Origin of the sequence: Imperialibacter sp., assembly GCF_040222815.1 — a bacterium.
Taxonomy (GTDB): Bacteria; Bacteroidota; Bacteroidia; order Cytophagales; family Cyclobacteriaceae; genus Imperialibacter.
Window position 1 is genome coordinate 115,343 of record NZ_JAVKCH010000015.1, and the last position, 56,578, is coordinate 171,920.

Sequence of the window (56,578 nt, forward strand, 5' to 3'; positions counted from 1 at the left end):
TGTGGTAGCAAATCGAAACAACGAGTAATAGCGCCATCCAAAACATAAATGAAAGCCTTTCCAGCTACCAAAGCGGAAAGGCTTTTTTGTTTTTTATCCCAAGAAAATTCAGCCATGCAAAGTTTCAGAAGTGAGTTAGAAGACATCAACAATCCGGTCATTGAGAAAGACATCATTGACCTGGCAGACAAAATTTCAAAATTCAGGAACCTGCAAATCGATGACGACAAGTTCCGCAGCGTGCGCCTTGCCCGGGGGGTGTACGGTCAGCGACAGCCTGGTGTACAAATGGTCAGGATCAAGCTGCCCTACGGCAGAATCACCACCAAGCAATTGGTGCACATAGCTAACTTGTCGGATGAGTTCGCCAGCAGCACCCTGCACGCCACTACCCGCCAGGATATCCAGATTCACTACGTGAGCCTCGACAGGACGCCGGAGCTGTGGGCCAAGCTGGAAAAGGAAAAGATTACCCTTAGGGAAGCCTGCGGCAACACGGTAAGAAATGTAACAGGTTCGGCCAAGGCGGGCATTGACCCCAACGAGCCATTTGATATCACGCCGTATGCTCAGGCCACATTCGAGTATTTTCTGCGCAATCCTATCTGTCAGGAAATGGGCAGGAAGTTTAAGATTTCCTTCTCCTCTTCAGATGAGGATTCCGCCTTCTCTTTCATCCACGACATTGGGTTCATTGCCAAAGTGAAGCAGGTAAACGGAAAAGAGGTTAGAGGTTTTAAAGTGGTTGTCGGAGGTGGTCTTGGTGCGCAGCCCATGTTGGCCCAGGTGGCATATGAGTTTATGGAAGAAGATCAAATCATTCCATTTGCCGAGTCGGTGTTGCGGGTTTTTGACAGGTATGGCGAAAGGGCTCGCCGTCAAAAGGCACGCATGAAGTTTTTGATGGCTGAAATTGGGTTGCAGGGTTTACTCGATCTCGCTAAAGCGGAGTATCCGGCACTTAAACACAAGACGTACAAAATCGACACAAATTCGGTACAGCAGCCCGAACCACAACCGAAGGGAAAGGTGTATCAGGAAGTAAGCATCGACAATGAGGCACGGTACCAACTATGGCTGCAGACCAATGTGTTCCCGCAAAAACAAAAAGGTTTTTTCGCCATTGGGCTTAAAACCCAGCTGGGCAACCTGAGTTCCGACAAAGCGAGGGCACTGTCCGAAGTAGTGCGTGAATTTGCAGCTGATGAATTAAGGATCACCGTTACGCAAGGCTTTATCTTAAAATTCGTGAGGGAAGAGGCGCTCCGGGGTCTTTACGTGGCATTAGACAAGCTGGGGCTGGCCAATCCCGGTTTCGAATCGACTGCTGACGTGGCTGCCTGCCCAGGCACCGACACTTGTAACCTGGGAATTTCCAGCAGCTATGGCATTGCTGTAGAGTTGGAAAGAGTGATGACGGAAGAATTTCCCGACCTGGTAAAAAACAGTGACATCAGCATTAAAATCAGCGGCTGCCCCAACTCTTGCGGGCAACATGGCATTGCCGGTATTGGCTTCCACGGCAGCTCTCAGAAAAAAGACGGGCTGGTACTCCCTGCTCTGCAAGTGCTCCTCGGTGGTGGAGTTGACGCCGACGGCAATGGCCGTATTGCTAACAAAGTGATCAAGATCCCTAGCAAAAGAGGCCCGGAAGCGCTAAGGGTCTTGCTCGCTGACTATGACGAGCATGGCAACGATGGCGAGTACTACAAAGACTATTTTGCCAGACAGGGAGACAGGTATTTCTATACCTTGCTGAAGCCTCTTACTTCTCTGGACGATCTCTCAGACTCTGATTTTGTGGACTGGGGCGAAGAACAAAATTTCAAGGTGGAAACAGCCGTGGGTGAATGTGCCGGTGTGATCATTGACCTGGTGGCTACGCTGTTTTATGACTCTGAAGAAAAGTTGGATTGGGCGAATGAAGCCTTTGCGGAGGGCCGTTGGGCCGACTCGCTTTATCATAGCTACAATGTGTTTGTCACTTCAGCCAAGGCGCTGTTGCTTTCCGAAGATGTGAAAAACAACACGCAGATAGCGATCATCAGAGATTTTGACAGAATTTTTGTTGAAAAAGGTGAGTTCTCCTTCCCGGAAGGCAGCTTCGAAGCACATATCACCAAAATAAGTAGTAACGAACCGACGGAAGCGTTCGCCAGCACATTTAAAGAGGAAGCAGCTGCGTTTATCGAAAAGGTGAAAGCCATCCGTACCAAGCAGCTTATTACCTCCAACTAATTATTCAATCAGCGTCCGACAATGAATACACAAGTAAAAAACTTACCAAAAGTCTCGCTGGTTGGCGCCGGACCGGGCGATCCTGACCTAATTACGCTGAAAGCAGTAAAGACTTTGCAATCAGCTGATGCGGTGCTTTACGACGCTCTGGTTAACGAGGAGTTGCTCGACTATGCCCCTGCGTCGGCCGTCAGGCTTTTTGTAGGCAAAAGAGCTGGCAGACATAGCTACAAGCAGGAGGAAATCAATAAGCTGATTGTGGAGCATGCCTATAACTACGGGCATGTGGTACGCCTGAAAGGCGGCGATCCTTTCATTTTTGGTCGTGGGCAGGAAGAAATGGATTACGTGAAAAGTTTTGGGATTGATGTGGAAGTAATTCCTGGCATCAGCAGTTCACATGCTGTTCCAGCCATTAACAATATACCATTAACCGCCCGGGGTATGAGCGATAGCTTTTGGGTGATTACTGGTACCACCAGCGGCGGCAAAGTATCGAACGATCTCTATTATGCCGCCCAGTCAAATGCAACTGTTATCATCCTGATGGGCATGAACAAGCTGAAGGAGATTATGAGGATCTTTTCCCGGTTTCAAAAAGACGAAACGCCTGTCGCTATTATCCAGAATGGCAGCCTGCCCAATCAAAAAATGGGAATCGGCACTGTGTCGAGCATTACCTCTATTGCACGGGAGAAGAGACTCGGCAGCCCTGCCATCATTGTTATTGGCGAAGTGGTAAAAGTTGCGCAGAAAGAAGAATTCATGGCAACGATACTCGAGCAACTGGAAAAGAAGGCATGAGCCAAAATACGCTCTTTCCGGTTTTTCTGAAGCTCGAGAACTTCAACACGCTGCTTGTGGGCGGCGGCAATGTTGGGCTCGAAAAGCTTACCGCTTTGCTGGTCAACAATCCATTGGCCAATGTAACCGTAGTAGCTGATCGCTTTTTAGAGGAAACTGAAAAGCTGGCAAAAAGCTCTCCGAATGTAGTCCTCACTTACAGAAAATTTGAGTTTGGCGACCTCGCCAACAAGCAACTGGTGATACTTGCTACCGACAATTTTGAGCTCCACAAAGAAGTCAAGCTCAAAACAACTGAGCTGGGCATTCTAACGAACGTAGCCGACACTCCCGCACTGTGTGATTTTTACCTTGGCTCTATCGTTCGCAAAGGAGACTTGAAAATTGCCATATCCACGAACGGTAAGTCCCCCACCCTGGCCAAGCGCATGCGCCAGTACCTTGAGGAGGCCATCCCTGACAGCATGCAGTCACTATTGGATAATATGAAAACCTTCAGGGACAAACTCAAAGGAGATTTCTCAACTAAACTGGAGGTGCTCAACGACCTCACCTCTTCCATGATAGAAAAAGAGAAGAAAGATAATTAAGAACCCTTCACGCTTAACACACCTCTTCAAAGTTGGAAGGGAGGAATAGGTAAGGAGATAGGACTCGCTTCTGTGAGTCCTTTTCTTTTTTGTGGCGACCACATTCAGGACTCTCAATGACAGTTTTGTCTGGTCTCAAAGGGAGATACTATGCCACTTCTCTGCGCCTTAGCGTCTTTGCGTGATCTCTTAAAAAGGTAGAAATAGTCACGCAAAGGCGCAAGTCTGATAAATCAGACCGCAAAGGTCTGGAAGTTCCTTCTTTACGCCTTTGCGATCCCCCGGAAATTTGCATGAGTGTATTATTCGCCCAGGCTATTAAGCCTTGGGCTTATTCTTACCGTTTCATTTGTTATATTTTAGAATACATTCTTTCCAACCATTAACTAAGAACGCTATGTCGGAAAACGACCTATCAAAAATCATTGTCAACACCTGCTTTACAGTTCACCGTGGGATGGGCCCGGGGCTTTTTGAGTCTGTTTACGAAGAGATTCTTTGCTATGAGCTAAAAAAAGCCGGATTGAGCATCGAAAGACAAAAGGGTATTCCAGTTTATTGGGATAGTCTGAAAATGGATATCGGCTTCAAAGCTGATATCATCGTCGAGAGGAAAGTAATTTTAGAGCTGAAGTCGGTGGAGGAAATAAGTAGAGTTCACCAAAAACAACTACTGACTTACTTGAGACTTACAAACATGAAGTTGGGTTTGCTTGTCAATTTCAATGAAGAACTTATCAAAAATGGGATTCAGAGAATTGTCAACGGGCTTTAATGCTCTTGCCAGAGGAAGTCTAAATTGATTAATCACACATAAGCAACTCTTGACACTCATAACCAAAGCCAATTAAATCTTTCTTTGCGCCTTAGCGTCTTTGCGTGACTTAAAAAAAATGATCACGCAAAGGCGCAGGTCTGAAACATCAGACCGCAAAGCTTGCTTCCTTTTGGTGAATTTTCTTCTTCCCTACAAAACGAACCTATAGGTAAATTTGAAAAGGAAAATATTGTGACCCTTTTCCTCAAAGTCAAAAGAGTATTTGTCGTGACCTGGAACCGAATCATAAAATGCCCCGTTTCTTTCTCTCGTCCAGACAACAAACAACGTGGAGCCAGGGATGTATTCCCAACGGACAACCATATTGGATCGAAATTGACCAAAATTGAAGTCAGGTTTCCCGAAGGAGTAATCGGAGGCCCCGTCATTGTTCTCATCCACAAAATACCGGTCATTGCTCAGTGAAACGCTACTGGCCGGGAGTGAGATGTAACGCTGGGCATATTCTGCCGCACTGGCGTCAGTAATCGATTTGAATTCGCTGTATTTACCCGAGGTACCGAAGGGCTGTCCGTAGTATTGCACCGAAAGATTCGGTGTGATCATGTAGGTAGCTCTGAAGACGACCCTGGCGGTCGTTTGATCAATTGTGCCTACTATATACCTGTTCTCGCCTTCTGCGGTAGGAGACGACACATATTGCAACTGGTTCTCGCTGGCCTCGAAAGTAGGAGAAACGGAGATATTCAAGGCATTAGTTGGCCTCAGCGTAAAGTCCAGATAAACACCGGCATATCGCCTGTAATTTTCTTTCCCTATTTCAAATTCCGGGTTTATGTTGACATGGAATTTTTTTCTGGGATCAGTGCCTGTGTATGCCCAGAAATTAAACATGCCAGGATAAGCAATGGTTGGGCCGCCACGTAAATCAGCATTCGATGCACTTCGAACCCTGTAGGTAACACCTCCGCCAGACTGCCAAAAATTTTTGAACTCAGCATGAGCATTCACGTTATACCCTTCGTTCAAGCTTCTCCAGCCAAAATCATACTCCCGCCACTGATTGACATTGTAGCGCTGCCAACGGGTGATACCTTTGGGCTGCAGTATACGGTATTGCATCCAAAACCACTGTGATATATTGTCGGTTTGCGCCAGGTAGCCTATGTCGTTTAGCTCGAACCCGGGAGACTGCCAAACCAAACCCAGATCACTGACCAGGTTGCCACTTTTCTTTCCAACAATCACTTCACCACCAGTGCCACTCAACGAGGTGCGTGTTGGGTCGTACTCAGTGTGATCGTTATCGGGCCGCTGAAAATATCGCTCCGACGACAGTTGTGTGTTGGAAATGGCCTCCATGCCCCCCTGCACATGACTCATCATCACCTTACTGCTCACATAATATTTTCGTTCACTCCAGTTATGCAGAAAATCGACGCCAGCCGAGTAGGCAGCTTTGTGGAGCCAATCCAGCTGTTGGTCTTTAATATTGCGGTTTACTCCGGTGACAATACCTCCAAGTATCGTATTACCCTTGTTGATATCCTGTTGTCCACGGGCGACAAAGTAGTTGGTAAAAGGCTCTACCGCCTCTTTTCTGGTGCTGCCCAGACTATCGATTTCCGCATACTCTTTTGAGGTAGCGCTTTCAAGGATTCCCCAGGAAAATCCTTTCTTATTCTTGCCCGTGAGTTTGGCGGCACCAAGAATAGTCGTTCGATTATTGGGTTTCACATACTCATTCACCGTGTCATCTCCCGAAGCATCGGTATCCACGCCTCCCTGGGGTTGGCGACCGATGCGGCGTGAGTAGAACAGGATGTTGTCGTCGTTTTGCGACACTGGAAAGTTGAGTGTGTTGTTACCCTCAGTAAAGAAGGGCCTGCGTTCCTGAAAGAAAAGCTCGAAGGCGCTTAGATTGACCTGAGAAGGATCCGCCTCCACCTGTCCAAAATCGGGGTTGACTGTCAGGTCAAGGGTGATGTCGCTGGTAATCCCAATTTTTGCGTCAAGGCCCACGTCTGCGCCAGCACTGCGGCCAGTTGCGTAAGGATTGCCATCCTCCTTTTCAAAGCGTTCCATTTTGGTTACAACATAGGGCTGAATCTCCAGCTGCTTCTGTGGCTTTACCCCTTTGATTCCTGTCATTTCACCCATCAAGTGAACGTAACCGCCGGCATCCGGAGGGATATACTGCCACTGCGAGCGTTCCTGGTTACGAAAGAAAAGGCGCTGCACCTGAATGCCCCAGGTTAACTCTGGTTTTTCAGCGAACCGGAGCTGGCTTAGCGGAATTCTTATTTCTGCAACCCACCCTTCTTCATCAATGCTTGTTTTGAGGTACCAAATAGGATCCCAGCTATCGTCCCAGTTGTCGCCGTTGTTCGAAATATACTCATCGCCCTTTACCCCTGAGACAGAGGAGGTGAATGAAAATGCTGTCCTTTTGTCGAAGTAACTATCGATGTTGATTTCCACCCAGTCTCCATCGAAGCCGTCCCGCCGTGACATCCGTTTCACTATTTTATCTGGTTCGGGATCGTAGCACCTGAAAGCAACATAGAGGTTTTTGGCGTCGTAGAGTATCTTAAATTTGGTCTGAACTGACGCTGGCTTGCCCTTATCAGGGTTCACCTGGCGAAAATCACCTCCAGCCCAATCAACCTCATCCCAAACAGGGTCGTCAATATATCCATCAATTTCAGGAGCAGCGCCGATAATATGCGCAGTGGTATATGACTTAGTAGAATCAACTTGGGCCTGGGTAAAAAAATGGCAGGCCATCAAAAAAATTAAAATGGTGTGTTTCATTGAGAGTGATGGGATTGCTACTGTATATCACTATCAAAGACACAAAACATTACAGCGGGCTCACAATTTCTTGAAGGCCACGGATTTGCAGGTGGCAAATAATCACGCAAAGGCGCTGGTCTGAGAGATCCGGCTGCAAAGAATTCTCTTCTCCATACGTCTCTGCGTGACACCCTTTCTTTAAATCATTCAGAAATCACCTACTCTGTTCGCAGTGATCCGGCCGGATTTCTTATAGCCGCCTTGATGGACTGATAGCTGACGGTCAAAACTGAAATGAGCACCGCTGCTCCCGTTGCAGCAATGAAGAACCACCACTTCAACTCAATGCGGTAAGCAAAGCCGTCGAGCCAGCCGTCCATTGAATACCAGGCAATGGGCACCGCAATCAGACAAGCCACTACCACCAGCTTCAAAAACTCCTGCGACAGCAAAAACACAATACCCTGCACAGAGGCGCCCAACACTTTTCTGATGCCAATCTCCTTCACTTTTTGCTCCGCCGTAAATGTTGACAGCCCGAACAACCCAAGACAGGCAATGAAAATCGACAGCCACGTAAAGTTCTGAATTAGCCCCGCAAACTCTTCGTCACTTTCGTATTGGCGACCGAATTCTTCGTCGAAGAATGTATATTCATAAGGGTGGGCTGGCAACATCGTTTTCCATGTGCTTTCCATGGCCGCCAGTACTTCTTTTGTCTGAGAAGCATCAATCTTCACAGAAAGCGTTGAGGTCGCATTGGGATTGTAGGGAATGATGATGGGTTCAATCTTATGACGCATACTGGCGAAGTGAAAGTTCTTCACCACGCCCACGACCGTTCTTTCAGCCGGCCCATACCCGATCTTTTTTCCTATTGGCTCTTCCCAGCCCAACGCAGCGGCGGCAGCTTCATTGATAATCAGGCTCTGCTGTTCGTCGGCAGGAAAGTCTTTCGAGTAATTTCTCCCTTTTACTATTTCCATACCCATAAGCGGAAAGTAGTCCTCGTTGACCGACATCACACTTACGATCCACACATCATCGGGGTCGCTTCCCTCCGGCCGTATGCCTCTGCGCCCAAAGCCCCGACCGGGCATGCTCGATGAATAGGCTGCTGATAAAACGCCTCTCTGCTGTAGCAGCTCGTTCTTCATTGCTTCAGCTTTCTGCTGAACGGTCTGATCGCTTAGGCTAAGCGTAATGACCTGTTCCTCCGAAAAGCCCTTGTCAATGCTTTTGATGTAGTTGAGCTGCCTGCCAACCACCACCGTTCCGATGATCATGGTGACTGAGGCTGTGAACTGAATGATCACCAGCGACCTGCGGAGCCAAACGCCACTTTTGCCCGTTTTAAAGTTTCCCCGAAGCACCTTGAGCGCCTGGAAGCCAGACAAGAAAAAGGCTGGGTAAAAGCCGGCAAGCACTCCTATGCCCAGTGTAATGCCTGCAATGCCAACTACAGTGGTCGCATCAGAAACGAGGTAAACCAACAGGTTACCAGGGATGCCAAAATCAAGGTAGGGAGAGAACAAACCAACGGCCAGCAAGGAAATCGCCATAGCGATCGTACACAGCAGTATTGCCTCACTCAGAAACTGAATCACCAGTTGGGGCTTGTAAGCACCGAGCACTTTGCGCATGCCCACTTCTTTGGCCCGATTGGCCGAGCGGGCTGTACTCAGGTTCATAAAGTTGAAGGTGGCGATCAGAATGACGAACAAGCCCACCATCAGCAGCGTGTACACATAATTGAGATCGGTTTTTTCGAAGTTGAAATTGTCAAACAGTATTCCTGTTGAGCTCAGATGCACGTCGCTGAGGGGTTGCAAAGTGACCGAAAAGTTCTCACCCACGTCATTCTTTCTAATCAGCGCCTCCATATCTGCTTCCGTAGCTTCCTCGCTGGCGCCAGGCTCAAGTACCGCATAAGTGGTAATAGCAATCGACCGCCAGGTACTCAGAAACTGCCTGGTAGAACTGTCGGCTTCAGTGGGCACAAGCGATGCCATGAGATCAAACTTCAAATGCGTGTTTGTTGGCAAGTCTTTGACAATGCCCACCACCTGCATATTGGTGGAGTTATCGATCTCGAAGGTTTTGCCCATCGGGTCTTCAATACCAAATACTTTTTTGGCGAAGCTCTCCGTTAAAACCGCTGTGTTGGGATTGAGCAACACTGTTTCTTTGTTACCAGCCAGCAGCTCCAGGTCAAATACATTGAAAATGGAGTTTTCTACATAAGCACAGTTCTCGGTGTAAAGTGGCACATCGCTGTACTCCACCAGGTTTCGGCCGCTGTAGCTAATCCGGGTAGTTTCTTTCACCTGACTGAGTTCTGTCTTCATGGCTGGGCCAATAGCAGGCATGGTAATACCTACCAGGTTGCTGCTGACTCCCAGCGCCTCATCAATTGTGAGCACACGATAGATGTTGTCCTTTTGGCTGTTCCAGTCGTCGAAACTGAGCTGATTTTTGGCGAAAAGAAAAATGAGAAGCGCACAAGTGAAGCCTACAATAAGGCCTCCAAGATTAATAACTGAGGTTTCCCTGCTTTTCAGGAGGTGCCTGAAAGCAAGTTTGAGGTAGTTTCCAATAAGCATAATTAGTCCTTTGTTTTGAGTTGTCCATGTTGCAATTCACTGACCTTTAGCAGGTTCAGTCATTCAATATAACGGTATTCGTTGTTGAGTTGAGTGATTTAACGTTTTTTAACAATGCGGTTCCATAGAATCTGGCTACCGGTAAATTGGACAATGTTTACGGATAGTTTTAGGGTTTGATGGGGTGAAAAAAGTCGGGGTTTTATTCGATCACAAAGGCGACACGGCTTAGTAGGAAAGGGTGCTTCCAACACGTTTGAAAGAAAAGGCTTTCAACAACTCATCCAAACTCCCGCATGCTTCCGGTGGCAATGCCAGCCAGCTCCCAAGCTTCCGGAGCAGGCGTGGTTTGTCCTGCGAAAACTCATCCAACACAGCTGACGACCGCTGGGACTTCGAAAGCTTCACTCCACCGCCCATGATCAGAGGGTGATGAAAAAATTCAGCCTCAGAAAAAGCAGTCAAGCCCAGCTTTTCAGCCAAGTACAACTGTGCAACAGAGCTCTCAAAAAGGTCTTCTCCTCTCACAATCGTGTTAACCCCAAAATGCCCATCGTCAACAACAGAGGCCAGGTGATAGGCCGGGATGCCGTCCCTCCTTCTCACCACAAAATGAGACTGTGAGTACGGCAACTCCTCCACACTCAGCCCTTGTTTGTAACGCTTCATCTTTACCACAGCCATGCCATCGGTCTTCAACCGCCAGCTAATATCATGTCCATGAAGTTCAAGCCCCTTATGCTGGCATATTCCCTCGTAATTATGCTCTTCAATGAGTTTTTTCACCAGCTTTCTGGAACAATCGCAGCCGAAAACCGCCCCCTCCCTCTCCAGCGTTTGAAAAGCAGCTTCGTACAACTCCATGCGCTGTAGCTGCGAGTATTCCTTCTCAAACTGTTGAACAGAAAAAGGCCCCAAATCCCAGTCCAGCCCGAGCCATTCCAACGTCCGAAAAATGTTTTCGACGTACTCCGGCTTTACCCTTTCCTGATCGAGGTCATCAATCCTAAGTAAAATTTGCCCATTGTTTTTTCGGGCCAGCAGCCAGGTGAAAAGGAAAGAATAAATGTTGCCGATGTGTAAAAAACCACTGGGAGTGGGTGCAAATCGGGTAATAGGCGCAGGTAGCTGTAACTTTTGCAAACGGTTCACAAACGTTGTTTTTTCCGTTCGTCTAAGTTCGGCTGGTAAAAACGAAAAAGCCAGATTACTTCAATGAATATTTGAGACGAAAAATCTAATGACCGTTTATTATGAAAAGGATTCTTACTGTTTGTTTTATGCTGGCATGCGCTCCCGCACTGGTAATGGGCCAGGCCAAAAAGTACAGTGCCAAACAAATTGAGGCGCTAAAAAAAGAGGCGGCTGCCAAGGTAGAGGCCAACGCCAAGTTGGCCCAGGTAATGGTCGACAAGGTGTTCAGCTTTTCAGAGCTGGGGTTCCAGGAAGTGGAAACGTCCAAATACCTGACCGGTATTCTGGAAGAAAACGGTTTCACCATTGAGCAGGGCATTTCCGGCATACCCACTGCCTGGTTTGCCAAATGGGGCAATGGCAAGCCTGTGATCGCCATCGGCTCTGACCTCGATTGTATCCCCAAGGCATCGCAAAAGCCTGGCGTAGCCTATCACGATCCGATTGTGGAAGGTGCTCCCGGCCATGGCGAAGGACATAACTCAGGCACGCCGCTCAACATTGCCGCCGTGTTGGCAGTGAAGGAAATCATGGAGAGGGAAAAAATGTCGGGCACGCTGATTGTTTGGCCTGGCGTGGCTGAAGAGCTTGTAGGCACCAAGGCGTTCTACACCCGTGACGGCTATTTTGACGATGTAGACATTTCGATCTTCACACACGTGGGCAACAACTTTGGCGTTTCCTACGGACAGGCCTCTGGTACCGGCCTGATTTCGGTGGAGTACTCTTTTGAGGGTGAGGCTGCCCATGCTGCTGGCGCCCCCTGGAGGGGTAAAAGCGCTTTGGATGCCGTGGAGCTTACCTCCATCGGCTGGCAGTACCAGCGGGAGCACCTTGATCCCCTGCAACGTTCTCATCACGTAATCAAAGACGGTGGCGATCAGCCCAATGTGGTGCCATCTAAGGCTTCCATTTGGTTTTACTACCGCAATGTGACCTACCCCAAAATCATGGAGATGTACGAAAAGGGCAACCGCATTGCCGATGGCGCCGCTATGATGACGGGCACCACAGTAACCCGTAGAGTGCTGGGCAGCGCCTGGCCCCGTCACTTCAACAAGGTGATTGCAGAAACCATGTACGAAAATATTAAGAAAGTAGGTCTGCCCACCTGGAGCGACGACGATCAAACCCTTGCAAAGGCCTTGCAAAAAGAACTTGGCAATCCCAAACAGGAGGGCCTTCCCACAGCACTCGATACACTAAAACCACCGACCCGCAGTTTTGTAAGCGGTGGCTCTGACGACATCGGTGATATTAGCTGGAAGCTGCCTACTGTCACCATGCGTTTTCCTTCCAACATCCCCGGGCTGCCAGGTCACCATTGGGCCAATGCCGTAGCCATGGCGACACCTATTGCTCACAAAGGCGTGGTGGCTGGTGCAAAAGCCGAAGCCATGACGTTGGTGGATTTTCTGTTGAAGCCAGAGTTGGTAACGCAGGCCTGGGACTACTACCGCAACGTGCAGATGATGGACACTGAGTACAAACCGATGATTGCTGACGATGAGAAGCCAGCCACTCATTTGAATACCGAAATTCAGGATGAATTCCGTCCTCAGCTAAAGCCGTTTTACTACGACGAAAGCAAGTATGGCACCTACCTGGAGCAGTTGGGTATTAAGTACCCGACAGTGAAAAGTGAGCAGTAAAATCTATCGAACATGAAATAAAAAAGGGCTGCTGAATAGTGGCCCTTTTCATTGCTTTATGAGTAAAATGCCTTTCTCCTTGACGCCACCTCCACAAAAAGACATTATTCGTTATATTTGAGAAAACCATGGTGTATGAAGGCATTTGAATTCACAACCAAGATTAAAAAGAATAAGATCGATATTCCCTCGAAGCTTCAGGAAGAAATTGCTCAGTCTGAAGATGGAGCTGCGAGAGTGATTATCTTACTGGAAGAGTCACCCATTCGTGATGAAGGTGCGCTGGGGCAGATTGTGGTTGAAAAGTTTCTTCAGGGTTACGATGAGGCTGATGCCATTTACGATACGTACAAAATAGATGAGTAGGCTAAGTTTTGGTGACGTTGTGCTCCTGAAATTTCCCTTCACCGATAACTCTGCATCAAAAAGAAGGCCTGCACTAGTCATCAACGATTTTGAAGACGGCGACATTATCGTTTGCCGAATCACCAGCAGGTTATACCAAAGCTCTTTCGATATTGTCTTAACCAACTGGGAAAATGCAGGTCTAAAACTCCCGTCTATAGCACGGGTCCATAAAATAGCTACGCTGACCAAAGACATGGTCGAATTGAAAATGGGGGAAATTCATAGTACGGACAAAGACAAGGCAAGAGAGCTAATAGGTAAGTTGTCTGTGAGTAACGTTCACTAGAAAAGTAATCACTTGGGCAGGCCATAGAAAAGCACTTGTTCAAATTCCGGAGGCTGGCTACATTGTGTTTTGAACCAAAGCCAATCCATGAAAAAATTAATCCTACTCAGCCTCGCCATTCTATCTGCAACAGGCTTCGCTCTTGCCCAGGATCAGTACATTTTCCCTTTTGGCGGTGGGCAGAACAAACTGTTCATCAAAGAAATCATTAAGCTAACCGGGAAAGAACGGCCGAAGATCTGCTACCTGCCTACTGCCTCTGGCGACAGCCAGCAGGGGATTATCCGCTTTTATGAACTGGTTCATGACCTGTCAGTAGAGCCATCGGTGCAACGAGTATGGATCAGCTCATATAACCAAAAGCAGACGTTTGAAGAGGTGCTGCTCAATGTTGATGCTATCTATGTAGGCGGTGGCAACACTCTCAATATGATGGCCATCTGGAAGGCTCAGGGTATTGATGTGGTCCTCAAAAAAGCACTGGAAAAAGGAATCATCCTGGCGGGTGGCAGCGCTGGCTCCCTCTGCTGGTTCGACAACGGCACTACCGACTCCCGCCCTATCGAGCTCAGTGTAGTAGAAGGGTTAGGCTTTCTTCCCTACAGCCATAGCCCACACTACGACGCCGAGGAATTTCGCCGCCCCTTGTACATGAAGAACATCGAAACTGGCATTTTCAAAGCGGGCTACGCCATGGACAATTACTCGGGGATTATTTTCAAAAACGGCAAGCCTTTCAAAGTGGTCGCCACGAAGCCCGAAGCCAATTGCTACTTCGTGTCGATGAAGGATGGCAAAGTAGTAGAGGAGAAGCTGGAGAAGGTGATTTTGGAGTAAGCTGGCCTATCTCGCTCCAAAAAATCCCGTGGTTCGTGAAGCTATTCCCACGCTTAGTACTTTGATATGACCAGGCGCAATTTTTTTGTCAGGTCATTAGCTGACAATTTTTTTGATTTTGTCAAAGTATAACCTTACTTTTACATTATAAAAGTCAGTCTATACCCTTACACAATGAGAGCTAGAAGTCTACAGTTGGATCAACTTGAAAGAAAACTAAAGGTATATTCGAGCATCAAAAGCACACCTATTCCTCCAACGGGTTGGATAAAAGCGGTTCGGCTAGCCTTAGGTATTTCGCTACAGCAATTGGCTACCAAACTCTCCATAACCAGGCAGAGCGTCCTTGAAATAGAGAACAGGGAGAAAAATGGCAGCATCACCATCAAGTCATTGCGTGAAGCGGCCAATGCCCTGGATATGGATTTGGTGTATGGTTTTGTGCCAAAGGATGGCTCACTGGATGCTCTGGTTGAAAGAAAGGCCAGAGAACTCGCTACGAAAATTGTGCGCCGAACTTCCAATACCATGAAACTGGAAGCTCAGGAAAATTCAGAGTCAAGGTTAAGGACGGCCATATCGGAAAGAGCATCTGCGCTGAAAAGTGAAATGCCAAAAGTGTTATGGGATTAGACTTTGAATACATCAACGGTCAGACTCCACTGGATGAGGAGGAGAGGGTGGGACTTTTGATAGAAACGATAACAACAAGGACTGAATTGGATGAATTCGAACAGCAAAACATTGAAGATGCCATTCAGTGGACACTGGGACGATCTTTCAAGTCTGAAACAATTTTAACTGAGTCGTTTATACGAGGCCTTCACCTGCGGATGTATAAAAATGTATGGAGCTGGGCAGGTGAATTTAGAAGGACAGATAAAAATATTGGGATAGACAAATGGCAGATCGCCACGGCTCTAAAGGCACTTTGTGACGACGCAGCGTTTTGGATTGAAAACGAAACCTATTCGCCGGATGAGACGGCCATACGGTTTAAACATCGGCTTGTCAGCATCCATTGTTTTCCAAATGGTAATGGTCGGCATAGTCGATTAATGGCAGACGTAATTATTGACAAAATATATAAGCAACCCGTATTTACCTGGGGAGCTGGCGATCTTGCCGAGCTAAGCGACATCAGGAAAGAATATTTGCTTGCATTAAAAGAGGCTGACAAAGGTCGGCTCGATGAACTTTTAAGGTTTGTCCGATCATAAGAACCAAAGCGGCAAAGGGTGGGTTTAGAGTAATTGTCATTATAGCCCGAAGTGCTATATTCGGTTTCTTCTAAATGAGTCGGTATGAAATTTACACTTATCGTGGTTATTTTTTGCTCTTCGCTGTTTTCGTACGCTGCCAACAACGAGCGCTACCTGTTTTTTCTGCACAACAAGTGGATAGAAGATCATGAGCTTAATGAAGGTCATCCCAAATACGGCAAAGCCGAATACCGGGAAATTGTGAACGCTTTCAAGAAGGAGGGGTTTACGGTGATCAGCGAAAAAAGAAAGACCAATACCGACGAGAAAGTTTACGCCCGCCAAGTAAAGGAGCAGATCGACAGCTTGCTTCAAATGGGTGTTGAGCCAGGCAAAATCACTGTCGTTGGAACGTCTAAGGGCGGATTCATAGCGCAGTATGTTTCGACCTATGCCAGAAATGAGCAGCTGAATTTTGTGTTTATCGGTAGCTCTTATGAAGGGCTGGTGGAGCAAATTCCTGACATCGACTTGTGTGGCAATATCCTGGCAATCAACGAAAAGTCTGATCGGGGATCGGTATCTCTGGCTGGCAGGATAGAAAAATCCACCTGCCATATAGCGCACTTCAAAAACATAGAGCTCAACACTGGCAAAGAGCATGGGTTCCTGTTTGTGCTGATGAAAGAATGGTTTGAACCCACTGTGAAGTGGGCCAGGGAAGACTACGAGTAAAGTGCCGCCTGCACTGGTTTTATATGCCGTACCTACGGCACTTGCATGAGTGTAGTAAGCGCACTAGTGTTTACCGATGGTTCGTCCCGATGGGACTGTGCCTCTGACATGGCGCACAGATGGGCGAAGACGCCCAATCAGAACGACATCACTTCAAATACCTATCGGCAAACAACACAAACTGCTCCCAATCATAAAAAGTAAGGTCATGAATACCGGTGCGGTTGTGGTACGACAGCGGCCAGGCAGTGATGGGACTGTCCGGCTTTGGTGGTGTGGTGGGTAGGTGCGACTGGGGACTATACAAATTGAACACCGGCTCAGCGTTTCGCATCGCCAGGTAGGTGCCCGTTGGGTCGGCCCAGAGGTCTTCGGTGGCGTTGGTGGCATACACGGGCCGTGGGGCCGCCAGTGCAATCAGCATGTGCTGGTCGACAGGAAGTGCCGCTTCGTTGCCATTGTACTTTTTGTAATTGGTGTTGAACCAATGGGGAAAGGCGGTATTGATCTTCTCCACAGTTTCTCCAAAATTCCGTTTTGACAAAGCGGCCCCTGTGTTGCCTGAGCAGTTGGTAACGCACATGGCAAAGCGCTGGTCTTGCGCCGCTGCCCACAAAGAAGCCTTTCCTCCACGGGAGTGACCGACTACAATGACTTTCTTGTGATCCACCAAATCTTCTTTCTCGAAATAATCCAGCACCCGGCTGGCACCAAAGGCCCAGGCCCCGATGGCCTTCATACCGTTGTCTCTGGTGAGTTCATCCGGAAAAAGCCGCAGCAGCCCATTCTGATAAGTGTCTTTGTCATCTGGCGCAGCATCGCTTACGTGGAAGGCAGCAATGCCGTAGCCCGCTGCAATCACCTGCTCGGCAGGCCAGAAGCCCATGATGGTATCTCGGGAGGCCAGTGTGTTTTTCGGACTTCGGTTATTGATCAGCAGAAAAGTGGGCACTGCCTTTTTCGCCTGTTGGGGCGTAAAAAGCACTACATGGATGGTGGCCTGCTCCCCCTTGTTGTAAATGGTCACCTCGGTTTCCTTCAGGTGCGCCGCCCCCTGCATCACACCGGGCTGGTCGTTCACGACCTTGAAAGAAACACTGTCGAATACTTTCGGCATCGTGCCGTACACATTATTCTCAAACAGCTGTAGCACCTCTGCCCTTCTTGACGTTTTCCATTGGTTTTTGTTCTTGACTGCTTCGCCGTTGCTGTCTATTAACAGCGGCGGTAAGGTGTAGGTACCTGCTTTGGCTTCGTCGTAGTTTTGGGCCGAGACGGGTTGGAAAATGAGAAGGGTTAAGGAAATTAGAATTAGTGATCGGGTCATAGCGCATTTGGAAAGTGGAGGGTAAAAGGTACGAAAATAGCAGGAGGTTTAAAGGATGCACGTCACCGATCTGGAAGTCCCGGGAGCCGACGAGGCAATAAGAAAATGAACAAACTAGGTGATTTGGGCGGTTGCGCTATGTCAACTCGCAAACTTGAACACTCTAGCAATATCATGAATGATGCAAATAATATTAGAAGAGGTAGACAGTTCTTATATTCGATTTCTACTACCAACTCTTGCGAATGAAGAATAGCTTTTTGATTGCTTTGACTATGGCAGTCCTGTTTCAGGTTCGGGGCCAACCAGCTAGGTTCATTTATTCCGGTGCTGTGACTGACACAGTACACTATTTCACGCCAACCCTGAAACGCCTCATCTCTGAAGGAAAAATTGACACTGCGGAAAGGGTGGGTGAAAAATTCGTATTCTGGTCAAACTTAGAGCGAAATAGGATCAGACTTTTGCTTTTTGAAGAGCCAGTAATTGAAGAGGCGGAGTCCGTAATGCTTCGAGTTTGTTATTTTCCGTGCCACGATGTCAGCAGAATACTTAGAGTTCAGAGTTCTCCAAATGGGTATCGGGCGGTTTGTAAGACCGAAGCTGACAATTCATATAAACTATCATACTTCAATCAGGAAAAATTAACTAGCCGGGAGATCTCGAAATTGCGAAGGGAAATCAAAAAAATGGGAGAAGAAGTATGGCCAACTTACAAGAGTGACATTTTTAAGAAATCGGCGATCACAGATTCTCTGAAATTTAGATTTCAGACCAGTGACCTTATACTAGACAGTTCACTATTTCAAAGAAATTTTAATCTCATAACTTATCTTAAAGTCGGGGAATTAGAGCCTTTCATTTCAGAAAATATAGAGATGGTCAACCGTTCGCACTTTTGCGCTCCCGATTGGATTCTTGAATGGAGGGAGAATGGACAGTACAAGGTGATTAAAAGGAGCAGCCTAAGTTTTGATCTAGAATCTCTTTTAAGTGATTTTTTTCGCTTTTGCGACAGCAACAACTAGTTACCCCAACTGTAGGTTAGAAAACCTGCAAAGCCGTTGAACACCTCCTCCTCCAAAACCTTCCCCCAATTCCCGTGTTTTCTCTATATTGAAACCCTACTTACTTCAACTACATATGATACGTCGTTCTACCCTCTTCATCTTGCTGCTTCTTGCAGTTTCTAGCATCTACCAGCCAGCTTTTAGCCAAAGCACCCAGAAAACCTTCATCTACGGCGATGCGCTGCCCGATGCCCCGGAGCTATCGGCGAGAGGCGGTTATGCCATAGGTGTGCAAACCATTGAGGTAGTTAACAAAAACCAGGTGGATGTGCTGAGCTATGCCAAAGACAGCATTGCTCGGTACGACAGAAAGCTCACACTCGAGGTGTGGTACCCCACCGGTGCTCCGGCCGCAGTGATTACCTACGATGAGGTAATGGGCCAAAATGGCAATCCTAACCGTCCCATCATCCCTTTTACCTTTTTGGGCAGAGCTACCCGCAAAGCGGCTCCCCTGCTGAAAGATGGTCCCTATCCACTGATTATCGTATCGCACGGCTACACGGGTTCCCGCTACCTGATGACCTACCTCACAGAAAACCTGGCTTCCAAAGGCTACGTGGTCGTGTCCATCGATCACATGGAATCTACCTTCAGAGATGCAGCGGGCTTCCCCAGCACCCTGCTCAATCGCTCGCTGGATGATCTTTTTGTGCTGAACGAAATGGCCAGGCTTAGCAAAGACAAAAGCTCTTTTCTGGCAGGTCTTGTCAATACCGACAACACAGCGCTCGTCGGCTATTCGATGGGTGGCTATGGTGCTGTGAATGTGGCCGGTGGTGGCTACAGTCCGCAAGCCGTGGGGCTATTTGGGGGCATGACGGGTGGCAGCAAGGCTTTGAACGTTCGAATGAGAGGCAATGCAGCATTTGAAGCGTCCATCGATCCAAGAATAAAGGTGATTGTGGCCTTTGCGCCCTGGGGCATGGAAAGAGGGCTTTGGGATGCCGAAGGACTGGCTGGCATCAAGATTCCGTCGCTGTTCGTGGCTGGTAGTAAGGATGATATTTCTGGCTACGAAAAAGGCATTAAGGCGACTTATGACGGGGCTGTCAATTCCGACCGCTACCTGCTCACCTATATCGACGCCCGGCACAATGTGGCACCCAACCCCCCGCCGGCAGAGGCCATGCAGCCTGGATTGAATATCGACGAGTATCTGCGCTATGCCGACTCCGTTTGGGACATGCGCCGGATCAACAATATCAACCAGCATTTTGTCACAGCGTTTCTGGGCATGCATTTGAAGGGCATGGCCGACTACAAGAAATTCCTTGATGTGCCGGTCAATTCGAGCGAAGAGGTGTGGACGGGTTTCAAACCGAGGACTTCCATTGGTTTACAGTTGATGCATGATGCGCCGGAGAAGTAAGGGCCCGTGGTGCCACCAGCTAGCGCTGTGGGCACCACTTTGTAGGACTTGAAAGAGTGGCTTTATTGGCGCAGAAGATTCGTGCGGGATGGCAGATGTGGGGAAGGCAAGGGCAGCCACTATTCAACCTTTCAGGAAATCAAACTGAATCGACTCAGGCTCTTTTTTCAAACATCAGTTCCACATAGTTTTTGAAGTGCTGCAGCTGGTGGGCCGTAAGTTGAGGCTCGTTCAATGCCTTAGAAACGACGAAAGCTCCCTCAAGTATTACTGTAAACTGATCGGCAAGGGATTCCTTATCAACTGGAATTTTCATTCGGTGGGTTTTCAGCGTTTCGTCTAGCATGCCCCCCAGCTCCCTTCGCCACGTGAGAATAGAAGAGGATATTTTCTCCTTTATATCATCGCTAAACTGGCTGGGCTCATAAATATAGGAGGCATACAGACAGCCTGGGTAGGGACTCTCCAGTTTGGCCATCATGTCAATATAGCGCTGGATAAACTGCAGAAGCCGCTGCAATGGGTCGCCAGTCAATGCTTCTGTTTCCCTTAGCGCTTCATCCAAATCCGCCAGATCCTCGCTTGAAAAATCATCAATGAGAGTCTTGGCCAGGTCAGCTTTCGACTTAAAATGATAAAAAAATGCACCCTTTGTAATGTTGGTGCGTAGAAGAATCTGATCTATTGAAGTGCCGGAAAATCCATTTTCCAGCACGAGCGCCTTAGACTCTGCTAATATTTTGTCCCGAGTGGGCTTCCCGTCTCTAGCCATAAGTCAAATATAAAAATTTAAACAGACTAGTTGGTATAAAAATAAATATATTTATATTTGCACCGACTAGTCTGTTTAGTTAGATCTATTTTTTCATTTAAACTATTTTTTATGCCGACTCCGTTAGAAATTCTTCTTGACCCCGTTTCACTCATCGTTATCGGGATGTTTACGCTGCTCTTTGTGTGGGAGCAACTTTTTCCCAGGAACAAAAACATGCCTAAAATCAAATATGCAACGCCGAGAGGTCTGCTCGCTTTCGTTGTGTTTTTTTACCTGGGTTCTTATTTGCCGTATTTTACCGATGAATTTCTGGCAAGCTATCAGTTGCTCAACCTGACCTGGATGCCTACTACTGTTCAGGTAGTCATCGGTCTGTTATTTTACCAGTTCCTGCTCTACTTCTATCATCAGGCACTGCACAAATCTGATTTTCTATGGAGGGTAGGTCATCAGATGCATCACAGCGCCGAGAGAATTGATATTCCGAGCACCTATTACTTCAGCATCATGGACATGGTTGGCTTTACATTGCTGGGAAGTTTTTGCTTTGTATTTTTTATGGGCTTTTCGGCCCCGGCTATCAGCATTATTATCTTCTCGCTGAATTTTTTAAGCCAGTTCCAGCATGCCAATATCAAAACGCCCGTGTGGCTGGGCTATTTTATTCAAAGGCCCGAGCAGCATGCAGTACACCATGCACGTGGGGTGCATAAATACAACTACTCTGATTTCCCCATTTACGACTACATTTTCGGAACGTTCAAAAATCCGAAAGATTTCCAGGGAGAAAATGGCTTTTACGATGGTGCTTCGGCAAGAATTGGCGAGATGCTGCTTTTCAAAGACGTGTCTGCCCAACCTGAGGAAAAGCAGGTCGGAGCTTAGCTGGAAGGGTAGTTATACAGATATAGCTACCCTTTTTTCCGTCTTACTTTTTGCATACGCATCTCCATTGGGATGTTTTAAGCCTCCGCTTTTTTGGAAGGCCTTTTTTCTGCCACGGAAAAAATTTTCGACTCAATTATTGCGCAAGTAAATGCTTGCGTACATATTTGCAAGCAAATACTTGCATATTATGGAGGCCAGACGAGACGTATTTCAGGCAATAGCAGACCCCACCCGCAGGGAAATTATTGGCATGGTGGCCCACGAGTCGCTCAACGTAAATGCGCTGGCGGAGAAATTTGATGTGAGCCGGCAGGCGGTGTCGCTGCATGTAAAGATCCTACAGGAGTGCGGGCTCATCTCCATTCGGCAGCAGGGAAGAGAGCGCTACTGCGAGGCCAAATTGGAAGGCCTTGCTGAAGCTTCGCAATGGATCGAGCAATACAAGCAGTTTTGGATGGACAAGTTCGATTCGCTTGATAAATACTTGATCAAAATTCAATCAGAAAAAAAGACAGACAAATGAATGCACCAACAATTTCACACAAAGACAAGCTAAGGCTGTCATACGAATTAAACGCTCCCAGGGAGCTTGTCTTCAATGCCTTCAGCACAGCCGAAGCGCTCAACGAATGGTGGGGGCCGGTGGAAACGAAAAACAGCGCCATTAGTCTCGATTTCCGACCCGGTGGTGTTTTTCATTTTAAAATGGATTTTAACGGCAATGTGAACTATGCCAGGTTTCTTTTCAAAACCATAGAGCCATACGACCTGCTTGAGTATTCCAATGCCTTTGCCGATGAGCAGGGCAAGCCGATTCCGGCACCATTCGATGTGACTTTGCCGCTAGAAATATTCTACAGCCTTCGCTTTACGGAAACGAATGGAAAGACCACCATTCACCTGACCGGCGAACCCATCTATGCCAGTCAGGCAGAAATAGATGGCTTTGTCTCAATCAATGAAAGCATGCACGAGGGGTTTGAAGGCACATTCGCAGCACTGGCGGCTTTCCTGGACAAACAAAAATAAACAGAACATGGCAGAGAAAATTACAGACACTTCGGACAGGGAGCTCCGTATTTCCCGGCTGTTCGACGCCCCCATTGGGCTGATGTGGGAGGTGTGGACTGACCCCAATCACCTGAAAAACTGGTGGGGGCCTAACGGCTTCACAACCGACATCAGTCAGATGGACGTGGAAGTCGGTGGTCAATGGACGCTGGTGATGCATGGGCCTGACGGCACCGATTATCCCAACGAAAGTATTTTCAAAGAACTAGTCAAGCACAAAAAGATTGTGTATCAGCACGTCTCTTCTCCATCGTTTCTAACAACAGTAGAGTTTGAAAGCCAGGGGGCCAAAACTCTGATGAACTGGCATATGCTGTTCGAAAGCAGGGAGCAATTCATAGAGGTAGTTAAGAAGTACGGAGCCGACGAAGGCTTGAAGCAAAACGTCGAAAAACTTGCCCAATACCTGACACAGTTTGTTACAAAAAAATGACAACGATGAAGAATTTTTCTCAACCGATGATGCTGAGCCTTGGCATCACAGTGGCGCTGCTGGCCTCCTGCGGCACACATAACAATAAGCCAATAGAATCATCAACCCCAACTGAAAAGGCTATGGTTTTCGAAAGTGGCTACTCGGATGTCAATGGACTAAAAATGTACTACGAAATACATGGTGAGGGAGACCCACTTGTGCTCATTCATGGAGGAGGCTCCACCATACAAACCACCTTCGGCAATATTATCCCCGACCTGGCGAAAAACAACATGCTGATTGCCGTTGAGCTACAGGCCCATGGCCACACCAGCGACCGGGATGCGCCGGAAACTTTCGAGCAGGATGCTGATGATGTGGCGACACTGCTGCAAAATCTGGGCATTGACAAAGCCTCCTTTTTCGGCTTTAGCAATGGCGGCAATACCACTATGCAAATTGGCATTCGCCACCCTGAAATGGTAAACAAGCTGATCATAGCGTCCGCTTTTTTCAAAAGAGAAGGCATGTTTCCGGGGTTTTTTGATGGCATGGAGCATGCCAGCCTCGATAATATGCCAGCCGACCTGAAAGAAGCGTTTTGGGCAATCAATCCTGACTCTACTAAACTCCTTGCCATGTTCAATCATGACAAAAATCGGATGCTCGGCTTTCAGGATTGGGATGAGGCTTTGCTGCAATCGATTCAAGCTCCGTCGCTCATTATCAATGGCGACCAGGATGTGGTGCAAAATACACATGCCGCCCTGATAGCTTCCCTTATAACCAATGCCAGGCTGATGATACTGCCCGGCAACCACGGCTCGTACATGGGGCAGGTAGAAGGGTCTTACACAAGGAGCAAAACTACCGAGCTGACGCTGGCAGTAATAGATGAGTTTTTGAATGGTGAATAATCCCGGTTGGTGGTGCCTAAAGCGCTAGCTGGTGGCAACACAGGAAAGGCTTGGAGGAGTGGACTTGTCTTAAAGTAGAAGATTCCTACGGGATGGCTGGAGGGGCGAGCGGTTTTTGCGAATGCAATAAAAATACCCCTCTGATCCTATCAGGGAACAGAGGGGCTTCTGGCATTCCTTTTAAAAGGTATTTCGTTTAAAACCGATAGCCGGCTGAAAGGCCAAAACCTGTATTTTTTATGTTGGTTTTATTGTCGGATATTCTGTTATCGTCTGGATTGATCTTCACCATTCCAAGCTGCGAGTTGAGTTGAAAAAACAAACCGCCGACCATCTCATACCCAAACAGAATATTTCCCCCAAAATCGAGCGGCTTAAAATAGGGTGTTAACAATCCATCGCCGTCATTAACTTCATTGGTGAATTCAATGTCATTATTGACTTCGACAGAACCAGATACGTAGGTAGCCTTACCACTCACAGCATACCCCACGTATGGCCCAAAGCCTAACATAATATAGCCATTGCCTACCTGGCTTTTGTACACCAGATTCAAAGGCAGTTCCAAATACGAGAGCCTGTAAGTGCTTGTCACTTGTCCCGTTGTGTTTTTGGCTCCCTTGGTGCTGAACATTAGCCCTGGTTGAAAGTAAAACTCAGGAGCAATAGGTATTTGAGCATTGAGGCCAGCATGAAAACCCGCCAGCAAATCATTTTCCAGTTTGTCGCCGTTGAAATCTTTTCCATTAAAATTCTGGAAGTTGACTCCTCCAAGAATCGCCACGCCGCCCTTTTCTGATGCCGTACTTTGAGCCATGGTCGCTGACGTGGCGAAGACCAGGGCAAGTAAGGTATATAATTGTCTTGCTTTCATTTTGTTGTTTTTTTGATCGTTTGAATTAATTGGAAGCTTCTTTGGCAGCTTCTGCCTTCATTTTTTCGTTGGCAGTGATCAGGAATTCAACCCTGCGATTTTGAGCTTGTCCGCTAGACGTACCATTGTTGTATTTCGGTACCGATTCGCCAAAACCTTTGATGCGCACCCGGTTGTAGCTGATTCCCTGGCTCCTTATATAATTTGAAGAGGTGCTTGCCCTTCTTTCCGACAAACCCTGATTATAAGACTCAGACCCTTTACTGTCAGTATGCCCCTGCACTTCAATATCAGTGTCGGGATAAGCGTTGAGCACCTTCACCAGCTTATCCAGCGAAGTCTTTGATTCAGAAGAAAGGTCGGATTTATCAAATCCGAAGAGCACGTCGCTGCTGAATTCTACGACAATGCCTTCCCCTACTCGTTCCACCCTGGCGTCGGGAACGGTTTTTTCTAATTCAGCCGCTTGCTTGTCCATTTTGTTGCCAATCAAAGCGCCGGCAGTGCCTCCGACGGCAGCCCCGATAATGGCACCCAACGCAGTGTTTCCTGACGCCCGGCCAATAACGGCACCCATGGCACCTCCACCAACAACGCCAACAGCTGCCCCTTTCTTGGTTTTGTTGGCAGCGCAGCCAGAGAAAACTAAAGCCACGCTTAAAAAGAAGATCAAAGTCTTACTTGAATTTTTCATACTTAGCTACTTAATGATTGATGCGGCAGGGGATCACCTCGAAGTATTCAGATTGGATAAGACCCCACCTTTGGAGAGAAGGAATATTTTTATCAAAAGTAGGCGCAATGACGCTGCTGCGAGTTACACATGTCTCCATTAGAGTTGTATAAATCACGCATTGATCGAAGCGCAGAGTGTGCGCTACTGCTAGAAAATCTGAGGGCCTTTTTGACGTGGCCGATTCCTTTGAGTGCTTGCCTTTGGAATGTTTGGCTACTTCGCTTCTGAAAACGATATAATAAAAGAGCTCGCTTTTGGAGTCGTTGTGTTGGGCATCGGTTTAATTGGCATGCTGAAGGCTGCTATTGAGATGTTTGAAAACCACAGAAAGGACAAACAACGAATCCCAATGAATGAGTAGTCCCTTTGGAAACTTACTTTGAAGAGCTTGGCCTAAAACTTATAGCCAAGCGACACCCCAAAGCCCATATTTTTTATGCTGGATCTGTCACCGGGATATTGATTGTATGTTGGGTTGATTTTGACAAGGCCTTGCTGAGTGTTAACCTGAAAGAACAATCCACTGGACATCATATACCCAACGAACATATTGGCACCAACATCCATCCGTTCAAAATATGGAGTCCAGGATAAGCCATCGTCTTTCGCCGGATCGGTAAACTTGATATCACGTGAGAATTCGACTGCACCACTACCAGTAGTAACATGGCCTCCGAAGCCACGAGCAACATATGGGCCAAAGCCGAGCATAATGTATCCATTGCCCCATGGCTTTTTGTACACCAGATCCAAGGGCATTTCGAGATAGGACAGCCGGGTAGTGGTGCTTGTTTCCCCAACACTTTTAGATCCCTTAGTGACAATGAGAAATCCCGTTTGAAAATGGAAGTCTGAGCTCACGGGTATGTTCACATTCATGCCGAAATGAACTCCTGGTAGTAAGTAATTTTTTTGAATGCGCCCATCGGAGCCTCTCTCATCAAATTTCTGAAGATTGGCTCCGCTCCTTACGGCAATTGACACCCTTTCTGATTCAACACATTGAGCCATGGCTAGTGAGCCAGTGAACACCAGAGCTAGTGTAAGAATGTATAATTTTTCTCTCACTTTTGTGTTTTTTTGAGTCAGATAGTAGCACTTATAAGCAGTCACCCTTTTGACCGTGTCCACAAATCTAATCATTTCCGAAAGCTATCTATTTTGGAAGTCAACTGGCCTATCAGGCACAATAGTAGCATCATACGTCGCTCCCGCTGCTACCTGCACCATGGTGATCCGCACTTTGGTCGGGAAAAAGTGTTCATGGTCGGCTCGCTTGTGGGCGTGACCTTGCCCCCCGCTGTCGTCTTTGATCACCAGATCCATTTGTTTGATGCCTTCACTCCAAATAATGGATTCATTTTCCCAAAAAGAAGTCATGGGTACGTCGACTTCGTAAATGCCCTCCTTCGTATAAAGGCCGGTATTGGTGCAGCCGTAGCCATTGCCCTGGCCTTTGTTGGGAATATAACACAGCGTCCACTGTGTGGGGTAACCACCGGCAGGCTTTTCCATCACTTCCAGGCGGATATGAACCGTACCATTGCGGTAGTCAACAGGTGAAGTCCAGTCGGTGGGCCGCTGGGTATTCAGCATGTCGCCTTTTACATAATAGTGCGACTTGCTGGGGGTGGAATTGTCGGCGCTCTCTTTGGTGTACGTGAATTCTGTGTCGAAAAGAAGGAATTGATTGGGTTGCTGCGCCAGGAGCAGCGTGGGGAGGATCAGGATGAACAGAAGTGAAAGTTTTTTCATAGGATGTTGCTTAAACAGGTAATGTGCAAGAAAGATAGTTAACAGAATTGATATACGAGGTAAAAGCTGATCGATGAATGATGTCTTCTAAAGGATCGTTTGCAGATAGAACCCTCCAAAGTGCCGAAAGCATGTTGCAGTAATCGCTGCTATTTTATACCCGATTGGGTATATCTATTTCTGTCTTCATCAAGACTATACCCTAAAGGGTACAATCTCAAGCTTATCTAACTATTTTATACCCTTTCAGGTATAAAATTGAAAATGTTTCTTATATTTATACCCGAAAAGGTATAATTTATGAGCACAGACTTAAGCCAATTCGTTAAAGACAAAAGAAAATCGTCAGGACTTACCCAGGAGGAGCTATCATTAAAGGCTGGTGTGGGACTGAGGTTTGTGCGTGAGATGGAACAAGGGAAGCAATCTTTGCAAATGGACAAAGTCAATCAGGTCTTGAAACTCTTTGGATATGAACTCGGGCCGACAGTTATTAACAGAAGCAAGCTACTCGATGAAAAAAGCTAGAATATACATGCATGACGAGTGGGCAGGGGTGCTGACGGAGGACAATGATGGCTACCATTTTGCCTACCAAAAGGAGTACGTCACTGAAGGAGGAGAGCCCATCAGCCTGACCATGCCACTTAAAGAGAAAGCTTACCACAGCGCAATGTTGTTTCCTTTTTTTGATGGCTTGATCCCTGAAGGTTGGCTGCTGGAAATAGCCGAGAAGAGCTGGAAAATCAATGCCCGTGACAGAATGAGCTTGCTATTGGCCACCTGCAATGACTGTATCGGGGCTGTTTCTGTTGAACCAGTAGACGCTGAAGAGAATGAATAGAAAATCATGCCTCTATTGCTACCAGCCTCTCAATGGAGAAGACCTGGCGACTCAAGCAGGGGATGCTGGTTTCCATCCATCGTGTAGTAAGAAGTTTTTTGGGACGGCTGCCCCTCCTGAACTACCCTTCACAGAGAACGATATGTTAAAACTTGCGGAACAGGTTATCAAAAGCCACAAAGCAGTCACTGGCGTTCAGCCGAAGCTCTCTCTGAATATTGAGAAAATAAAAAATAGTGAGGTTCCGGAAAGGTTTACCATAGTGGGGCTATGGGGAGAGTACATTTTGAAGCCGCAGACAGAAGCATTTAAGCACCTGCCGGAAAATGAAGACCTGACTATGCATATGGCAGCCCTTAGCGGAATCAATACAGTGGAGCATTCGCTAATAAGTCTCAAATCAGGGCAGCTGGCCTACATCACCAAACGAATAGATAGAAAAAAGGCATCAGGAAAAAGTGTCGCTGCCAAGAAACTGCATATGGAAGACATGTGCCAACTGACGGAAAGGCTTACCGAGCACAAATACAAGGGGTCTTACGAACAGATTGCGAAAACAATCCTTAGGTACTCAGCAAACCCAGGTCTCGATGTGATCAATTTCTACGAGCAGGTCATCTTCTGCTTTCTAACAGGCAACAATGACATGCATCTCAAGAATTTTTCCTTGTTGAAATCCGACGGAATGGATTATAATCTTTGCCCCGCCTATGACCTTGTAGCATCGGCCCTGGTGTTGCCGGAAGATGACGAAGAACTTGCGCTGACGTTAAACGGAAAAAAGAAAAAACTGAAAAAAGCTGATTTCGACACTGCTATGTTATCTGCCGCCATCAAAAAAAAAGCCGTAGACAATATTTACAGGAGATTTTCCAACTCGCTAGCCCGGTGGAGGAATTTCATTGAGATAAGCTTTTTGCCTGAAGACTTGAAGGTCAATTTCCAGGAGTTGATCAACGCCAAATCTAAAAGACTCGACCTGTGATTCGGAAAGCTGCTATGCTACCACCCCATCCTCTTCTTCAGCTCCGTAATGTGCGCCAGGTGATGCCGACCATGCCAGGAGTACATAGCCAGCACAGTGGCCAGCCTGGAGGTCTTTCCGGAGGCAGGGTGCACAAAAGTTCTTTGGTAGTCTTCTTCAGACATCGCTTTTAATAGCACCACCCATCGCTTGTGTAGCATTTCCAACAAATCGAGTGAAAGATCTATCTCCCCATGCGCCGCATCAGGCAACTCAGCCCATAGCTGTTCTTCATAGGGCCTGATGATTGGGTTGTCTTCGGTGAGCGCCAATCTGAAACGCATATACGAATTCATGTGGCTATCAGGGATGTGGTGCACTACCTGCCGCACCGTCCAACCGCCGGGGCGGTAGGGAGTTTCCAACTGGTTCTCAGAAAGGCCCACGACTGCAGTCCTCAATTGCGAGGGCAAATGGGCAATGTCTTCTATCCAGTGGCTGCGCATGCCGGACGAAGTGTCTTTTGGCGGGACAAAATCTCCTATGGGAAATTTGAGTGCTTCGAGGTTTTCCATAAAGAACCGATGTAAAAAATGATGGTGAAGTTAAAAAGAAAGGAACGAAGAACAGCCAGGAGTGGTTGTAATTTGATAATACGATAGTCTATCGTATTTTTGGATAAAGCAATATCAAATGAAAGTGACAGCCCTGATTTCGGATGACTTAATTGATGAGGTAAAAAAGTTCAGTCACGGTAAAAACATTACCGAAAGCATCACCATTGCCCTGAAAGAATGGGTAGCACAAAAAAAGATTGAAGAAGTCACCCATTTAGTAACTGAAGCCCCTTTGACCTTTCAAAGCAATTTTTCGGCTGAAAAGGCACGCAAGCTCAACAGAACATCAGCCTGAAAATGATATTGGTCGACACGTCAGTTTGGATAGAGTTTCTCAAAGGAAAAACACCCGAAATCGCTGACACAATGGTGCTTGAGCTTAAGAACAGAAATGTAGTGGCTGCAAGCCCTGTTTTTGGAGAGTTGTGGCAAGGAGTAAAAAATGATCGGGAAAAAAGTATTATTGATACTTACTGGAGGAACCTCCCGAAAGAAGACGAAACGGAGCTTTTCATTGAAGCCGGAAAGCTGTCCAACCAATACAGGCTTTTCAGTAAAGGAATTGGGCTGATCGACTGTGCCCTGCTTTCCCTGATCTTAAAAGGAAACCACCATTTGTGGACATTGGATAAGAAGCTCGCAACGGCTGCGATGGAAATTGTTGAGCTGTAAACCCTCAAACCACCTGCTTCTTCCCAATTTTCTCCATAATCACCTCCGCATGCACCCTCGAGTTTTCGATGAACCATTTATTGGTTTTCAGTCCCCCACAAATAACGCCTGCCAGGTAAATGCCCGGCACGTTGGCTTCCATGGTCTCTGGGTCATGCTCCGGGGTTTGAAAATCATCGGTACCAATTTCAATGTTCATGCTCTTAAGAAAGGTAAAGCTGGGTTGGTAGCCCGTCATGGCCAGCACAAAGTCGTTTTCCAGCGTCTTCATTCCCTCCGGCGTGATGATGTCGACTTCAGTTTCCCGGATGGCCACTACCTGCGACTTGAAATACGCCTTGATGGAGCCTTCCTTGATCCGGTTTTCAATGTCCGGTTTCACCCAGTATTTCACACGGTCGCCAATTACTTCATCCCGGATCACCATCGTTACTTCTTTCGCTCCTTTTCGATAGGTTTCCAGTGCCACATCCACCCCTGAGTTGGCCGCCCCAATCACCAAAACCTTCATGCCAAAATAAGGATGCGCTTCCGTATAATAATGCCGCACCTTGGGCAGCTCCTCTCCCGGCACATTCAGTAAAAATGGCAAGTCGTAAAACCCCGTGGCCAGGATCACATTGCGGGCTTCAAAAGCGGCTTTGGAGGTGGAAATGACAAAAAAATCACCCTTCTTCTCCACACTATTGACAGGCTCGTACAGCCGCACATTAAGCTTCCAGGAACTAGTGACCCGGCGGTAGTACTCAAGCGCCTCTGGTCGGGTAGGTTTGGGATTATGAGAAATGAAAGGTACCTCCCCTATTTCCAATTTGTCCGACGTGGAAAAGAAGGTCATATTGGCCGGGTAGTTATAAATAGAGTTGACCAGGCAGCCCTTGTCCACAATCACGTAACTCAGGCCTCTCTTTTGAGCCTCAATTCCACAGGCCAGACCAATGGGGCCTGCCCCTATCACAAATACATCTAACATCAGTAATATTTAAAACCTAACCTTATGCCAACCCCAAATTGGGCCAACAGGTTTCATCTGCAATGTTCAATTAGCTATCGCCATAAACTTTATACACTCCCTGCCTCAAAGCATCGCCCTCCTCTGAACAAATGAAGCCAATGGTCTTGGCAATTTTTTCAGGTTTCACCCACTTGTTGTAGTCGGCGTCGGCCATGTTCTTTCTATTGGGAGGCGTATCGATGATGCTGGGCACCACAATGCTTGAAGTGATATGTTTGCCTTTACCCGACTCGTTCAGGATGTCGGACAGATTGAACAGCAGCGACTTCGAAAGCGCATAAGGCAAGGTGTCTTTTCCGGCAGAAGCCTGAAGGGCTGGCCTGGCACCGACAAACACCAATCTGCCTCCACCTGTTTTTGCCATCGCTCGAAACGCTGGTCTGGCAGTGAAATAGGCCGTATGAAAATTCAAATGGAGCATTTTGTCAAGTTCGGCACCACCAGTGTCTTCAATATTCCCCATGGCAAATCCACCAACTAACATTATCACCGCATCGAGGCGACCATGTTTGGCTACTACTTTATCAATAGCATCTGAGGCGGCTTTTTCGTCGGTCAAGTCGGCCTCGACAAACTCGGCTTTGGTCTCGCCCACAGGCAAGCGACCTGGCACCGCAGTACCCACCACCTTGTAGCCTAAGCTTGAAAACTCATTTACAACAGCTTCGCCAAGATTTCCTCCGGCTCCTGTAATCAGCACAACTTTCTGCATAACAATTTCTGTTTTGCCTGGTCAAAATAAGATATTGCAAGATGTAATATTTGAGTCTCCTATGCCAGCAGACAAGACGTCGTTTTTCCAGGATGTGTATGAAGTAGCCCGGCTGATTCCCAAAGGCCGGGTGACCAGCTACGGCGCCATTGCTAACTATCTTGGCACCAAAGGCAGCTCCCGCATGGTGGGCTGGGCAGTCAACAGCGCTGGCATGCCCGATGATGTGCCTGCACACCGGGTGGTGAACCGGGTGGGTGTACTTTCCGGCAAACACCACTTTGGAGGTTCCAGAATGGAGGAACTACTGAAAGCTGAAGGCATCGAGGTGACAAATGACAAGATTGTAGGGTTTGAAAAGTTTTTCTGGGATCCTATGAAAGAACTAGAGTAAAGGGGGAAGCAGCAAATGGCAAAAGACAAATAACAAATAAACCCCAAACACCTGTCCCCGAAATTTAAAAAACACAACACCCCCTTCGTGACTTTGGTTGCACCTTCTCTAAGCACCAAATGACAAAGGACAAATAGCAAAGGACAAATAGCAAATAAGCTTCAAATACCAACCCCTAAAAATTCAAAACCAGGGCTCCTGCGTTTCTTGCCACCTGATGCGTCTTTTGAGTAACCATAGCTGAATACTAATTTTTATAGTAAATTATGCCAATATTTTTTGCATATCGTTTTAGTATTACTAAATTTGATAGTAAATACTACCGCTATGAAAATGTTCTATAAAGTTCAGCTTCCTGCATCACAGCCGGTGGCTTCCTATGTGCACCAATGCAAGCTGTATATCCAGCAGAGAGCTGGGAAGTTCAAGTTCATTACCTCAGACGCACATATTTCACTTTTTTCCTTTGAAGCTGATGTGGCCGACGAGCAGCAGTTAATCAAAGCATTGAGAAGGGCCAGTACTTATCTGGACACTTTTGATGTGTCGCTTAATGGCTTTTCGCACTTTCCACAAAGTCGCACGCTATTTATCAAAGTGGAGAACGCCAGGCTGTTGAAGGAAAGGAACAGACTTTTTCATGATGCCTTTCTTTCTATCACAAAAGACATGGGCATCGACATCAGTAATATGACGTTTACCGATCATCCTCATATGACAATCGGCGCCGATTTCGACAGCAAAATCTATGGCTCTTTATACAATGCTTTTGTTCAGCATCGTTATCACCAGGACTTCAAAGCCGAAAGTGCCTTACTTGTAAAGTACATTGGCAGGGGAAAAAATAAGGTGCTTTCTAAAGCGCCATTTCAAAAAGTTTCCAAACATCATCCACCTTTTAATGAAGCGCCAACCGCCTCAAATGAAAAAGGTCAAATGACATTGGAATTCAATTAGCTGTGTTAGTACCAGTGTGGGGAAGCTCACACTGGAACGCCTATTTTTTCGACGCTCGTTGCGGGTGTGAAGACACACCCTTTTGGGCTAAGTTAAGGGAGCTAGGTTCTTGGCTGTATTCGCCATCGATTGTTTCTATTTTTAACGCTTTTCGTTTTAGGGTGTGTCTTCACACCCGATCAAAAAAATGGAACTGAACAACATCTACTTTTACACCGCTACCATCAAGGATTGGAAACCCGTTCTTTCGAAAGACTCGTACAAAGAAGTGCTGATTGAAAGCCTAATGTTTTTAATACAAAACGGGAAGTTGATCGTATACGGCTTCGTTATCATGCCTAACCACTTCCATATCATTTGGGAGATGCTGGCATTGAATGGTAAAGAACTCCCCCATACTAGTTTTATGAAATTCACCAGTCACATGATTTTCAACGACATAAAAAAGGCCAATCCAAAGCTACTTTTAGATTTCAAAGTTCGTTCGGTTAGCCGCTCTCACAATATCTGGATGAGGCATTCGCTTCCGATTCACTTATACTCCGATAAATTCATCCACCAAAAGCTCACCTATATCCATAATAACCCTTTGCAGGAACATTGGCGGTTGGCAGAAAGGCCAGAAGACTATAAATACTCTTCGGCCAGGTTCTATGAAACCGGAATTGATGAGTTTGGGATACTGACCCACATTGGCGAAAGAATATGAACACTATGATCCAGTAAATCGCTGAACAGGTGGAGGTGTCGACCGGAACGGGTGTGAAGACACACCCGGAAACGGCCGCATAAGTGTGAAGACACCTCCTCACACTGGAACGTCTATTTTTCTCTTGCTGCTAATCACCCAAAGCCCCAGAAATGTCAGCAACCCATTCAAAAGCAAAATCTCAAACCCAAACTTGTATCCCCACAAAAGGCTTTCAGAGCTGATGTTGATGAGGTAAGACAACAACGGTGAGAGCACACAGATCACCGGCACATATTTGTCAGTGAGAGGCCGCTTAGTAAACAAACCAAAAGAGAACAGTCCGAGCAACGGGCCATAAGTATAGCCCGCAGCCGTGAACACTGAATTGATCACACTCGAGTCGTTGATGGCATTGAAAATAAGGATGACGAAAAAGAGCAGGAATGAAAAGCCCAGGTGAACCAGCATCCTTACCTTGCCATTGTTCTTCACTTCTTTTTTCTCAAACCCCAGAAAGTCGACACAGAAAGAGGTTGTCATGGCAGTTAGGGCCGAGTCGGCGCTGCTGTAAGCGGCAGCCACAATGCCAAGAAGGAACAACACACCAGCAAATTGATTGAAGTGTCCTAGTGCCAGCAATGGGTAAAGATTGTCGGTGCGGTCAGGAATAGGAATGCCCGTGGCTTCCGCATACATAAACAGCAGCGCACCCAGGCTCAAAAACAAAAAATTAACGATAACCAACACCACGCAAAACCAAAACATGTTTTTCTGGGCATCGCCAATATTCCGGCAGGTGAGGTTCTTTTGCATCATGTCCTGATCGAGTCCAGTCATCACAATGGCAATAAAGGCCCCCGCAAAGAACTGCTTGAAGAAGTTCTTACTACTCTGCCAATCCCATTCAAATACCCGGAAGTAGTCGCTTTTCACGACGGTCGATCCAATGTCTGCTATTCCAATACTTAGCTCGGTGCTGATCAGGTAGATGCTAACGATAACTGCCAGGATCATGAACCCGGTCTGTAAGGTATCGGTCCACACTACGGTTTTTATCCCGCCCTTAAAAGTATAGAGCCATATCAACCCGATGGTGATGAGCACACAAGCCCAAAACGGAATGCCAAACGAATCAAAAATCGCTAGCTGCAAAACACCAGCGACCAGAAACAGCCTGAAAGACGACCCAACCACCCTGCTGAGGAGAAAGAAAAAAGATCCCGTTTTGTAGGAAGCCACACCGAACCGCTGTTCAAGATAAGTGTAAATCGTAACGAGGTTGAGCTTATAATAGAGTGGCATCAACACTGTGGCGATAATCAGATAGCCGGGCAAATACCCCAATACCACCTGAAAATACGTAAACCCGCTGTTGCCCACCTCGCCTGGCACGCTGATAAAGGTGACCCCACTCAGAGAGGCTCCAATCATCCCAAAAGCCACCAAATACCAGGGAGATTCTCTGTTCCCTGTGAAAAATGTCGACGAAGTAGCGCCTCTGGAGGTAAAGTAGGAGATGACGAAGAGCAGTAAAAAGTAACTTCCAATGACTGCTAGAACAAGAGTAGGTGTCATATCGATCGGGATGTCAGTTTATTTTCCTAATTTTGCAGGATATTCGAACCAAATTAACGAACAGAACCTTACTCTGGCAAAGTAATTCATCTGGAATAATTAATTGGAATACTAAAATGGACTGCCTTCCAGAAACGTTCAAGGCGGCGACTGAGGCTGGAAGAACAACAATTCATTTAAATTACAAAAGACTATGAGTTATCAACCGCAAAAAGAAGATCTGGTTGAGGTAATGGAAGACCTTGAGTCAACCGATTTACAGGACTTAATTGTCTACAACGACGACTATAATACGTTCGATCATGTGACCAATACATTGATCAAGGTTTGCAAGCACGATAAGCTACAAGCGGAGCAATGCACCTGGATCATCCACTATAAAGGCAAGTGCGGCGTGAAAAAGGGCTCTCTTCCCGAGCTAAAGCCTATGAAAGAAGCCATCTTAGAGGCTGGCATCAACGCCGAAATTCTTTAACGGTCTGCATGGAATTTCCATCTAAACTCATTGAAGAGGCCGTAGAACAATTTTCTCAATTTCCTGGCATTGGCAAAAAGACAGCTTTGCGACTCGTGCTTTACCTGCTGAAGCAGGAAAAGGAGCAAACAACCAGCTTTACCGAGGCGCTCAATAACCTCCGTCAAAAAATTCGCTACTGCGCCGAATGTCACAACATTTCAGACACCGAAGTTTGCAGCATTTGCACCAGCCACCGCCGTGACCGCTCGCTTATCTGTGTGGTGGAAGACATCCATGATGTGCTTGCCATAGAAAACACATCCCAGTACAACGGACTTTACCATGTCCTTGGCGGCATCATCTCTCCCATGAATGGCGTGGGGCCTGATGAATTGAATATACAATCCCTGGTAGACCGAATTGCCGGAAAAGCTGGTGAAGTGCAGGAGGTAATTCTTGCATTAAGTGCCACCATGGAGGGTGATACCACCTCGTTTTACATTACCCGCAAGGTGGGCGATAAAGGAGTAAAAGTATCCACGATAGCCAGAGGCATTCCCTTTGGCGGCGAGCTGGAATACACCGACGAAATCACCCTGGGCAGAAGTATATTGACGAGGGTCAATTATGATCTACCTACTTCGTAAATCTCATTGCCAGACTGCCTACCAGCAAAAAGAAGTCATCGTGAGTCGTTGCCTCCTGGGAGAGAAAAATGGCGTTAGCATCGCTTCCGTATTTCGCCTCCACTCTGAGTTTGGCATTGTCGGCCACGTTCAACGTACCAGTCATTGAAAAGGTGCTTAAATTGAACCCTCCTCCTGACGTGTTGACCAATATTTCGTCATCGTCACGCATATTTTCTACCCGTCCGCCTATTGCCAGCTTTTCGCTAACCGTATACTCTGCAATTAGCATCGCCATCACAAAACTGCCTCTATTAGCAGATCCCACAAGCTCCTGCGCTCCATAATCGAAAGACCCCACTGCATGAAATTTTGGGTTGAACGTATACTTTATCCAGGCGTTGTGGTAATTTCTGACCTTCCTACTCCCCACAAACCCCGGCTGTTCGTTGCCGATCAGGTTGCCATAGCTAAGGGTCAGCTCGTCGGTTGGTCGGTATTGCAAATTGACTCCCACCGATTTAGCGTTGTTGGTTTCAGCAATTATCTGCCATCCATTAACAACGACGGCTGTCACATCAAGTTTATCGTTTAATGCCGCAGACAGCTTCACACCAGTTAAATAATAAGGCGTATATTCTGTACCGAGGGCCCTGGTATATATCTCATTGTCAATTGAGGCAACTCCCTCGTAGCCTGTATGAGGGGTAATAATTCCAGCATCTATCCAAATCCCTTCCTTTATTTTTACCCCAGCATTGGCCTGGTAGATCAGTCTGGTAAGGTCGTTGGGCTCTGCTGCGTAATTATACTGCACATACGTTCCAGTTTGTAAGCCAAAACTGCTTCGCACTCTCTTAGCTGAGTACTCTGCCAGCAAATAGCCCCAGTTAAGATTGAACTCATTATGTCGGGCTGCCTGAGTCACATATTGCCTTGAGTTATTCAATGGCTTGTTAAAGTCATAGGCATAGTACACATCGGCGAAGCCAGAAAACGTAAATTGCCTATCGCTATCCTGTGCATACAGTTGCGATGCCAACATAAGTGCAATAAAATAGGTTAATAGGGTCTTCATTTTTGGAAATTTCAAAAGTCCGGTCTTGATATTAGCAAAGTTCTAAAAAAATAGGGCTTCTTGGCATAAGCGATTCATAATCTTTAATTTGCGCCGCAATTACACCCGATCAACATGAGTTTCTTATCCAAAAGAGTAAATGCCCTGGCCGAATCGGCCACACTAGCCATGGCCAAAAAGGCCAGAGAGTTAAAGTCAACCGGTGTTGACATCATCAGCTTAAGCCTCGGCGAGCCTGATTTTAAAACTCCCAAACACATACAGGAGGCTGCTAAAAAGGCCATTGACGAAGAAAAATACTTTGCTTATTCACCTGTAGCCGGCTACCAGGATTTGCGGGAAGCCATTGCAGCTAAATTCAGAAACGAAAACTTGCTTGACTCCAAGCCGGAAAATATTGTAGTGTCAACGGGCGCCAAGCAGTCGATCTACAACCTGATGTCAAGCATCCTTGACCCGGGAGATGAGGTAATCATTTTTGCTCCTTACTGGGTGAGCTACTCTGATATCATTCAGCTTTGCGATGGCAAATCGGTATTGGTGTCGGGCACAATAGAAAATGGCTACAAGCCAACTGCTGCACAGCTCGAAGCAGCCATTACCCCAAAAACCAAAGCACTGCTTTATTCTTCTCCATGCAATCCTACCGGATCGGTATTCAGCAAGGAAGAGTTTGAGAGCTTCGTGAAAGTGCTGGACAAGCACCCACAAATCCTTATCCTGGCTGACGAAATCTACGAACACATCAACTATGTAGGCAAGCACATCAGCATCGGTACTTTCCCTGAAGTAAAGGATCGCACCGTAACCATCAACGGGATGGCCAAAGGCTTTGCTATGACTGGCTGGAGGATCGGGTTTATCAATGCCCCTAAAGAGGTAGCACAGGCTTGCGAAAAAATTCAAGGTCAGGTAACGAGCGGTACCAACACGATAGCACAAAGAGCAACCGTTTCCGCCCTTACTTCAAGTCTTGATGCCACCAAAGAAATGTCAGCGATCTACCGCAAGCGCAGAGACATGGTGTACGATCTGCTCAAAAGTATCCCGGGGCTAAAAGTGAATATGCCGGAAGGTGCCTTCTATTTCTTCCCGGATGTGAGCCACTACTTTGGCAAGAGCGATGGAGAAATGACCGTGAAAGATGCTGATGATTTCTGCATCTATATCCTGGCCAAAGCGCATGTAGCCCTTGTAACAGGCGGCGCTTTTGGTGCACCCAATGCAGTGCGTCTTTCATACGCAGCTTCAGAAGCGGAATTGCAAGAGGCCATTAAAAGGATAAAGACCGCTCTGGCGCTTTTGAAATAATTTGTCAGTCTGAGCTTGTCGAAGACGATTTCGGAGTGAGCTCCCATTTCGACAGGCTCAGACGGACATCACTTTTTTAAACTTTCTTTTTTTAACTCATATATTTGGGTCGTTAACCCAATCATTTGTCCATGCCCTTCTCCTCCATTCAGGAAGTTTTCAACGCTTTTGAAAATCTCAAAGTGCTCGTCATCGGTGATGTGATGATCGACTCCTACATTTATGGTAATGCTGCCCGCATCTCTCCTGAGGCGCCCGTGCCGGTCGTTAACGTCAACAAAAAAGAGAACCGTTTGGGCGGTGCTGCCAATGTGGCGCTCAATATCCAGTCGCTGGGAGCCACACCCATCCTTTGCAGCATCATTGGAGATGAGCTTGACGGCGAAACGTTTTTTGAGTTGCTAAAGGCAAGAAACATCTCCTCCCAGGGCATCATCAAAAGCAGAGAGAGGATTACGACGGTTAAAACGAGGGTACTGGCCGGCTCACAGCACATGCTCAGGGTTGACAGCGAAACCGACAAGGCCCTGACTGCTCTTGAGCAGCGAGCGCTCATGGATCACATTCGCAATCTGGCAACCGGTTGTGACGTCATCATTTTTGAGGACTACGACAAAGGTGTACTTAACCCAGCCATCATTTCGCAAACCATTAATCTGGCCAACGAGCTGGGCATCCCTACGGTGGTGGATCCAAAGAAGCGAAACTTTCTGGCCTATAGCGGTGCCTCGCTTTTCAAGCCCAACCTGCGGGAGCTGAAAGAAGGCCTGAAGCTGGAATTCGATCACCACGACCTCGATCAGCTGTCGTCAGCAGTGAACCAGCTCAATGCCCATATGCCTATCGAGAAAGCTCTCATCACCTTGTCGGACCGTGGTGTGTACCTCACCGACCACGTGCAGTCCATCCACTACCCGGCACACATCAGGCGCATAGCCGACGTATCGGGTGCAGGCGACACGGTTGTCAGCATTGCCGCACTTTGCGAAGCGCTCCATTTGTCGCTGGAGGTGCAGGCCGAGCTCAGCAATCTTGGCGGTGGATTGGTATGCCAGCATTTAGGCGTAATGCCCATCGAAAAGGAGAGCCTGCTTCAGGAAGCACTGAAAAATGAAATGATTTTGAAGTATTTGAAAGGTTAGCCCTGAGTTACCTTTAATTCTAATCTCAGCCTTGCCACCAGCCGGGCTCACGCCATGTTGCTTCAAAAGAAACCCTTCAATGCACTGAACCCAATCACTGAAATAACGCACGAAAAGACGAACGCCAGCACCAGCCCGGTATTTAGCAGCCAGCCTGCCCGGTGCTCACCCATTACCGCTTTCCTGTTGATCATGTAAATGATGCCGCCAATGACCAGCGGCAGCACAAACACATTGGCTACCTGGGTGGCTATCTGTGCCACAATGGGGTTGGCACCGAGTATCGGCACTGAAAGCCCGACCACGCAAGCCACCGCTGTTAGTCGTTTAAAAAGCTTCGACGTCAGGTCAAGTTCGCCGTTTTTATAGTCGGAAATCAATAGCGGCGCCACCATCAGAATGGGAAACACCGAGGAAAGCCCTGCACTCAATGCCCCGGTCATAAACAGCGCCACAGCAAACTTGCCTGCCACAGGCTCCAGGGTGTACACCATGTCAATCACCTTGTTGATCGTCAGCCCCTTGTAGTAGAGGGCACCCATGGCCGTAATCATGATGGCGGCACTGATAACAAACATGAACAATGCCGATGACAGAGCATCTCTTGACTGCAGAGCTGTATCCTCCCTGGCCCAGCCTTTGCCCTTCATTAGCAGCGGCCGGACGACAAAGGTAGGCGCCGCCATAGTGGTGCCCACGAAGGCAGCCACGAGGAGGTTTCCTCCCTCTCCCTTAGGAATGGAAGGGATAAAGCCCATAACTATCTCACCAGGGGTAGGCAGCACGATGAACATGGAAATGAGAAATGACACGCCCATAATGGTGACGAAAAGGATAAGAATCTTCTCAAAAAAAGAATACTTGCCCACTATCAGCAGAAAATAAAGGATAGCGAGAATGACGACGGCGATAGACAACACGGCCCAGTAACTCTCCCCAGGCAAGCCGGGCAGAAACAAGCGGGCGATCTCATAAAGTGCATTGGCCGAAAGCCCCACGATGCCCGACAGCGAATTCCACTGACCGATCACGATGCCGATAATAAGCACCACTGCCAGCACCTTGCCAAACCTCAGCTCTGTTTTGAAGCTATTCACGGCCGTTCGGCCTGTCACCACGGCATATCTTCCGTATGCCTCCATGAGCGCCCACGAAAAAATGCAGCTCAGTGACAACACCCAAAGTAGTTGGGAGCCGTACTGGCTGCCGGCTTTGGCCATGGAGGTGACACTGCCTGTGCCCACTGTGTACCCAATGCAAAAAAGTCCTGGCCCTATCGACAATAAAAAAGCAGCGATCTTCTTCATACGTTCTCTTACCAGTTGGTGAATGATCCGTCAGCTCTCCTGAAGCCTGGGTGGTTGTAGTCGCTGCCTTTGGTGATCTCGTTGATGAGTTCAACGTTTTTGGGATTGAACTCAACTCCCAGACCTGGCCTTTGAGTTGGGTAGAGTTTGCCATTTTTGAAATTCAGGTAGTCGTCGTTGAGGTAGTCTGTCTTCGTTGCGGAATTGCCAAGTATCTCTGTGAGCACAAAGCCAGAGGATGCCCCAAGCGTATGCACAATGGCGGCTGTTGAGATTGGACCGGTAAAGTGGGGAATCAAGCCGACATAATGCGTTTCGCAAATGGCGGCAATTTTCATGAACTCGGTAATGCCGCCTGTGTTGGGCAGCGTCACCCGTGAAAAATCGATCAGGTGATCTTCCACCAGCTCGTTGATGTCCCAGCGATCGCCAAACTGCTCACCCACGGCAATGGGCACATTCACTTTGGTACGTAGCGTTTCATAAATGCCAGGATTTTCGGAGCGCACCAGGTCCTCCACAAACAGCGGCCGAAGTGGCTCTATCATATTGCAGACAGTGACTGCCTCGGCGGTGTCGAAACGGGTATGCAGGTCGATGCACCACTGCCCGTCTTCCCCTACGCCCTCCCGTACCTGCTCACAATGTTTGCGGTAGTTGTTCAGCCATTTGTGCACGTCAAAAACGTCTCTTGACCCCACTCCCCCATCGGTGCGGAAAGCATAAAAGCCAGCTTCCATGCAAGCTTTTGCCGTTTCCTTCACCGACCCCTGGCCGGGAAAACCGGTGGAATAGCAAGGAATATAGTCCCTCGTGAGGCCGCCAAGCAATTCATACACTGGCACATTCAACGCTTTGCCTTTGATGTCCCACAGAGCCATATCGAGCGCACCCATGGCGTGAAGCCGCTCACGACCCGAGGGATAGAAATAGCCCCTGTTGACTTTCTGCCACAGGTGCTCAATACGGAACGGGTCTTCACCAATCAGCATTTCGGCCACGTTCTGGATCATCTCTTTGGAGCCGCCCTCTCCTACACCCATGATGCCGCCATTGGTCTCTACCACCACAATGTCCCGCATCTGAGCAAAGGCCGGTTTGGTATAATCGGGGTCACGGTAGTGTCGGATTTTTGTGATTTTGAGGTCGGATTGGGTATGGGCGTTCAAAAATGGGAGCCCGATGGCGAGGCCGCTGGCCGTCAACAGGCTTTTTTTGACAAAGTCTCTCCGGGTGGTCATGTGTAGGTAGTTTAAGTGGTATTTACAATAGTCGACTGACTTAAGGCGGTTGTGCCAAATATCAGGTATCGGAAATTAGTAAAAGATGGGGAGAAAGCGTGACTTGGCCTACCTCAATTGAGATGAAAGGTCTTTGGGTGGGCAAAAAGAATAAAATCGCAAAGGCACCGTTGCTATTTTGCCTTGATCAAGGCATAAATATCTGGCAGGCGGTGTTTAAAATAGTCGGGGATTTTCTCGGTCATAGGTACAACCTCTCCGCTTTCAATCTGCAATAGATTTGTATAAAGTTCGTTTTGGGCTGAGTTGTCTACAAATAGACAGTTGTCGAAAGCTCCAAAATACAGATTAAGATTTCTATACCCGGCTTTCCACTTTAAATCTATTGTTTCGTTGTCAACAAAGTGTCCTTTGAATTCAGTTCGAACTCGAACCCTGTGCCTTGCTATTTCCTGATTCTCAAGACAAAAGAATATCAAATTCGCTTTGTATCCCTTTTCTTTAAACATTTGAACCCAATAAATCGGGTGTGTGTCAAAATTCGTTTCATAGCAAAAATCCAACTTGGCAGACAACGCTTTTTCAATCGAAGACTCGAATTCTTTTGTAGTTTGATCCCTGGCGAATTTCTCTCGTAACTCACTATCTGGCAGGCTGTAGTAGGCTTCCAGAAATTGCTTATCGTAGTCAAAAGCGATCAGCCCTTGAGGCAAAAATGAAGATGCAAACGTCGATTTCCCCGCTCCGTTACATCCAGCAATGACCGTTAACTCAGGCATTTGATTTAATAGCCTGAGTCAGCTCTGGACTTAATTTTCCCTCCCTTTTCCGAATCTGAAAAAGCTCCTCCCTGGGAATAACCTGGCTATTCAGAATAATCCTCGCTTTGCTCATTTGTTGAGCAACTTCAACCCCATTAAATAGCTTTTCCTTACTCATGGTACGAAAATACGAAAATCCACCCACTCCGCAGATTGAATCCTAACAAATTAAAATGGCCAGCATGGAAAACGCTCAAACGAAACTCTCTCAGAAAGCTGGTTAAACGCAGTGGAAACATTTCCCACAACTCCCTCTTTATCAGACTCCTGCACTACTGCAGCAGCCTTGCTCAACCTGAGCAAACTTAAAACAGACTTGCGGGAGACTTGCTCAGCTTGAGCAAACGTGATGCAGTATTGCGGCGACCTTGCTCAACTTGAGCAAACGTAAAACAAATCTGCAGGAGATACTTTTATATTCAATACAAATGGACGCTTGCTTTAGCGGAGGAATTCAGGCTACTGTGGCACCCCTACCCATACCACCTCACTCAATCTTCCTGGCTACTCCACCGCCGCCGCCTTGAAACAGCGTTAAGCTCTCTATCACTCCATTATCGGCCTGAAACGATATCTTAGCCCTCACCTCAGGCTGGAAAAAAACTGTGTCATTTTCGGCGTAAATCTCAAAGCGTTCCTCGGCGGTAGGCTGCCCATAGAGCTGCCCGCCTTCTCTCGTGATGGTGATCATGAAGCCGGGCTGTAGCTCATATACGCCCACGTATTGCTCCAGCACCGACTCTGGCACCTCCACCGCATCGCTCTTAAAGTACTGCGCTGCCAGCTCCGATCCGGAATCGAGCAGGTTGAAGCCGATGTCGTCGGCGCCGGTGCTGGAGTTGGTCAGCACCACCACCCCTTTGCCAGTTTCCTTCACAAACCCGGCAAAGGTTCTGTAACCTCCTGTACCGCCATTGTGCCAGATCACGTCTCCTTCCCTGCCATTCTTAATATGCCAGCCCATGCCCACCTGCATACCGCCGGCCTTGTCATGCCGCATCGTATGCGACATATCCATGGCTGCCCGCAAGGGAGTATCCACATAGCCCAGGTTGGCCGAAATGAATTTGGCCATGTCCGAGGTGGAACTCCTGATGGCTCCTGCACCTGCCAGCGTAGGAATATCCCAATTCTCCACCACATAGGGGCCGGTATGCCCCAGCGCCAGGTTTTGTTTCATTGTTTCGGTGAAGGCAATTCTTGTATCGTTCATTCCCAGCGGATCAGCAATGGTTGCCACCATCAGCGCCTCATAAGTTGTGTTCTTGTTTTGAGCCAGCAGGTGCCCCAATAAGCCCTGGGCCAGATTGGAGTATTCATATTCGGAGCCAACCGCTCTGCTTGGCTGGTAGTTAGAAATGAACTCATACATCTGTTGGACAGTGTAGTCAGCATAGGGATTATTGGGATTGGCTGGGGCAAAATTGGTGGGCATTCTTGGGATGCCCGACGTATGGTCGGTGAGGTTGCCAAAGGTGATGGGCGCATCGCCCATTACGGGCACCTGCACGGTGTCCGGGAGGTAGTCGTTAATTTCGTCCTCCAGCTTCACCTCGCCACCCAGCACCTGCTGCGCCAGCAGAATAGCCGTAAACACCTTGGAAATAGACCCTATTTCGTAAATGGTGTTTTCGTCGACCGGTTTACCATCCAGCGTCGTTTTACCAAAATTGTAATACTTCACTCCCGACGAGTCGATAACTGCCAGGGCCATGCTGGGCATTTGTCCGTTCTGAATGCGTTTTTCAATAGTGGCTACTACTTCGGGCGGCAAACCATCTGTGGTCGCCTTGTTTGATTTGTCGGTGCACTGGTAGCTAACAACGCCAACAAGAAGAAGGGCGAAAACAATTCTGAGCTGCTTCATAAAGGTGGATAGGTTTAGGTAATGGAGATGAAAAAGCAAGCGCCCGGGTTGCTTGCGGGTATTTGCTAGAACCGGGTGTTAATTAAAGATAGGAGTTTTTGTGGTTTTTGGTGGCAGAGGAATAGGCTTTTTCAACGGGGAGATCAGCACAGACGGACGCTTACGTTATTGGCAGCTTTTCGATGTCGAAAACACTTGCCTTGTAGAACTCTGCCGACCTACCAGGCATTTACTTTTTTCCCATCAGTCCGTTTTGCTTTTGCTGATCTCGCTTTCTTACGATTTTCTATGACGTCGCTTATTAGTTTTTCCTCTTCTTTTGTCAAAGGCTCCAACCCTCCGATAAAATCCACATCCAATTCTTTTCTTTTTCTTGTCATCTCTCAATGTCTTTAAAGTACCTGGCTATAAGTAGTAGTGCGGCTACCGAATTGGCTGTTCTGGAATAAATCACCATTGATGATTAGCACCAGCGGAAGCTTACTCTAGTTTGGGGTATCAAGTTAAACCAATTGGCACAACCGTCTGAACTATGTTAAACACAGGTGTATAAAGGTCAACTTCTTGTTCAGGTGTTTCAATTGTGATAATAAGGCTATAACGAACCATTGATTCAATTTTCCCAAGTTGTTTTCTTGTTCTATACCAACCATTTTTAGGATAAACAGCCAAAATATTTCTTCTGGACATCTCCACTCCAGATATTGTAATAAAGTCCTTCTTTATTGATCCTTTGCTTCTGACTCGTTCCTTCAAAGTCCATGGCTCGGAAGATCTATTAATTGTATCATCATCATGTTCTTCTGTTCCTGAAGATGCAGCAGATATTCTTCTTTTAAATTCGTTAAGTTGCTCTAAAGGCTTAATAAGTTTGAAATCAAGTTCGTGAGAGTGATACCGAAAATTTGAAGCATATTGACGATTACCTGGATTAGGTTCTATGTAATAGGATAAGGTAACTTTTATTGTTGAATCTCTATCTCCAATTTCGTCTCTCAGAACATCCACAGGCCAAGGAAGCTCATACAAATGGTATTCATTGTATCGTGGCTGAGATTTTTCTAACCTATATGGTTGAATAGAACGCTGTGAAACAAGTGTAAGGGAGTTGTTCGCACTATTCTTTGCCTGTTCTAATATGGGAACACCATAACCTACAGATCGTAATAGAGCCCTTCTATCTGTTTCCAAATTCAGGTTACGGCTCTGTAACATAGCATCCGTCCATTCTGCTGAATGCACCATTAACCCTCTAATTGTTTCAGGCCAGTAATCAGGATATTCTGTTTTCAGTTCGGCAGCCATTTTTGAAGCTAAGGCAACAGATGCACTTGTGTCTCCGAAAGTTTGAAAGATGTTTATTCGGTGATCCTTATGGGTGGTTAATAATTGAAGAGTGTCTTTATGGTCAACTACATTTTCCCTATGAGCCAAATTCCCCCCCTCCATCACAATGTCCGGTTTATTTGGCCACTGAGTTTCCCAAGTTCCTGAAGTTGAATTGGAAGGTGCCATTTCACCATTAACTGCTAAAGGATTCCATCCAGGCCATTGCTGAGCATTTATCCGGTCTTTTCGTGTATAGCTCCCTACTGTTAGCGCATTGTATGCTTGTCCAGGGTCTTGAACTGACTCATAAAAGTTCTTATCTGGAAATTCTTCTGCGCTTTCAATTCTTACGTTACCGCCACTCACTAAAATTAATTGTGGTTCGTTAGGGTCGAGAATACTGCCAAATGCAATTTTGTCAACCGAAGTAGAACTTGATGAAGGTCTGCCACGAAATCCGAAATCTTTGTTGGTTACTGATAAACAAAAAATGCGGGGATGGTTTGGATTATCGACAATTGGAGTAGCGCAGGCATATTCGTAAATCGCACCATACATTTCCGGATCATTAGGAGATTGAGGATGATAAATCTTAAAGGATTCAAGCCCATGATAGAGTTGGGTAGTTCCATTATCAGCCAGTGCCTGAGTTAAATCTCCATATAATACTAGACCGGCCATGCCCGTGCCATGACCGCCCCCAGGTACACTATCAAATTTGCCCCAATCCTCAATCCATGTATATAATCTTTCGTCAGGCAATAAAGGATTTATCAGAGGATGTTGGTTAGATACCCCACTATCCAATAGACAAACAAGAACAGAGTTTTCGTCGAAACGATTTTCTGTTCTTTCGACCAAGTCTTGTAACCATAGTTCTTTTTCGGCAATCGAAATATCCTCGTGAGTAATAAAATCAGATAATTCCTGCGGATGTCGTAACTCGGCAAGATTATCAAGGAGCATTAAAGAATTTGATAATTGGTTAGCCGAGGCTCTAACAAGTCGCACAAAATGCTCTGGAAAATCTAATTGCAGTTGGCCAATCTGTGCTTCTGATTGCTCAAGATTGGTTATGACTTTGTTTATTCTGTCACCGTCATTATCCGTTTTCCTAAACCAAACTTCCCACCAAACTATTTCATTTTCACTAGGGAAAGAAATTTCTGGTTCGTCAGACCAAAAAGCTTCAAGGGTGGCTAATTTGATGTTTGCAATGTTAGCGATTAACTGATTTGCTTTCGGTGCACCAGATTTAGTGTCCTTTTCTGGATTCAAGTATTCTTCAACACGTTTTATGAAATGGCTGATGCCTCCTTTTGTTAACATGAGGGCTACATGGTAGCGGTATTGATTCTCTTGTTCAGGATGTTGTTCCTGTTTAATATTGACTATTTGATAGGTTGGCCGATCTGTATTTTGATGTAGCTGATCAAATTTTAACGGGTAGCCCCACTCTGAGATGAATGTCACGTAAATCGCATCATCTCGAATAATATTTTCTGGCAGTTCGGTGTCTTCGGCTAATTGTAATTGCTGGCGCACAGCTTGAAGTTTGCGCAATATTCTGTTCCCATGTTCCGAACGATTACGTTGGCTAGTTGGGAAATCTACTTTTATTTTGGCAGGATACTTATATTGTTGACCGGAGGCATATTCTTCGATTCTCCCAATGTGTGGTTTGTCGAAATTATCTGCCATTTATGATTTACGTTTCTTAAGGGCAATAATTAATTCCGCTTTTTTAAGCTTATTATCTCCATGAAGAATCATCTCTTTAATTGTTTCTTCACAGGCTCTAACAATATCCGAATAATTCAGTCCTTCCGACTCTTTAGCCAGTATCTGGTAATTAATTCTCTCATTGAATTTGAATCCGAAAAGGTTTTTCTTAATGGTATCTATAATTTCACTTCTGGTAGGTAGAGGATATGTGATAATATCATCGAACCTTCTAAACAAAGCCTGATCCAAAGCCTCTGGCATATTCGTAGCGGCAATAATAACGCTGTTGCTTTGATCTTTTTCGATATTTATTAAGAAGCTATTTAGGACACGTTTGATTTCTCCAACATCTTGTCCTTGGTTTCGGTGCGAACCGATTGAATCGAATTCGTCAAATAAATACACACCTCTATGGTCAGGCATTGCATCAAATATCAAACGCAGCTTGGCAATTGATTCACCCATAAATTTAGAAATCAAACCATCCAAACGAACAATGAAAACAGGGATTCCCAATTCTCCGGCAATTGCTTGTGCGGTCATGGTTTTTCCACATCCTGGAGGACCTTGAAGTAAAAGTTTTCTTCTTGGCATGAGGTTGTGTTGCCTGAGCATTTCCCATTTCTGCTGTTCATTAACCAATTTCAGCAAAGCTTCTTTTACTGACGGGGCAAGAACCATATCGCTTAGCTTGATCTTTGGTTGAAATATTTCAATCAACTCATGAAGATCTCGCTTTGACTGATTTATCGGAATCGTCTTACTACGGTCGAGAAAAGAAAGTGAACGGTTTTTTCTTGCTCTTTCGATCATCGACTTAAGCTCCTGAGCAAATGTTGTATGTCCTTTACGTGCCTCGGATGCAGCAATTTGCATAGCAGAAGCAAAAAAACGGTCTTCGTCACCGTCACCGAATGATTTAATTAAACTTTTTATTTGATCTGCTGCTGCCATTTTTCAAAGTTACTCATTGGGGCCAAGTCCTAAAATAGCTTGACACAAAAAGTATCAAAGAGCTCAATCGCTTCTGCCAACGATTCACACCGCTACCCACTCTATTTTTTTTTGGAAACCCGATCAGAAGTACTACAATGCTCGACGGCTATTAAATATAATGTCCAGATGTGGTTATTGATCCTACCCGCCCCCTTTTCTCGATCAATATAGCATATTTTCTATTCTACGAAAATCTTTGTTCCTGCCCACAACCAAATGATAACCCTAGCAAGCGGCGCTCTATTACGAAGTCGAGCAAGGCTAGCAACACCGCCAAGTACCCTACAGCTATGCCTTCTTCCCAATTTATCGTAAGTTCAACCCATTAAACATACCTAATGCCTACTATGCACAAACTTTCCGCTTCTCTGCTATCAGCAACGCTCGTTTTAGCGCTGCTTTCTAGTTGCACACAAAAAGAACCCCTGCAAGCCACCAAATGGGACAAAGTCACCCTCAGTTTCGCTGGGCCTGAAACAGCCGAAGACGCTGCTGACAATCCCTTCACCGACTACCGGCTGAACGTGGTCTTTTCCAAAGGGCTGAAGAAGATGCTGGTGCCGGGCTACTATGCGGCCGATGGCAACGCTGGTGAAAGCAGCGCCACGGCTGGCAACGTGTGGAAGGTGCATTTCCGTCCTGATGAAGAAGGCGAATGGACTTATCAGGTTTCCTTTCGCAAGGGTGCCAATATAGCCGTGGATGATGATCCACAGGCGGGCGAACCGGTCGCCTTTGATGGTGAGGAAGGCAAACTCATCGTGTCGGCAGGCAACTACCAGTTGCCCGACCTCAGAGCAAAGGGACGGCTGGCCTACGTGCGGGAACGCTACCTGCAATTTCAGGAAACTGGCGAATTCTTCCTCAAAGGCGGTGCCGACAGCCCGGAAGACCTGCTCGGCTATGCCGACTTCGATGGCACCCATAAAGAGACCGAAGGCGAAAACAGATCAGGTGAAGCAGAGAACAAGGCCGTACTGCACAGCTATGCTCCCCATGCGGCTGACTGGCAAACCGGCGACCCTACCTGGCAGGGGGGCAAAGGCAAAAACCTTATTGGCGGCATCAACTACCTGGCCAGCAAAGGCATGAATTCCATCTACTTCCTCACCATGAACATTGGTGGCGACGGCAAAGATGTATGGCCCTACACCGGCTACGACGAGCGCAGCCGCTTCGATTGCAGCAAGCTCGACCAGTGGGAGGTGGTGTTCGACCACATGGAGCGCAAAGGCATCATGCTGCACATAGTAACACAGGAAACCGAAAACGAAAAGCTGCTCGACGATGGTGACACCGGGCCCCAGCGAAAGCTTTACTACCGGGAGCTGATTGCCCGCTTTGGTCACCACCTGGCTGTGACCTGGAACATGGGCGAGGAAAATGGCCCGGCCAGCTTCAGCCCCAACGGCCAAACCACCGAGCAGCAAAAAGCCATGACCGACTACTTCAAAACCCACGACCCCTACCAAAACTACGTGGTCATTCATACACACTCCCACAAAGAGCTGCGCCACGAAATGTTTGACAGGCTGCTGGGCCACCCGAGCCTCGACGGCCCATCGATCCAGATCGGGTACATAGGCGATGCTCATGAGGACACAAAACGATGGGTAGAAAAGTCAGCCGAAGCTGGTCACCCCTGGGTCGTGAATATCGACGAAATAGGCCCTGCCAACCGTGGGCTGGATCCCGACGACAGGGAAGACAATAACCAGGACACCGTGCGGGTGTCGGTGCTGTGGGGCAACCTGATGGCCGGCGGCAGTGGCGCAGAGTGGTACTTCGGGTACCTCAACCACAACAACGACCTGGGCTGCGAAGACTGGCGCTCAAGAGACCGCATGTGGGACTACACCAAAGTAGCGCTCGACTTTTTCCAGGGTCACTTGCCGTTTGCCGAGATGGAAAGCCACGACGAATTGTCGGGAGAAAACACCTACTGCCTGGCCAAGCCGGGAGAAGTATATGCGGTGTTTTTGCCACTAGGGGGAGAAGCCTCTATCGACCTGACCGGAGCTGAAGGAAGCTATTCCGTGAGCTGGTATAACCCAAGAACTGGGGGCGAGCCACAGCAAACCGAAGTAACGACAGTAGAGGGCGGCGAGGTGCGTTCGCTTGGAAACCCGCCTTCAGAGTCGGAAAAGGACTGGGCGGTGTTGGTGAAAGCTGGTGGGTGAGGACACCCTGTTGAGCGGACTGGTGGGTGAAGACACCCACCGGAACGGTTCGGGCTGGCGGGTGAGGACACCCTGCCGGGCTGGCGGGTGAGGACACCTGCCGGAACGGCCATCCCACTAACCCCGCTCTATCGGAAAAGTGAGGCAATGCGGGCCACCGCTGCCACGACTTAGCTCACCTGCTGGAATGGTGATGATGGTGTTTTGAATCTTGTCTTTGTCAATCTTGCCTTCGGCGGCCTGCTGCAGAAATTGCTCAGCAGGAATCACAGTATAGCCCAGTTGCTGGAAGCCTTCGATGGTTTTGGTGTTCCTCCGGTAGGTGATTGTCACCCCTGGCTTTACGGCCACAAAATTGCAGGCACTGCTCCATTGCTCCCGCTGGTCGAAGGGATGCTCCCCATTGCCGCACGACACAAACCTGGCTTCAGCATCTTCGGCTAGTATCAAATCCTTTATGGTATCAAACCGCCGGGAGGTGTTTCCCTGCAAGTCGAAGCTTTCGATACTAATTTGAGTAGGATCCTGCAGCACATGCTCATACAGCACGTAATCGTGGTCATTTACCTTCGAAAAAATAGTGTCGATATGCATACAATATTCTTCCTTGGGAATATCTACAATGGTAAACTTCTCCACCACCTTGTGCTCACGTAGCTGCTCCCTTATTCTCCAGAGCGCCACCATGTTTGTTCTCTCGCTGCACCCAATGAGCAAATGCGATGGACTTAAATGAATAATGTCGCCCCCCTCAATTGTCTCCGCTCTGTTGGAAAGTGTCGTAGCCAGGTGATCCGACGAAGTACACAAGTCGAGGTATTTGTACCCTTCTTTGGTAAAGACCGGGTGATGATGGGTAATAAACCAGGTGAGAATGTTCTCTCTTTTCCGGGGCATTTTTTCAGCCTGACAGGTAATCACATAATTGTTCACCACCGCTCCAATGTCCCGGGTAAAAATAAGGTTGGGCACCGGATTGAGCAAAACACTGCCGCCCGTTTTGTAGCCACTAATAAGTCCCTTGGCCAGGTTTTCCGCTGATAACTGCCGCATTGCCAACTGCGTGTCGGGCGGCAGACTCTCCAGCTTAAACACCTCATCGAGCAATTGTGACCTTAGCTTCGCATCGGTCAAAATATCTGTCAACAGGTCTGTGAACTCCAGCACATTTTCTTTCCCTGCAAAAAACGAAAGCACGCCGGTAAGCAGGCTGTGCTCCTCCTGCATTTTGGGTAAGAAAACAATGTCATCATACAAGAGCTCAGCCTTGTTGAACGGAGTTACCCATTCTATTCCCTGATCAGGGCGATGGACTATTACCTTTCTTAGTATGTCAATATCTGAAGTAACCATAGGGTTGATCTGCCGTTAGGTATTCGTCGAAAACAATTATATTCGGAACTTATTCAACCAGCTCGCACGGCCAATTGTTGAACTATTAAGCCTATATTGAATCCCTTTGAGGGGCTAAGATGTCGAGATTTTTATTTTTTGTTGGAGTCCTCACCACTTTTATTTCATTTTCCCTGCACGCAGATGCTGAAAAACCAACAGCAACGAAGGGGACATTGGACTTGAGGGGCTGGGATTTTTTGCGGGATGGCCCAATAGAGCTGGATGGAGAATGGGGCTTTTACTGGGAAGAATTGCTCGAACCAGAAGGTGCTGAGTTAGCCAAAAAACCTCCCCACTACTTTCAGTTTCCCAGGATTTGGAACAATGCGGAGGTGGACGGTATCGAGCTAAGCAGAGCAGGTTACGCCACCTACTCTCTTACTGTTCTTTTACCCAAAGACCATCCTCCCTTGCTCATGTGGGTGGAAGACTTTTTCACCAGCTACCAGCTATTCATCAACGGCGAGGTGTTTTCAAAAAACGGCATTGTTGGAAAAACCAGGGAAGAATCGCAGCCTCAGTCTTATCCAAAAACAAAGCCGCTGAGAGAAAAGGCAGATACACTTCACCTGGTGCTTCAAGTCTCCAATTTTATTCATAGAAAAGGCGGAAGTTCCCAAAGTATTACCCTTGGTGAGGAAATGCAATTGGCCCGAGCCAAAGAAGTGGAGCTGGCTTACGACTGGATTTTGGCAGGCGCCATGTTCATGGGTGGGTTTTTCTTTTTTGGACTCTACCTGTTTGGGCGGCACGACAAGCCCATGCTTTACTTTGCGCTGTTTTGCCTGGTATACGCCTATAGAAATATCGGTTCGGATATCTATGCTATTAACGCAGTGTGGGAGATGCCTTTTTCTCTACTGCTAAGGCTCGAGCACCTCAGCGTATTTATGGGTCTCTATTTCTTTGTACGTTACATCGTCAGTCTTTATCCCGAAGAAGTATACAAGCCTGTTTTCTCTGTCTTTCTATGGGTCACGTTGGGCATAAGCTTGTTGACAGTGGCAGGCCCTATCCTCCTGTTTACTTCTATCCTTCCCTACTATCTCTATGTTCTTCTGCTGGCTATTTGCTACGGAATATACATAGTGGTGATGGCTGTCATACACAAGAGGCTGGCAGCAGTATATGCACTTGTTGCAAAACTGATTGTTTTTGCGATAGTGGGCTATAATGTACTGGTGTATTTTGACCTAACACCGAGAATTGTTCTGTTTAATTTCATTGCCCACATCCTCTTCTTCTTTTGTCAGGGACTGATCCTGTCGTTTCGGTTTGCACAAAATCTTAAGGAAGCCAAAGAGCAAGCGGAAAAGGCTTCCAGGGCCCGCACGGAGTTCCTTTCGACCATGTCTCACGAAATGAGAACCCCATTGAATGCCGTGTTGGGCATGACCAACTTTTTGATCGGGGACAAGCCCAAGCAGACACAAAAGGAAAGCCTGAATACACTTAAGTTTTCAGCCGAGCGACTCATGAACCTGATCACCGAGCTACTTGATTTTAGCAAAATCGACTCGGGTCAAATCGACTTTTCTACGGAAAAAATATCTCTTAAAGAATTCCTTCGATCAGTTTACGCCTCATTTGAAAAAACTGCTAAACAGAAGCAGGTGGACTTTCAACTTCAAATAGCGGAGGATATCCCCGACCACATTCTATGCGACAAAGCCAGGCTGTCGCAGGTGTTGGTCAACCTTTTAGACAATGCTTTCAAGTTCACGGCGTCGGGCTTTGTCCGCCTTAATGTTTCGCTGGAGGAAAAAGAAAGCGACAGCGTCAAGTTGCTATTTGAGGTGATTGATAGTGGCATTGGCATAAAAGAGAGTCAGAGTGAAATGATTTTTGAAAGCTTTTCGCAGGGCAACGCTTCCACCACCCGGGAGTACGGAGGAACAGGGCTTGGCCTCAGCATCATCAGGCGCCTGCTGAGACTGCAAGGCTCCGATATTCAGTTTGTCAGCACTCCTGGCGAAGGTTCCCGATTCTACTTTAGCCAATGGTTTGGCCTAGTAAAAACGGCAGAAAAATCCCCCGCTGCTGTGGCCCCAAAGGTAGTCGACAGAAACATTGTGGAGAGCAAGAAAATATTAGTGGTGGAAGACAACAAGGTGAATGTGCTGGTCATCAAAAAGTTTTTGCAAAAGTGGGGAGCCAATATAGAAATTGCAGGCAATGGCCAGATAGCCGTTGAAAAGCACACAGCCACGCCTTTTGATATTATCCTGATGGATCTTCAGATGCCAGTTATGGATGGTTACAAGGCCACCGAAAAAATCAGGGAAACGGATGCGAAAACGCCAATTATCGCTATTACCGCCGCCATCCCCTCGGACATCCGGGATCAGATTTTCACTGTTGGCATGAACGATATTGTCACCAAGCCTTTTGTGCCCGAGGATCTCCACGAAAAACTGATCAAATACCTTTCGCTGGCAAGCTAGCCGTGGTTGTACTCCTTCACTGTTTCGATAAAGCACTTCACCTTTTCAGGGTCGGTATCAGGATAAACGCCGTGACCCAGATTGGCAATATGTCGCTGAGACCCAAAGGCCTTTAACATGCCTTTTGTAGCCTTCTCTATCTCTGCAAAGCTCCCGTATAGGGCACAGGGGTCGAGGTTGCCTTGCAGTGTTTTGCTGGCTCCCACTTTTGCCCTCGACTCCGCCACGTCCATGTTCCAGTCGAGGCCAACCGTAGCGCAAGGCAGTTGACCAATTTCGTCAAGCGCAAAAAAGGCTCCCTTGGCAAAAACGGTGACCGGCACCTCTGGAATAGCCTCGCATATTTTCCTGATATAAGTGAGTGAGAATTCCCGGTAGTGTTGAGGGGGCAGCACACCCGCCCAAGAGTCAAAAATTTGGAGCATGTGGGCACCAGCCTTTACCTGCGCCTTCAGATAGCTGATGGTGCTTTGTGTGATTTTTTCCAACGCCTTATGCGCCAAGGCTGGCTCGGTGTACAGAAAACCCCTGGCTTTTGAGAACGTCTTGCTGCCAGACCCTTCCACCATATAAGAAAAAAGTGTCCATGGGGCTCCGGCGAACCCTATCAGGGGCACCCTGCCTGCCAGCTCTTTATTGGTAAGCTTGATGGCCTCTATCACGTAGCCCAAATCAGTTTCTCCGTCAGCTACACGCAGTTCGTCTATATCTTTCTCAGTCTTTATTGTCTTAGGAAATGTTGGCCCTCTCTTCTCCACCATTTCGTAGGGGCAGCCCATGGCCTCTGGTATCACCAAAATGTCGGAGAAAATGATCGCAGCGTCCACCCCCAGAATGTCTACAGGTTGCACGGTCACTTCTGCAGCAAACTGCGGTGTTTTTACCAATTCAATGA

At 47.2% G+C, this 56,578-nt stretch carries 56 protein-coding genes (1 of these 56 only partly in view); 33 read left to right on the top strand and 23 right to left on the bottom strand.

The annotated features are described in order from the left end of the window. Window positions 1-114 precede the first annotated feature (114 nt). From RIF36_RS05000 to RIF36_RS05015, 4 genes are all read left to right on the top strand, one after another. Window positions 115-2,238 (top strand): ferredoxin-like domain-containing protein, encoded by a 2,124-nt coding sequence (locus RIF36_RS05000; protein ID WP_350121569.1) that lies wholly within the window; start codon window positions 115-117, stop codon window positions 2,236-2,238. 21 nt (window positions 2,239-2,259) lie between these two features. Continuing rightward, window positions 2,260-3,042 carry a uroporphyrinogen-III C-methyltransferase gene (cobA, locus tag RIF36_RS05005; protein ID WP_350121571.1) on the top strand — a complete coding sequence of 261 codons (783 nt, stop codon included), beginning with the start codon at window positions 2,260-2,262 and terminating at the stop codon, window positions 3,040-3,042. Further along, complete coding sequence (locus RIF36_RS05010; RefSeq protein WP_350121573.1) at window positions 3,039-3,632, top strand: precorrin-2 dehydrogenase/sirohydrochlorin ferrochelatase family protein; 594 nt, start codon at window positions 3,039-3,041, stop codon at window positions 3,630-3,632. Before cobA ends, RIF36_RS05010 begins: the two co-directional genes overlap by 4 nt. A 397-nt stretch (window positions 3,633-4,029) precedes the next feature. Further along, entirely contained in the window at window positions 4,030-4,407 is a 378-nt protein-coding gene (locus RIF36_RS05015; RefSeq protein ID WP_350076204.1) for a GxxExxY protein, read from the top strand. Window positions 4,408-4,599: 192 nt separating this feature from the next. Here the strand turns inward: RIF36_RS05015 and RIF36_RS05020 are convergent, their stop codons facing one another. The 3 genes from RIF36_RS05020 to RIF36_RS05030 all read right to left on the bottom strand — a co-directional run bounded on the left by RIF36_RS05020 (window position 4,600) and on the right by RIF36_RS05030 (window position 10,961). Continuing rightward, the gene (locus RIF36_RS05020; RefSeq protein WP_350121575.1) at window positions 4,600-7,224 is read right to left on the bottom strand and encodes a DUF5916 domain-containing protein; all 2,625 of its coding nucleotides are present in this window, start codon (window positions 7,222-7,224) and stop codon (window positions 4,600-4,602) included. Between the two features lie 200 nt (window positions 7,225-7,424). After that, window positions 7,425-9,809 (bottom strand): ABC transporter permease, encoded by a 2,385-nt coding sequence (locus RIF36_RS05025; RefSeq protein ID WP_350121577.1) that lies wholly within the window; start codon window positions 9,807-9,809, stop codon window positions 7,425-7,427. Window positions 9,810-10,037: 228 nt separating this feature from the next. Further along, window positions 10,038-10,961, bottom strand: coding sequence for a glutamate--tRNA ligase family protein (locus tag RIF36_RS05030; protein WP_350121579.1), 924 nt, complete (start codon window positions 10,959-10,961; stop codon window positions 10,038-10,040). A 101-nt stretch (window positions 10,962-11,062) separates the two neighbouring features. Here RIF36_RS05030 and RIF36_RS05035 point away from each other — a divergent pair, with 101 nt between their 5' ends. The 7 genes from RIF36_RS05035 (at window position 11,063) to RIF36_RS05065 (ending at window position 16,123) form a co-directional block, all read left to right on the top strand. Beyond that, window positions 11,063-12,655 (top strand): amidohydrolase, encoded by a 1,593-nt coding sequence (locus tag RIF36_RS05035; protein ID WP_502880837.1) that lies wholly within the window; start codon window positions 11,063-11,065, stop codon window positions 12,653-12,655. 135 nt (window positions 12,656-12,790) lie between these two features. After that, window positions 12,791-13,021: a hypothetical protein gene (locus tag RIF36_RS05040; RefSeq protein WP_350076197.1), complete on the top strand. Its 231-nt coding sequence runs from the start codon at window positions 12,791-12,793 to the stop codon at window positions 13,019-13,021. Further along, window positions 13,014-13,349: a type II toxin-antitoxin system PemK/MazF family toxin gene (locus RIF36_RS05045; RefSeq protein ID WP_350076195.1), complete on the top strand. Its 336-nt coding sequence runs from the start codon at window positions 13,014-13,016 to the stop codon at window positions 13,347-13,349. The genes RIF36_RS05040 and RIF36_RS05045 overlap by 8 nt, the downstream gene beginning before the upstream one ends. Window positions 13,350-13,436: 87 nt before the next feature. Further along, window positions 13,437-14,186: a Type 1 glutamine amidotransferase-like domain-containing protein gene (locus RIF36_RS05050; RefSeq protein ID WP_350076193.1), complete on the top strand. Its 750-nt coding sequence runs from the start codon at window positions 13,437-13,439 to the stop codon at window positions 14,184-14,186. Window positions 14,187-14,360: 174 nt separating this feature from the next. Further along, window positions 14,361-14,819 (top strand): mobile mystery protein A, encoded by a 459-nt coding sequence (locus tag RIF36_RS05055; protein ID WP_350076191.1) that lies wholly within the window; start codon window positions 14,361-14,363, stop codon window positions 14,817-14,819. Beyond that, the gene (locus tag RIF36_RS05060) at window positions 14,810-15,406 is read left to right on the top strand and encodes a mobile mystery protein B (RefSeq protein ID WP_350076189.1); all 597 of its coding nucleotides are present in this window, start codon (window positions 14,810-14,812) and stop codon (window positions 15,404-15,406) included. The genes RIF36_RS05055 and RIF36_RS05060 overlap by 10 nt, the downstream gene beginning before the upstream one ends. An 84-nt stretch (window positions 15,407-15,490) precedes the next feature. Continuing rightward, window positions 15,491-16,123: a lipase family protein gene (locus RIF36_RS05065; RefSeq protein ID WP_350076188.1), complete on the top strand. Its 633-nt coding sequence runs from the start codon at window positions 15,491-15,493 to the stop codon at window positions 16,121-16,123. 148 nt (window positions 16,124-16,271) lie between these two features. On the opposite strand, the gene RIF36_RS05070 is transcribed toward RIF36_RS05065, so the two are convergent. After that, entirely contained in the window at window positions 16,272-17,450 is a 1,179-nt protein-coding gene (locus RIF36_RS05070) for an alpha/beta fold hydrolase (RefSeq protein ID WP_350076186.1), read from the bottom strand. 245 nt (window positions 17,451-17,695) lie between these two features. Here RIF36_RS05070 and RIF36_RS05075 point away from each other — a divergent pair, with 245 nt between their 5' ends. Both RIF36_RS05075 and RIF36_RS05080 read left to right on the top strand, forming a co-directional pair. Next, a complete protein-coding gene (locus tag RIF36_RS05075) occupies window positions 17,696-18,478 on the top strand; it encodes a hypothetical protein (RefSeq protein ID WP_350121581.1) in 783 nt (260 codons plus the stop codon). Window positions 18,479-18,593: 115 nt separating this feature from the next. Further along, complete coding sequence (locus RIF36_RS05080; protein ID WP_350076183.1) at window positions 18,594-19,892, top strand: alpha/beta hydrolase family protein; 1,299 nt, start codon at window positions 18,594-18,596, stop codon at window positions 19,890-19,892. A 154-nt stretch (window positions 19,893-20,046) separates the two neighbouring features. Here RIF36_RS05080 and RIF36_RS05085 read toward each other — a convergent pair whose 3' ends face one another. Beyond that, a complete protein-coding gene (locus RIF36_RS05085) occupies window positions 20,047-20,664 on the bottom strand; it encodes a TetR/AcrR family transcriptional regulator (RefSeq protein WP_350076181.1) in 618 nt (205 codons plus the stop codon). 111 nt (window positions 20,665-20,775) lie between these two features. On the opposite strand from RIF36_RS05085, the gene RIF36_RS05090 reads away from it, so the two are divergent. The 5 genes from RIF36_RS05090 (at window position 20,776) to RIF36_RS05110 (ending at window position 23,958) form a co-directional block, all read left to right on the top strand. After that, window positions 20,776-21,552 (top strand): sterol desaturase family protein, encoded by a 777-nt coding sequence (locus RIF36_RS05090; RefSeq protein WP_350076179.1) that lies wholly within the window; start codon window positions 20,776-20,778, stop codon window positions 21,550-21,552. Window positions 21,553-21,742: 190 nt separating this feature from the next. Continuing rightward, window positions 21,743-22,078, top strand: a complete 336-nt coding sequence (locus RIF36_RS05095) for an ArsR/SmtB family transcription factor (protein WP_350076177.1) — start codon at window positions 21,743-21,745, stop codon at window positions 22,076-22,078. After that, window positions 22,075-22,584 (top strand): SRPBCC family protein, encoded by a 510-nt coding sequence (locus RIF36_RS05100; RefSeq protein WP_350076175.1) that lies wholly within the window; start codon window positions 22,075-22,077, stop codon window positions 22,582-22,584. The genes RIF36_RS05095 and RIF36_RS05100 overlap by 4 nt, the downstream gene beginning before the upstream one ends. Window positions 22,585-22,591: 7 nt before the next feature. Beyond that, entirely contained in the window at window positions 22,592-23,059 is a 468-nt protein-coding gene (locus RIF36_RS05105; protein ID WP_350076173.1) for an SRPBCC family protein, read from the top strand. Between the two features lie 5 nt (window positions 23,060-23,064). Next, entirely contained in the window at window positions 23,065-23,958 is an 894-nt protein-coding gene (locus tag RIF36_RS05110) for an alpha/beta fold hydrolase (RefSeq protein WP_350121583.1), read from the top strand. A 196-nt stretch (window positions 23,959-24,154) separates the two neighbouring features. Here the strand turns inward: RIF36_RS05110 and RIF36_RS05115 are convergent, their stop codons facing one another. Together RIF36_RS05115 and RIF36_RS05120 are read right to left on the bottom strand one after the other, a co-directional pair. Then, a complete protein-coding gene (locus tag RIF36_RS05115) occupies window positions 24,155-24,832 on the bottom strand; it encodes a porin family protein (protein ID WP_350125931.1) in 678 nt (225 codons plus the stop codon). A 25-nt stretch (window positions 24,833-24,857) separates the two neighbouring features. Further along, entirely contained in the window at window positions 24,858-25,526 is a 669-nt protein-coding gene (locus tag RIF36_RS05120; RefSeq protein ID WP_350076165.1) for a YiaD family glycine zipper/OmpA-like lipoprotein, read from the bottom strand. Window positions 25,527-25,758: 232 nt separating this feature from the next. On the opposite strand from RIF36_RS05120, the gene RIF36_RS05125 reads away from it, so the two are divergent. After that, window positions 25,759-25,929, top strand: coding sequence for a hypothetical protein (locus RIF36_RS05125; protein ID WP_350149318.1), 171 nt, complete (start codon window positions 25,759-25,761; stop codon window positions 25,927-25,929). 32 nt (window positions 25,930-25,961) lie between these two features. Here the strand turns inward: RIF36_RS05125 and RIF36_RS05130 are convergent, their stop codons facing one another. Together RIF36_RS05130 and RIF36_RS05135 are read right to left on the bottom strand one after the other, a co-directional pair. Then, the gene (locus RIF36_RS05130) at window positions 25,962-26,636 is read right to left on the bottom strand and encodes an outer membrane beta-barrel protein (RefSeq protein ID WP_350125934.1); all 675 of its coding nucleotides are present in this window, start codon (window positions 26,634-26,636) and stop codon (window positions 25,962-25,964) included. An 84-nt stretch (window positions 26,637-26,720) separates the two neighbouring features. Next, window positions 26,721-27,323 (bottom strand): hypothetical protein, encoded by a 603-nt coding sequence (locus RIF36_RS05135; RefSeq protein ID WP_350125937.1) that lies wholly within the window; start codon window positions 27,321-27,323, stop codon window positions 26,721-26,723. 300 nt (window positions 27,324-27,623) lie between these two features. Here RIF36_RS05135 and RIF36_RS05140 point away from each other — a divergent pair, with 300 nt between their 5' ends. The 3 genes from RIF36_RS05140 to RIF36_RS05150 are packed head-to-tail and all read left to right on the top strand — an operon-like array spanning window position 27,624 to window position 29,152. Continuing rightward, window positions 27,624-27,851 carry a helix-turn-helix transcriptional regulator gene (locus RIF36_RS05140; RefSeq protein ID WP_350125940.1) on the top strand — a complete coding sequence of 76 codons (228 nt, stop codon included), beginning with the start codon at window positions 27,624-27,626 and terminating at the stop codon, window positions 27,849-27,851. Next, window positions 27,838-28,167 carry a HipA N-terminal domain-containing protein gene (locus RIF36_RS05145; RefSeq protein WP_350076155.1) on the top strand — a complete coding sequence of 110 codons (330 nt, stop codon included), beginning with the start codon at window positions 27,838-27,840 and terminating at the stop codon, window positions 28,165-28,167. Before RIF36_RS05140 ends, RIF36_RS05145 begins: the two co-directional genes overlap by 14 nt. Beyond that, window positions 28,160-29,152: a HipA domain-containing protein gene (locus tag RIF36_RS05150; RefSeq protein ID WP_350125943.1), complete on the top strand. Its 993-nt coding sequence runs from the start codon at window positions 28,160-28,162 to the stop codon at window positions 29,150-29,152. Before RIF36_RS05145 ends, RIF36_RS05150 begins: the two co-directional genes overlap by 8 nt. 17 nt (window positions 29,153-29,169) lie before the next feature. Here the strand turns inward: RIF36_RS05150 and RIF36_RS05155 are convergent, their stop codons facing one another. Next, a complete protein-coding gene (locus RIF36_RS05155; RefSeq protein WP_350125946.1) occupies window positions 29,170-29,706 on the bottom strand; it encodes a YfiT family bacillithiol transferase in 537 nt (178 codons plus the stop codon). A gap of 118 nt (window positions 29,707-29,824) precedes the next feature. On the opposite strand from RIF36_RS05155, the gene RIF36_RS05160 reads away from it, so the two are divergent. Both RIF36_RS05160 and RIF36_RS05165 read left to right on the top strand, forming a co-directional pair. Further along, on the top strand, window positions 29,825-30,043 hold the full coding sequence (locus RIF36_RS05160; RefSeq protein ID WP_350125949.1) for a DUF2191 domain-containing protein: 219 nt from the start codon (window positions 29,825-29,827) through the stop codon (window positions 30,041-30,043). Window positions 30,044-30,045: 2 nt separating this feature from the next. Then, window positions 30,046-30,420, top strand: a complete 375-nt coding sequence (locus RIF36_RS05165; protein ID WP_350125952.1) for a PIN domain-containing protein — start codon at window positions 30,046-30,048, stop codon at window positions 30,418-30,420. 4 nt (window positions 30,421-30,424) lie between these two features. Here RIF36_RS05165 and RIF36_RS05170 read toward each other — a convergent pair whose 3' ends face one another. Together RIF36_RS05170 and RIF36_RS05175 are read right to left on the bottom strand one after the other, a co-directional pair. Continuing rightward, entirely contained in the window at window positions 30,425-31,393 is a 969-nt protein-coding gene (locus RIF36_RS05170; protein ID WP_350125955.1) for a YpdA family putative bacillithiol disulfide reductase, read from the bottom strand. A 70-nt stretch (window positions 31,394-31,463) separates the two neighbouring features. Next, window positions 31,464-32,147 carry an SDR family NAD(P)-dependent oxidoreductase gene (locus RIF36_RS05175; RefSeq protein ID WP_350125958.1) on the bottom strand — a complete coding sequence of 228 codons (684 nt, stop codon included), beginning with the start codon at window positions 32,145-32,147 and terminating at the stop codon, window positions 31,464-31,466. Window positions 32,148-32,208: 61 nt separating this feature from the next. Here RIF36_RS05175 and RIF36_RS05180 point away from each other — a divergent pair, with 61 nt between their 5' ends. From RIF36_RS05180 to RIF36_RS05190, 3 genes are all read left to right on the top strand, one after another. After that, window positions 32,209-32,541, top strand: coding sequence for an MGMT family protein (locus tag RIF36_RS05180; protein WP_350126651.1), 333 nt, complete (start codon window positions 32,209-32,211; stop codon window positions 32,539-32,541). 327 nt (window positions 32,542-32,868) lie between these two features. Next, on the top strand, window positions 32,869-33,498 hold the full coding sequence (locus RIF36_RS05185; protein ID WP_350125961.1) for a 2'-5' RNA ligase family protein: 630 nt from the start codon (window positions 32,869-32,871) through the stop codon (window positions 33,496-33,498). 187 nt (window positions 33,499-33,685) lie between these two features. Beyond that, window positions 33,686-34,207, top strand: a complete 522-nt coding sequence (locus tag RIF36_RS05190; protein ID WP_350125965.1) for a transposase — start codon at window positions 33,686-33,688, stop codon at window positions 34,205-34,207. A gap of 99 nt (window positions 34,208-34,306) precedes the next feature. Here RIF36_RS05190 and RIF36_RS05195 read toward each other — a convergent pair whose 3' ends face one another. Then, a complete protein-coding gene (locus RIF36_RS05195) occupies window positions 34,307-35,764 on the bottom strand; it encodes a sodium:solute symporter (protein ID WP_350125968.1) in 1,458 nt (485 codons plus the stop codon). Window positions 35,765-35,957: 193 nt separating this feature from the next. Here RIF36_RS05195 and RIF36_RS05200 point away from each other — a divergent pair, with 193 nt between their 5' ends. Both RIF36_RS05200 and recR read left to right on the top strand, forming a co-directional pair. Further along, window positions 35,958-36,239 carry an ATP-dependent Clp protease adaptor ClpS gene (locus RIF36_RS05200; protein ID WP_151998179.1) on the top strand — a complete coding sequence of 94 codons (282 nt, stop codon included), beginning with the start codon at window positions 35,958-35,960 and terminating at the stop codon, window positions 36,237-36,239. 8 nt (window positions 36,240-36,247) lie between these two features. After that, window positions 36,248-36,868: a recombination mediator RecR gene (recR, locus tag RIF36_RS05205; protein WP_350125971.1), complete on the top strand. Its 621-nt coding sequence runs from the start codon at window positions 36,248-36,250 to the stop codon at window positions 36,866-36,868. Here the strand turns inward: recR and RIF36_RS05210 are convergent. Further along, window positions 36,858-37,925, bottom strand: coding sequence for an outer membrane beta-barrel protein (locus RIF36_RS05210; RefSeq protein WP_350125974.1), 1,068 nt, complete (start codon window positions 37,923-37,925; stop codon window positions 36,858-36,860). The two genes, recR and RIF36_RS05210, sit on opposite strands and share 11 nt — an antisense overlap. A 114-nt stretch (window positions 37,926-38,039) precedes the next feature. On the opposite strand from RIF36_RS05210, the gene RIF36_RS05215 reads away from it, so the two are divergent. Continuing rightward, entirely contained in the window at window positions 38,040-39,236 is a 1,197-nt protein-coding gene (locus RIF36_RS05215; RefSeq protein ID WP_350125977.1) for a pyridoxal phosphate-dependent aminotransferase, read from the top strand. Between the two features lie 131 nt (window positions 39,237-39,367). Further along, on the top strand, window positions 39,368-40,378 hold the full coding sequence (locus RIF36_RS05220) for a bifunctional heptose 7-phosphate kinase/heptose 1-phosphate adenyltransferase (RefSeq protein WP_350125980.1): 1,011 nt from the start codon (window positions 39,368-39,370) through the stop codon (window positions 40,376-40,378). Window positions 40,379-40,440: 62 nt separating this feature from the next. Here the strand turns inward: RIF36_RS05220 and RIF36_RS05225 are convergent, their stop codons facing one another. The 7 genes from RIF36_RS05225 to RIF36_RS05255 all read right to left on the bottom strand — a co-directional run bounded on the left by RIF36_RS05225 (window position 40,441) and on the right by RIF36_RS05255 (window position 49,622). Next, a complete protein-coding gene (locus RIF36_RS05225; RefSeq protein ID WP_350125983.1) occupies window positions 40,441-41,685 on the bottom strand; it encodes an Nramp family divalent metal transporter in 1,245 nt (414 codons plus the stop codon). A gap of 8 nt (window positions 41,686-41,693) precedes the next feature. Beyond that, entirely contained in the window at window positions 41,694-42,926 is a 1,233-nt protein-coding gene (locus RIF36_RS05230) for a mandelate racemase/muconate lactonizing enzyme family protein (protein ID WP_350125986.1), read from the bottom strand. Between the two features lie 173 nt (window positions 42,927-43,099). Next, window positions 43,100-43,705, bottom strand: a complete 606-nt coding sequence (locus RIF36_RS05235; RefSeq protein WP_350125989.1) for an ATPase — start codon at window positions 43,703-43,705, stop codon at window positions 43,100-43,102. Between the two features lie 529 nt (window positions 43,706-44,234). Next, complete coding sequence (locus tag RIF36_RS05240; protein ID WP_350125992.1) at window positions 44,235-45,614, bottom strand: serine hydrolase; 1,380 nt, start codon at window positions 45,612-45,614, stop codon at window positions 44,235-44,237. A 218-nt stretch (window positions 45,615-45,832) separates the two neighbouring features. Beyond that, window positions 45,833-45,994, bottom strand: coding sequence for a hypothetical protein (locus RIF36_RS05245; RefSeq protein ID WP_350076123.1), 162 nt, complete (start codon window positions 45,992-45,994; stop codon window positions 45,833-45,835). A 118-nt stretch (window positions 45,995-46,112) separates the two neighbouring features. Then, entirely contained in the window at window positions 46,113-48,644 is a 2,532-nt protein-coding gene (locus tag RIF36_RS05250; protein ID WP_350125995.1) for a S8 family peptidase, read from the bottom strand. Then, window positions 48,645-49,622, bottom strand: coding sequence for an AAA family ATPase (locus RIF36_RS05255; RefSeq protein ID WP_350076118.1), 978 nt, complete (start codon window positions 49,620-49,622; stop codon window positions 48,645-48,647). A 389-nt stretch (window positions 49,623-50,011) separates the two neighbouring features. Between RIF36_RS05255 and RIF36_RS05260 the strand changes: the two genes are divergently transcribed. Next, window positions 50,012-51,844 carry a DUF5060 domain-containing protein gene (locus RIF36_RS05260; RefSeq protein ID WP_350076117.1) on the top strand — a complete coding sequence of 611 codons (1,833 nt, stop codon included), beginning with the start codon at window positions 50,012-50,014 and terminating at the stop codon, window positions 51,842-51,844. Between the two features lie 117 nt (window positions 51,845-51,961). Here the strand turns inward: RIF36_RS05260 and RIF36_RS05265 are convergent, their stop codons facing one another. Next, entirely contained in the window at window positions 51,962-53,197 is a 1,236-nt protein-coding gene (locus tag RIF36_RS05265; protein ID WP_350076116.1) for an arginine deiminase family protein, read from the bottom strand. A gap of 119 nt (window positions 53,198-53,316) precedes the next feature. On the opposite strand from RIF36_RS05265, the gene RIF36_RS05270 reads away from it, so the two are divergent. Next, window positions 53,317-55,683, top strand: coding sequence for a hybrid sensor histidine kinase/response regulator (locus RIF36_RS05270; RefSeq protein ID WP_350076114.1), 2,367 nt, complete (start codon window positions 53,317-53,319; stop codon window positions 55,681-55,683). Here RIF36_RS05270 and hemE read toward each other — a convergent pair. After that, a protein-coding gene (gene hemE, locus RIF36_RS05275; protein ID WP_350076112.1) for a uroporphyrinogen decarboxylase crosses the window boundary here: on the bottom strand, window positions 55,680-56,578 show its 3' portion. 133 nt of this gene lie beyond the right edge of the window; only the last 899 of its 1,032 coding nucleotides appear in the window; its start codon lies beyond the right edge, outside the window; its stop codon occupies window positions 55,680-55,682. The two genes, RIF36_RS05270 and hemE, sit on opposite strands and share 4 nt — an antisense overlap.

Bases quoted from the DNA above. Each gene is read 5' to 3' on its own strand.
- RIF36_RS05230 (WP_350125986.1), bottom strand. From the start codon at position 42,926: ATGACCACCCGGAGAGACTTTGTCAAAAAAAGCCTGTTGACGGCCAGC.
- RIF36_RS05080 (WP_350076183.1), top strand. From the start codon at position 18,594: ATGATACGTCGTTCTACCCTCTTCATCTTGCTGCTTCTTGCAGTTTCT.
- RIF36_RS05180 (WP_350126651.1), top strand. From the start codon at position 32,209: ATGCCAGCAGACAAGACGTCGTTTTTCCAGGATGTGTATGAAGTAGCC.
- RIF36_RS05245 (WP_350076123.1), bottom strand. From the start codon at position 45,994: ATGACAAGAAAAAGAAAAGAATTGGATGTGGATTTTATCGGAGGGTTG.
- RIF36_RS05050 (WP_350076193.1), top strand. From the start codon at position 13,437: ATGAAAAAATTAATCCTACTCAGCCTCGCCATTCTATCTGCAACAGGC.
- recR (WP_350125971.1), top strand. From the start codon at position 36,248: ATGGAATTTCCATCTAAACTCATTGAAGAGGCCGTAGAACAATTTTCT.
- RIF36_RS05055 (WP_350076191.1), top strand. From the start codon at position 14,361: ATGAGAGCTAGAAGTCTACAGTTGGATCAACTTGAAAGAAAACTAAAG.
- RIF36_RS05060 (WP_350076189.1), top strand. From the start codon at position 14,810: ATGGGATTAGACTTTGAATACATCAACGGTCAGACTCCACTGGATGAG.
- RIF36_RS05190 (WP_350125965.1), top strand. From the start codon at position 33,686: ATGGAACTGAACAACATCTACTTTTACACCGCTACCATCAAGGATTGG.
- RIF36_RS05100 (WP_350076175.1), top strand. From the start codon at position 22,075: ATGAATGCACCAACAATTTCACACAAAGACAAGCTAAGGCTGTCATAC.
- RIF36_RS05150 (WP_350125943.1), top strand. From the start codon at position 28,160: ATGAATAGAAAATCATGCCTCTATTGCTACCAGCCTCTCAATGGAGAA.
- RIF36_RS05200 (WP_151998179.1), top strand. From the start codon at position 35,958: ATGAGTTATCAACCGCAAAAAGAAGATCTGGTTGAGGTAATGGAAGAC.
- RIF36_RS05070 (WP_350076186.1), bottom strand. From the start codon at position 17,450: ATGACCCGATCACTAATTCTAATTTCCTTAACCCTTCTCATTTTCCAA.
- RIF36_RS05015 (WP_350076204.1), top strand. From the start codon at position 4,030: ATGTCGGAAAACGACCTATCAAAAATCATTGTCAACACCTGCTTTACA.
- RIF36_RS05115 (WP_350125931.1), bottom strand. From the start codon at position 24,832: ATGAAAGCAAGACAATTATATACCTTACTTGCCCTGGTCTTCGCCACG.
- RIF36_RS05090 (WP_350076179.1), top strand. From the start codon at position 20,776: ATGCCGACTCCGTTAGAAATTCTTCTTGACCCCGTTTCACTCATCGTT.
- RIF36_RS05025 (WP_350121577.1), bottom strand. From the start codon at position 9,809: ATGCTTATTGGAAACTACCTCAAACTTGCTTTCAGGCACCTCCTGAAA.
- RIF36_RS05010 (WP_350121573.1), top strand. From the start codon at position 3,039: ATGAGCCAAAATACGCTCTTTCCGGTTTTTCTGAAGCTCGAGAACTTC.
- RIF36_RS05135 (WP_350125937.1), bottom strand. From the start codon at position 27,323: ATGAAAAAACTTTCACTTCTGTTCATCCTGATCCTCCCCACGCTGCTC.
- RIF36_RS05220 (WP_350125980.1), top strand. From the start codon at position 39,368: ATGCCCTTCTCCTCCATTCAGGAAGTTTTCAACGCTTTTGAAAATCTC.
- RIF36_RS05120 (WP_350076165.1), bottom strand. From the start codon at position 25,526: ATGAAAAATTCAAGTAAGACTTTGATCTTCTTTTTAAGCGTGGCTTTA.
- cobA (WP_350121571.1), top strand. From the start codon at position 2,260: ATGAATACACAAGTAAAAAACTTACCAAAAGTCTCGCTGGTTGGCGCC.
- RIF36_RS05185 (WP_350125961.1), top strand. From the start codon at position 32,869: ATGAAAATGTTCTATAAAGTTCAGCTTCCTGCATCACAGCCGGTGGCT.
- RIF36_RS05170 (WP_350125955.1), bottom strand. From the start codon at position 31,393: ATGTTAGATGTATTTGTGATAGGGGCAGGCCCCATTGGTCTGGCCTGT.
- RIF36_RS05165 (WP_350125952.1), top strand. From the start codon at position 30,046: ATGATATTGGTCGACACGTCAGTTTGGATAGAGTTTCTCAAAGGAAAA.
- RIF36_RS05140 (WP_350125940.1), top strand. From the start codon at position 27,624: ATGAGCACAGACTTAAGCCAATTCGTTAAAGACAAAAGAAAATCGTCA.
- RIF36_RS05225 (WP_350125983.1), bottom strand. From the start codon at position 41,685: ATGAAGAAGATCGCTGCTTTTTTATTGTCGATAGGGCCAGGACTTTTT.
- RIF36_RS05035 (WP_502880837.1), top strand. From the start codon at position 11,063: ATGAAAAGGATTCTTACTGTTTGTTTTATGCTGGCATGCGCTCCCGCA.
- RIF36_RS05255 (WP_350076118.1), bottom strand. From the start codon at position 49,622: ATGGCAGCAGCAGATCAAATAAAAAGTTTAATTAAATCATTCGGTGAC.
- RIF36_RS05095 (WP_350076177.1), top strand. From the start codon at position 21,743: ATGGAGGCCAGACGAGACGTATTTCAGGCAATAGCAGACCCCACCCGC.
- RIF36_RS05215 (WP_350125977.1), top strand. From the start codon at position 38,040: ATGAGTTTCTTATCCAAAAGAGTAAATGCCCTGGCCGAATCGGCCACA.
- RIF36_RS05160 (WP_350125949.1), top strand. From the start codon at position 29,825: ATGAAAGTGACAGCCCTGATTTCGGATGACTTAATTGATGAGGTAAAA.
- RIF36_RS05250 (WP_350125995.1), bottom strand. From the start codon at position 48,644: ATGGCAGATAATTTCGACAAACCACACATTGGGAGAATCGAAGAATAT.
- RIF36_RS05235 (WP_350125989.1), bottom strand. From the start codon at position 43,705: ATGCCTGAGTTAACGGTCATTGCTGGATGTAACGGAGCGGGGAAATCG.
- RIF36_RS05045 (WP_350076195.1), top strand. From the start codon at position 13,014: ATGAGTAGGCTAAGTTTTGGTGACGTTGTGCTCCTGAAATTTCCCTTC.
- RIF36_RS05265 (WP_350076116.1), bottom strand. From the start codon at position 53,197: ATGGTTACTTCAGATATTGACATACTAAGAAAGGTAATAGTCCATCGC.
- RIF36_RS05195 (WP_350125968.1), bottom strand. From the start codon at position 35,764: ATGACACCTACTCTTGTTCTAGCAGTCATTGGAAGTTACTTTTTACTG.
- RIF36_RS05240 (WP_350125992.1), bottom strand. From the start codon at position 45,614: ATGAAGCAGCTCAGAATTGTTTTCGCCCTTCTTCTTGTTGGCGTTGTT.
- RIF36_RS05145 (WP_350076155.1), top strand. From the start codon at position 27,838: ATGAAAAAAGCTAGAATATACATGCATGACGAGTGGGCAGGGGTGCTG.
- RIF36_RS05175 (WP_350125958.1), bottom strand. From the start codon at position 32,147: ATGCAGAAAGTTGTGCTGATTACAGGAGCCGGAGGAAATCTTGGCGAA.
- RIF36_RS05270 (WP_350076114.1), top strand. From the start codon at position 53,317: ATGTCGAGATTTTTATTTTTTGTTGGAGTCCTCACCACTTTTATTTCA.
- RIF36_RS05110 (WP_350121583.1), top strand. From the start codon at position 23,065: ATGAAGAATTTTTCTCAACCGATGATGCTGAGCCTTGGCATCACAGTG.
- RIF36_RS05210 (WP_350125974.1), bottom strand. From the start codon at position 37,925: ATGAAGACCCTATTAACCTATTTTATTGCACTTATGTTGGCATCGCAA.
- RIF36_RS05085 (WP_350076181.1), bottom strand. From the start codon at position 20,664: ATGGCTAGAGACGGGAAGCCCACTCGGGACAAAATATTAGCAGAGTCT.
- RIF36_RS05040 (WP_350076197.1), top strand. From the start codon at position 12,791: ATGAAGGCATTTGAATTCACAACCAAGATTAAAAAGAATAAGATCGAT.
- RIF36_RS05105 (WP_350076173.1), top strand. From the start codon at position 22,592: ATGGCAGAGAAAATTACAGACACTTCGGACAGGGAGCTCCGTATTTCC.
- RIF36_RS05000 (WP_350121569.1), top strand. From the start codon at position 115: ATGCAAAGTTTCAGAAGTGAGTTAGAAGACATCAACAATCCGGTCATT.
- RIF36_RS05260 (WP_350076117.1), top strand. From the start codon at position 50,012: ATGCACAAACTTTCCGCTTCTCTGCTATCAGCAACGCTCGTTTTAGCG.
- RIF36_RS05020 (WP_350121575.1), bottom strand. From the start codon at position 7,224: ATGAAACACACCATTTTAATTTTTTTGATGGCCTGCCATTTTTTTACC.
- RIF36_RS05075 (WP_350121581.1), top strand. From the start codon at position 17,696: ATGAAGAATAGCTTTTTGATTGCTTTGACTATGGCAGTCCTGTTTCAG.
- RIF36_RS05065 (WP_350076188.1), top strand. From the start codon at position 15,491: ATGAAATTTACACTTATCGTGGTTATTTTTTGCTCTTCGCTGTTTTCG.
- RIF36_RS05155 (WP_350125946.1), bottom strand. From the start codon at position 29,706: ATGGAAAACCTCGAAGCACTCAAATTTCCCATAGGAGATTTTGTCCCG.